Origin of the sequence: Mesorhizobium sp. M7A.F.Ca.ET.027.02.1.1, from assembly GCF_004022985.1 — a bacterium.
In the GTDB taxonomy this organism is placed as follows: Bacteria; Pseudomonadota; Alphaproteobacteria; order Rhizobiales; family Rhizobiaceae; genus Mesorhizobium.
Genome location: NZ_RZOL01000002.1, coordinates 1 through 57,671 on the forward strand (window position 1 = coordinate 1; position 57,671 = coordinate 57,671).

At 59.4% G+C, this 57,671-nt stretch carries 44 protein-coding genes and 10 pseudogenes (1 of these 54 running past the window's edge); 38 read left to right on the forward strand and 16 right to left on the reverse strand.

Annotation, left to right across the window (positions count from 1 at the left end):
* Window positions 1-90: 90 nt before the first annotated feature.
* A pseudogene (locus EN749_RS38500) lies at window positions 91-259 on the reverse strand (IS5/IS1182 family transposase); the annotation flags it as partial.
* Window positions 260-457: 198 nt separating this feature from the next.
* On the opposite strand from EN749_RS38500, the gene EN749_RS00525 reads away from it, so the two are divergent.
* Window positions 458-1,021, forward strand: a complete 564-nt coding sequence (locus EN749_RS00525) for an antitoxin Xre/MbcA/ParS toxin-binding domain-containing protein (protein ID WP_108722859.1) — start codon at window positions 458-460, stop codon at window positions 1,019-1,021.
* Window positions 1,022-1,360: 339 nt separating this feature from the next.
* Entirely contained in the window at window positions 1,361-2,494 is a 1,134-nt protein-coding gene (locus tag EN749_RS00530) for a porin (protein ID WP_095521269.1), read from the forward strand.
* A gap of 298 nt (window positions 2,495-2,792) precedes the next feature.
* Here the strand turns inward: EN749_RS00530 and EN749_RS00535 are convergent.
* Window positions 2,793-3,570 (reverse strand): annotated as a pseudogene (locus tag EN749_RS00535) (IS5 family transposase).
* Window positions 3,571-3,659: 89 nt separating this feature from the next.
* Window positions 3,660-4,709, reverse strand: a complete 1,050-nt coding sequence (locus EN749_RS00540; protein WP_095521171.1) for an AraC family transcriptional regulator — start codon at window positions 4,707-4,709, stop codon at window positions 3,660-3,662.
* Between the two features lie 58 nt (window positions 4,710-4,767).
* Between EN749_RS00540 and EN749_RS00545 the strand changes: the two genes are divergently transcribed.
* The 3 genes from EN749_RS00545 (at window position 4,768) to EN749_RS00555 (ending at window position 8,342) form a co-directional block, all read left to right on the forward strand.
* Window positions 4,768-6,939, forward strand: coding sequence for an acetate--CoA ligase family protein (locus tag EN749_RS00545; RefSeq protein WP_128362389.1), 2,172 nt, complete (start codon window positions 4,768-4,770; stop codon window positions 6,937-6,939).
* 17 nt (window positions 6,940-6,956) lie between these two features.
* On the forward strand, window positions 6,957-7,766 hold the full coding sequence (locus tag EN749_RS00550) for an enoyl-CoA hydratase-related protein (RefSeq protein ID WP_095521173.1): 810 nt from the start codon (window positions 6,957-6,959) through the stop codon (window positions 7,764-7,766).
* A 147-nt stretch (window positions 7,767-7,913) separates the two neighbouring features.
* Window positions 7,914-8,342, forward strand: coding sequence for a thioesterase family protein (locus tag EN749_RS00555; protein ID WP_095521174.1), 429 nt, complete (start codon window positions 7,914-7,916; stop codon window positions 8,340-8,342).
* Window positions 8,343-8,376: 34 nt separating this feature from the next.
* Here the strand turns inward: EN749_RS00555 and EN749_RS00560 are convergent, their stop codons facing one another.
* Window positions 8,377-9,390, reverse strand: a complete 1,014-nt coding sequence (locus EN749_RS00560) for a GlxA family transcriptional regulator (RefSeq protein WP_206073422.1) — start codon at window positions 9,388-9,390, stop codon at window positions 8,377-8,379.
* 125 nt (window positions 9,391-9,515) lie between these two features.
* Here EN749_RS00560 and EN749_RS00565 point away from each other — a divergent pair, with 125 nt between their 5' ends.
* The 7 genes from EN749_RS00565 (at window position 9,516) to EN749_RS00595 (ending at window position 16,672) form a co-directional block, all read left to right on the forward strand.
* The gene (locus EN749_RS00565; RefSeq protein ID WP_095521175.1) at window positions 9,516-10,766 is read left to right on the forward strand and encodes a sarcosine oxidase subunit beta family protein; all 1,251 of its coding nucleotides are present in this window, start codon (window positions 9,516-9,518) and stop codon (window positions 10,764-10,766) included.
* A 9-nt stretch (window positions 10,767-10,775) separates the two neighbouring features.
* Window positions 10,776-11,066: a sarcosine oxidase subunit delta gene (locus EN749_RS00570; protein ID WP_095521176.1), complete on the forward strand. Its 291-nt coding sequence runs from the start codon at window positions 10,776-10,778 to the stop codon at window positions 11,064-11,066.
* Entirely contained in the window at window positions 11,063-13,996 is a 2,934-nt protein-coding gene (locus tag EN749_RS00575) for a sarcosine oxidase subunit alpha family protein (RefSeq protein WP_128362390.1), read from the forward strand. Before EN749_RS00570 ends, EN749_RS00575 begins: the two co-directional genes overlap by 4 nt.
* On the forward strand, window positions 13,962-14,549 hold the full coding sequence (locus EN749_RS00580; RefSeq protein WP_245316486.1) for a sarcosine oxidase subunit gamma: 588 nt from the start codon (window positions 13,962-13,964) through the stop codon (window positions 14,547-14,549). The genes EN749_RS00575 and EN749_RS00580 overlap by 35 nt, the downstream gene beginning before the upstream one ends.
* Window position 14,550: 1 nt before the next feature.
* On the forward strand, window positions 14,551-15,441 hold the full coding sequence (gene folD, locus EN749_RS00585) for a bifunctional methylenetetrahydrofolate dehydrogenase/methenyltetrahydrofolate cyclohydrolase FolD (RefSeq protein ID WP_095521179.1): 891 nt from the start codon (window positions 14,551-14,553) through the stop codon (window positions 15,439-15,441).
* Window positions 15,442-15,512: 71 nt separating this feature from the next.
* On the forward strand, window positions 15,513-16,397 hold the full coding sequence (purU, locus tag EN749_RS00590; RefSeq protein ID WP_095521180.1) for a formyltetrahydrofolate deformylase: 885 nt from the start codon (window positions 15,513-15,515) through the stop codon (window positions 16,395-16,397).
* An 89-nt stretch (window positions 16,398-16,486) separates the two neighbouring features.
* Window positions 16,487-16,672, forward strand: a complete 186-nt coding sequence (locus tag EN749_RS00595; protein ID WP_236379422.1) for a hypothetical protein — start codon at window positions 16,487-16,489, stop codon at window positions 16,670-16,672.
* Here the strand turns inward: EN749_RS00595 and EN749_RS38505 are convergent.
* Window positions 16,641-17,340 (reverse strand): annotated as a pseudogene (locus tag EN749_RS38505) (transposase); the annotation flags it as partial. The gene EN749_RS00595 and the pseudogene EN749_RS38505 sit on opposite strands and share 32 nt — an antisense overlap.
* Before the next feature lie 79 nt (window positions 17,341-17,419).
* Here EN749_RS38505 and EN749_RS00605 point away from each other — a divergent pair.
* From EN749_RS00605 to EN749_RS37520, 17 genes and pseudogenes are all read left to right on the forward strand, one after another.
* Window positions 17,420-17,649 (forward strand): annotated as a pseudogene (locus tag EN749_RS00605) (helix-turn-helix transcriptional regulator); the annotation flags it as partial.
* 45 nt (window positions 17,650-17,694) lie between these two features.
* Complete coding sequence (locus EN749_RS39535) at window positions 17,695-18,237, forward strand: acyl-homoserine-lactone synthase (protein ID WP_348629333.1); 543 nt, start codon at window positions 17,695-17,697, stop codon at window positions 18,235-18,237.
* A 144-nt stretch (window positions 18,238-18,381) separates the two neighbouring features.
* Window positions 18,382-19,464 carry an ABC transporter ATP-binding protein gene (locus EN749_RS00615; protein WP_236379412.1) on the forward strand — a complete coding sequence of 361 codons (1,083 nt, stop codon included), beginning with the start codon at window positions 18,382-18,384 and terminating at the stop codon, window positions 19,462-19,464.
* Window positions 19,454-20,473 carry an ABC transporter ATP-binding protein gene (locus EN749_RS00620; protein WP_280950416.1) on the forward strand — a complete coding sequence of 340 codons (1,020 nt, stop codon included), beginning with the start codon at window positions 19,454-19,456 and terminating at the stop codon, window positions 20,471-20,473. The genes EN749_RS00615 and EN749_RS00620 overlap by 11 nt, the downstream gene beginning before the upstream one ends.
* A 136-nt stretch (window positions 20,474-20,609) precedes the next feature.
* Window positions 20,610-22,304, forward strand: coding sequence for a peptide ABC transporter substrate-binding protein (locus tag EN749_RS00625; protein WP_095521273.1), 1,695 nt, complete (start codon window positions 20,610-20,612; stop codon window positions 22,302-22,304).
* 92 nt (window positions 22,305-22,396) lie between these two features.
* Window positions 22,397-23,404 carry an ABC transporter permease gene (locus tag EN749_RS00630; protein WP_095521182.1) on the forward strand — a complete coding sequence of 336 codons (1,008 nt, stop codon included), beginning with the start codon at window positions 22,397-22,399 and terminating at the stop codon, window positions 23,402-23,404.
* Entirely contained in the window at window positions 23,397-24,383 is a 987-nt protein-coding gene (locus EN749_RS00635; RefSeq protein WP_095521183.1) for an ABC transporter permease, read from the forward strand. The genes EN749_RS00630 and EN749_RS00635 overlap by 8 nt, the downstream gene beginning before the upstream one ends.
* Window positions 24,384-24,579: 196 nt before the next feature.
* Window positions 24,580-27,654, forward strand: coding sequence for a sialidase family protein (locus tag EN749_RS00640; protein WP_210214706.1), 3,075 nt, complete (start codon window positions 24,580-24,582; stop codon window positions 27,652-27,654).
* A gap of 58 nt (window positions 27,655-27,712) precedes the next feature.
* Window positions 27,713-27,862: a hypothetical protein gene (locus tag EN749_RS37515; RefSeq protein WP_165778570.1), complete on the forward strand. Its 150-nt coding sequence runs from the start codon at window positions 27,713-27,715 to the stop codon at window positions 27,860-27,862.
* A 1,186-nt stretch (window positions 27,863-29,048) separates the two neighbouring features.
* Window positions 29,049-30,650, forward strand: a complete 1,602-nt coding sequence (locus EN749_RS00645; RefSeq protein ID WP_095521185.1) for an ABC transporter substrate-binding protein — start codon at window positions 29,049-29,051, stop codon at window positions 30,648-30,650.
* Window positions 30,651-30,656: 6 nt separating this feature from the next.
* Window positions 30,657-31,598 (forward strand): ABC transporter permease, encoded by a 942-nt coding sequence (locus EN749_RS00650; protein WP_095521186.1) that lies wholly within the window; start codon window positions 30,657-30,659, stop codon window positions 31,596-31,598.
* Window position 31,599: 1 nt separating this feature from the next.
* Window positions 31,600-32,481: an ABC transporter permease gene (locus EN749_RS00655; RefSeq protein ID WP_095521187.1), complete on the forward strand. Its 882-nt coding sequence runs from the start codon at window positions 31,600-31,602 to the stop codon at window positions 32,479-32,481.
* 1 nt (window position 32,482) lies between these two features.
* Window positions 32,483-33,490: an ABC transporter ATP-binding protein gene (locus tag EN749_RS00660; RefSeq protein WP_095521188.1), complete on the forward strand. Its 1,008-nt coding sequence runs from the start codon at window positions 32,483-32,485 to the stop codon at window positions 33,488-33,490.
* Window positions 33,487-34,503, forward strand: a complete 1,017-nt coding sequence (locus tag EN749_RS00665) for a dipeptide ABC transporter ATP-binding protein (protein ID WP_128362392.1) — start codon at window positions 33,487-33,489, stop codon at window positions 34,501-34,503. The genes EN749_RS00660 and EN749_RS00665 overlap by 4 nt, the downstream gene beginning before the upstream one ends.
* A 111-nt stretch (window positions 34,504-34,614) precedes the next feature.
* Window positions 34,615-36,003 carry a CapA family protein gene (locus EN749_RS00670; protein WP_128362393.1) on the forward strand — a complete coding sequence of 463 codons (1,389 nt, stop codon included), beginning with the start codon at window positions 34,615-34,617 and terminating at the stop codon, window positions 36,001-36,003.
* A 177-nt stretch (window positions 36,004-36,180) separates the two neighbouring features.
* Window positions 36,181-36,678 carry an Lrp/AsnC family transcriptional regulator gene (locus EN749_RS00675; protein ID WP_095521191.1) on the forward strand — a complete coding sequence of 166 codons (498 nt, stop codon included), beginning with the start codon at window positions 36,181-36,183 and terminating at the stop codon, window positions 36,676-36,678.
* Between the two features lie 616 nt (window positions 36,679-37,294).
* Window positions 37,295-37,453 carry a hypothetical protein gene (locus EN749_RS37520; RefSeq protein ID WP_165778572.1) on the forward strand — a complete coding sequence of 53 codons (159 nt, stop codon included), beginning with the start codon at window positions 37,295-37,297 and terminating at the stop codon, window positions 37,451-37,453.
* A 49-nt stretch (window positions 37,454-37,502) separates the two neighbouring features.
* Here the strand turns inward: EN749_RS37520 and EN749_RS00680 are convergent, their stop codons facing one another.
* From EN749_RS00680 to EN749_RS00710, 7 genes and pseudogenes are all read right to left on the reverse strand, one after another.
* Complete coding sequence (locus EN749_RS00680; RefSeq protein ID WP_095521193.1) at window positions 37,503-38,540, reverse strand: ABC transporter ATP-binding protein; 1,038 nt, start codon at window positions 38,538-38,540, stop codon at window positions 37,503-37,505.
* A complete protein-coding gene (locus EN749_RS00685; RefSeq protein WP_095521194.1) occupies window positions 38,537-39,556 on the reverse strand; it encodes an ABC transporter ATP-binding protein in 1,020 nt (339 codons plus the stop codon). Before EN749_RS00685 ends, EN749_RS00680 begins: the two co-directional genes overlap by 4 nt.
* Window positions 39,553-40,446 (reverse strand): ABC transporter permease, encoded by an 894-nt coding sequence (locus tag EN749_RS00690; protein ID WP_095521195.1) that lies wholly within the window; start codon window positions 40,444-40,446, stop codon window positions 39,553-39,555. Before EN749_RS00690 ends, EN749_RS00685 begins: the two co-directional genes overlap by 4 nt.
* Before the next feature lies 1 nt (window position 40,447).
* Window positions 40,448-41,386, reverse strand: coding sequence for an ABC transporter permease (locus EN749_RS00695; RefSeq protein WP_095521196.1), 939 nt, complete (start codon window positions 41,384-41,386; stop codon window positions 40,448-40,450).
* Window positions 41,387-41,405: 19 nt separating this feature from the next.
* A complete protein-coding gene (locus EN749_RS00700) occupies window positions 41,406-42,989 on the reverse strand; it encodes an ABC transporter substrate-binding protein (RefSeq protein WP_095521274.1) in 1,584 nt (527 codons plus the stop codon).
* Window positions 42,990-43,235: 246 nt separating this feature from the next.
* Window positions 43,236-43,546 (reverse strand): annotated as a pseudogene (locus EN749_RS00705) (transposase); the annotation flags it as partial.
* Between the two features lie 872 nt (window positions 43,547-44,418).
* The gene (locus tag EN749_RS00710) at window positions 44,419-44,688 is read right to left on the reverse strand and encodes a hypothetical protein (protein ID WP_095521197.1); all 270 of its coding nucleotides are present in this window, start codon (window positions 44,686-44,688) and stop codon (window positions 44,419-44,421) included.
* An 18-nt stretch (window positions 44,689-44,706) separates the two neighbouring features.
* On the opposite strand from EN749_RS00710, the pseudogene EN749_RS00715 reads away from it, so the two are divergent.
* From EN749_RS00715 to EN749_RS00725, 3 genes and pseudogenes are all read left to right on the forward strand, one after another.
* Window positions 44,707-45,279: pseudogene (locus tag EN749_RS00715) on the forward strand (aminotransferase class III-fold pyridoxal phosphate-dependent enzyme); the annotation flags it as partial.
* A 35-nt stretch (window positions 45,280-45,314) separates the two neighbouring features.
* Window positions 45,315-46,652, forward strand: coding sequence for a CapA family protein (locus EN749_RS00720; RefSeq protein WP_128362394.1), 1,338 nt, complete (start codon window positions 45,315-45,317; stop codon window positions 46,650-46,652).
* A 24-nt stretch (window positions 46,653-46,676) separates the two neighbouring features.
* Window positions 46,677-47,382: pseudogene (locus EN749_RS00725) on the forward strand (DDE-type integrase/transposase/recombinase); the annotation flags it as partial.
* A gap of 408 nt (window positions 47,383-47,790) precedes the next feature.
* Here EN749_RS00725 and EN749_RS00730 read toward each other — a convergent pair.
* Window positions 47,791-48,900 (reverse strand): IS110 family transposase, encoded by a 1,110-nt coding sequence (locus EN749_RS00730; RefSeq protein WP_095521200.1) that lies wholly within the window; start codon window positions 48,898-48,900, stop codon window positions 47,791-47,793.
* 105 nt (window positions 48,901-49,005) lie between these two features.
* Window positions 49,006-49,288, reverse strand: a pseudogene (locus EN749_RS38515) (integrase core domain-containing protein); the annotation flags it as partial.
* On the opposite strand from EN749_RS38515, the gene EN749_RS00735 reads away from it, so the two are divergent.
* Window positions 49,281-49,598, forward strand: a complete 318-nt coding sequence (locus EN749_RS00735; protein WP_095521201.1) for a hypothetical protein — start codon at window positions 49,281-49,283, stop codon at window positions 49,596-49,598. The pseudogene EN749_RS38515 and the gene EN749_RS00735 overlap by 8 nt on opposite strands.
* Window positions 49,599-49,784: 186 nt before the next feature.
* On the opposite strand, the pseudogene EN749_RS00740 reads toward EN749_RS00735, so the two are convergent.
* Together EN749_RS00740 and EN749_RS00745 are read right to left on the reverse strand one after the other, a co-directional pair.
* Window positions 49,785-50,559, reverse strand: a pseudogene (locus EN749_RS00740) (transposase); the annotation flags it as partial.
* 100 nt (window positions 50,560-50,659) lie between these two features.
* Window positions 50,660-52,318 (reverse strand): MFS transporter, encoded by a 1,659-nt coding sequence (locus EN749_RS00745; RefSeq protein WP_095521203.1) that lies wholly within the window; start codon window positions 52,316-52,318, stop codon window positions 50,660-50,662.
* Between the two features lie 1,286 nt (window positions 52,319-53,604).
* Here EN749_RS00745 and EN749_RS00750 point away from each other — a divergent pair.
* From EN749_RS00750 to EN749_RS00770, 5 genes and pseudogenes are all read left to right on the forward strand, one after another.
* A complete protein-coding gene (locus EN749_RS00750) occupies window positions 53,605-54,771 on the forward strand; it encodes a M20 aminoacylase family protein (protein ID WP_095521205.1) in 1,167 nt (388 codons plus the stop codon).
* Between the two features lie 237 nt (window positions 54,772-55,008).
* Window positions 55,009-55,194 carry a hypothetical protein gene (locus tag EN749_RS00755; RefSeq protein WP_128362396.1) on the forward strand — a complete coding sequence of 62 codons (186 nt, stop codon included), beginning with the start codon at window positions 55,009-55,011 and terminating at the stop codon, window positions 55,192-55,194.
* Between the two features lie 102 nt (window positions 55,195-55,296).
* Window positions 55,297-56,727, forward strand: a complete 1,431-nt coding sequence (locus EN749_RS00760) for an amidohydrolase family protein (RefSeq protein ID WP_095521207.1) — start codon at window positions 55,297-55,299, stop codon at window positions 56,725-56,727.
* A 29-nt stretch (window positions 56,728-56,756) separates the two neighbouring features.
* A pseudogene (locus EN749_RS00765) lies at window positions 56,757-56,936 on the forward strand (acyl-homoserine-lactone synthase); the annotation flags it as partial.
* 306 nt (window positions 56,937-57,242) lie between these two features.
* A protein-coding gene (locus EN749_RS00770) for an NAD-dependent succinate-semialdehyde dehydrogenase (protein ID WP_095521208.1) crosses the window boundary here: on the forward strand, window positions 57,243-57,671 show its beginning. Its footprint extends 1,050 nt past the window's final position; the window shows 429 of its 1,479 coding nt (coding positions 1-429); the start codon lies at window positions 57,243-57,245; its stop codon lies off the right edge, out of view.

Below are 57,671 nucleotides of genomic sequence, written 5' to 3' on the forward strand. Positions count from 1 at the left end.
GATTGGTCGTGAGGAAATTCTGACATTTCTCACAATGCGCCCTGACACGGACCGTTAAGCGTTGTGGGTTTGCAATGGCCTCGCATCGCATCAATGGAGTTTCGCTAAGGAGACGTCGATGCGTGGTTCGTAGTCGCGCACGCGCGGCGCCAGCGTATTAGTCTAGCCAGCCGAACGTTCTTTCGACCATCCAACGCCTGAGCAGCGCCTTGAAGCCGGCCTCGGTATCGATACGGCGCATCACTTCGATGACGAAATCGTAGCCCATAATCACAATTCGATCGCGCAGGCAATCAACCGGACTCTTACGCGGCATGGGAGCCACACATGACAAAACCCTTTGATTGTGGAAATGGACCTCGCCAGGACGAGTTTTTATGCTTGGTGCGAAAGAAGTCGAGCGCGTTCTGGCCAAGTACGATGAGGTTCTAAAGGAACGGAGCTCGATCTCATCGCGATGTTGACTGGCAATACCGCTGTTGCCGATTTGCTTTCGGCAACGCCCCAACAGGCTATCCATGACGATTTGACCGCCCTGGCCACGGAATTTGTTCGCAGGCTCGCAGCCGATGCAGCGCATCGTTCCGATGAAAGCGCCCGTGAGGCGGCTTCGCTCACGGCGCCGACCGAGGGCCCGCATGGGTACACAGCCCTAAAAGCGCGAGATCTGCAAAGCGATTGCCTGCGAATTGAAGACTGGGCGGGTCAGGTTGCAGGGCCAACCTATCTGGAGGAACGCTTCGGCATACCGCGATCGAGATTGCATTGGTGGCAACGGCACAACGACGTGGTCGCATTGCGGAAAGCGCCGCAAGCACGTGTCCCCTTGGCTCAGTTCGTCGACGGCAGGCCTGCGGCGGGGATACGACAAGTGCTCTCAGTGTTTGCCAATCCCAGACTGGCGTGGCTTTGGGTGACCTCTCCTTCACCGCGGCTTGACGGCCGAATTCCCATAGAAATGCTGAGACAAGATCTGGCTGCAGAAGTCATCTTGGCCGCGCGAGACTTTTCCTCGACATAAGCCCAACTGAACCTCCTGGGAAAATTGTATGAGCGGTGCGGGCGCGGCTTCGCACTGAGCGTTCTATCCGTAATATGTGCAAGTTGTCCAGTCTGCGTTGTTTGTATAGTTTGCACGACCTGTGCAGTATAAATGAGGTATTTGTGACATAATAGCAACTTCTACATATATCATGTCGAATGATCGCCACGAAACTTGGACTATTTTATACGTCGGATAACGTTAAGCTGCGAAGAAGCAGCGCGAGCGCACCTTTTTCGATCGCGGGGACCGGGTGGGGATGCTCTCTTCCAGCAAATATACCCTGGCCCATTTTTCAACTTTTGAGTGGAGATCAAAATGAACATCAAGAGCCTTCTTCTCGGCTCCGCTGCGGCACTGGTCGCAGTTTCCGGTGCGCGCGCCGCCGACGCCGTCGTCGTCGCCGAGCCGGAACCCGCTGAATACGTCCGAATCTGTGACGTCTACGGCGCTGGCTACTTCTACATCCCCGGCACCGAGACCTGCCTGCGCATCGGCGGCTATGTCCGCTACGACATCGGCGTCGGCGACGTCGGCACATTCACCGGTGCGGGGACCGTCGACGTCGAGGACGGCGACGATCAGGATACCTACTGGAAGCGTGCTCGCTTCACGCTGAAGACCTCGACCGGCCAGGAAACCGAGCTCGGCACGTTGAAGACGTACACCGAGACCCGCTTCAACTTCCGCAACACCCAAGGCGATACATCTCCGTACCTCAACGAAGCCGGCAACACGGGCGTTTCGCTGCCCTACGCCTGGATCCAGCTCGGTGGGCTGCGCGTCGGTAAGGACGACTCGGCCTTCGATACGTTCAGCGGCTACGCCGGCAACGTCCTCAACGATACGCTGGTTCCCTACGGTGGCTTCGACACCAACGTCGTCCAGTACTATTTCGACGCCGGCAACGGCTTCTCCGCCGTCGTCTCGCTCGAACAAGGTTACGGCGCCTTCACGATCGACAGCTACGTCCCGCATGTCGTCGGCGGTGTGAAGTGGACGCAGGGCTGGGGCGCGATCACCGGCGTCATTGCTTACGACAGCAACTATGAAGAAGTCGCCGGCAAGGTTCGCCTCGACGTCACCCCGATGGAGAACCTGTCGCTGTTCATCATGGCCGGCTACGGCACGGACGACAACTACACGGATGGCGGCTTCGCAATCCCCGCCGGCGGCCGCGGCATGTACAAGCTGTGGAGCGGCAATTGGGCAGTCTGGGGCGGTGGCACCTACACCGTCAACGAGAAGACCTCGTTCAACACCCAGATCTCCTATGACGAAGGTGAGAATCTCGGCGTCGTGGCGAACATCGCCTACGATATCGTCCCCGGCCTGACGATCACGGCCGAAGCCAGCTACTTCCATCTTGGTGATGAGACCGTCAGCAACTGGACCGGTGCCGATGACGACGACAACTTCGGCGGCCTCCTCCGCTTCCAGCGCTCGTTCTGACGGATCGAAGCATTTAACCATAGCGCCCGTCGCATAATTGCGTGCGCTAGACTCGCCCGGCCGGCGTTGGCTCGGCGGGATGCCCAAAAAAGGGCTCATCGGCGGCTCCTTCCGAAGTGCTTAGGTCCGCGCCTCCGGGATCGAAGCCTGCCGCCGATGCGAAGGGCGCCCTTGACCAAGGCGCCCTTCATTCTAGAGCGTCGAGCATTCTGACTGAATCGAAGGGGTCGCCGTCGTGTAGCGACGACCTACTGTCAGAAAAACTGGATTTGAATCTCACGTCGGGGGATGTCGTTGTCTACAGAGCGGTACAGCGGCTGACGTCGATGCGCTTCTCGTAGTCGCGGACGAGGCGGCGCCATCTTGTCATCCAGCCGAAGGTGCGCTCGACAACCCAGCGGCGGGCCAGACTTCGAAGTCCTTCTGGTCGTCGGATCTGCGGATGATCTCTACCACGAAGTCCAGATAGGCTGCCTTGTCCATGAGCTTCAGCTGATCGCAGGCGTCATCGGCGAACAGATGCTTCACCCAGGGCCAGCGCTTGCGGATACCATCCAAGATCGCCTGAGCGCCGGCGCTGTCCGAGATATCGGCCGGCGTTAGGTTGACCATCAACAGGCGTCCATCCGTATCGACGGCGATATGGCGCTTGCGTCCGACGATCTTCCGGCGTCGGTAACCCCTTGTTCCAGCTTGCGGAGCCTTCACCGACTGGCTGTCAATCACCGCCGCCGTTGTGCTCGCCTCGCGCCCAGCCCGCTCACGATCCAGCATCAGAGCCACGTTGTGGATGATCTAGTACAGAAACCGCCGCGCCAGCTCGCGAAACCACCCATAGACCGTCTGCCAGGGCCCGAAATGAATCGGCAGCATCCGCCAGCCGCACCCCGAGCGAACCAGGTAACGCACCGCATGGATCACCTCGCGAAAATCAACCTCACGCGGACGCCCACGCGCCGCGGCTTGGGCATCGGCGGCGCGAACTGCTCCCACTCCTCGTCGGTCAAATCAGACGGGTAGCGCTTGGTCTTCTTGGCGATCTGGGCCATCCGGCCACGGCTCTGCTCTGTCCACATCCAACGCTTGAATCATACCCCAGCCTCAGACCGATTCAAAACAGCCTCTAAGAGACTAATCACGCCGACGAGAGCCGACCTGTGCGACCTCAGGCATTGGCGAGCGCCTGTTCTCGCCAATGCACTCGGTATGCCTTTGGGGGCATACCCGTCCAGCGAGTGAAAGCTCGAACAAATGCGCTGACCTCCGAGTAGCCCAAGATCATGGCGATGTCGGCAAGACCGTAATCAGATTTCTCCAGTAGATCGGTCGAGACGGCTTTCCGCTTGGCGTCGACTAAATCACGCAACATTAGTCCCTGTTCGTCCAGGCGACGTTGAAGCGTTCGTGTGGTCATGCCCAGTTGCTTAGCAATCCAGTCGATTCGGGGAGCCCTACCCAGCAGCAGAGCTTGGTCAATCTGCGCGCCTACGAGCGAAGCCAGATCAGCAGAGTAGGTGTCTCGTGATATAAGGCTCTCTGCCTGGTCCCGCAGAATGCCCAACAACTGCGGGTCTGCGTTGGCGACAGGATGTTCCAACACCCTGCTGTCGAAAAGAATCGAACTGGAACCCTGTTCGAAATGAACTGGCGATTGAAAAACCTCCCGGTAATCCTCGATAGCGGCCAAGGGAGTATGCGTGAACTGCACGCTAATCGGGCGCCAGGTACGGCTTGATAGCGTGCGTATTATCTGCATGCCCCAGGCGAGCGCCAGTTCAACATCCTGTCTGCATTCAGCGACGCCGGGGGCGATAACTGTATAAGTCAACTCCGCAGTCCCTTCTGTTCCCCTAATGAGGTCGAATCGACAACCGTCGGCACGAAGTTTGAAATACCGCACAAATGTCCGTAGAGCGTCTCCCACATCCTTTGAGTTCAGCATCATGTAGCCGATGATCTCAAGGTCATAAATACTATAGGTGCGGCCGAGGTTAAGGCCAAACGCCGGCTCGGAAATTTCTCGCGCGGCAAACTCCATAAGAGCGATACACTCGCAGAGGAATACACGCTTACCGTCAACTTGAAATTTCGAAAGGTCAAACCCAGTACGCGCATCACGTGCTGGGATCGCAACGCCGTGATCGCGCATATGGGCCAAGACCGGTTTGCAGACGCGCATTGGAATAGTGGGCAGCTTCAGAACCGCGGTCGTCATGATGTACTCCTAGGTGTCGACAACGACCCCTGTTGGCGGGCACTATCGAAAATGTGGCATGAAATGTCAATGTGCATGGGGTCAGCATGGCTATGTTGGCTATAAGAAATTGCCCCTCAAGGAGAATTCCGAAGTGCCCTCCAACCACTGGCTAAAGCCATTGCTTGAACCTCATTCCGCCGTGATTATCGGTGCTTCGGCAACTGAAGGTAGCCTAGGCAAAAGCGCGGTTGACCACATGGTTGAGCGTGGGTACCGCGGGCGCCTCTACGCCGTAAACAGCAATTATAAGAAGATAGGAAATGTCGACTGCTTCAGCGCGGTGTCTGAACTGCCAGAGACGCCAGACCTGGCTGTAATTGCGGTCAATCAGAGATCGTTGGAGCAAGTTTTCTCGGAATGTGTAGCGCTAGGCGTACGGGCGGCAGTCATATTCGCGGACTGCGGGAATATGGAACAACGCGATCGCCTGGCCCGTATCGCCGCCGAAGCGAGAATACCGATCTGCGGCGGTAACGGGATGGGGTTTCAGAACTTCACCAACAGCACGCATGCAACGTTTAGCTCCTGTCCGGTTACCAAGGCCGCGCCTGGAAACGTTTCATTGATCGCCCATTCCGGGTCTGTCATTCAAGCGCTAGCCACTGATCTAACGCGTCTTAGGTACAATTTAACCGTGTCGTCCGGCCAGGAAATCAATACCACATTGGCGGACTACTTAGATTATGCGCTGGAGTTGCCCTCGACCAAAGCAGTTGCATTGTTTATCGAGACGGTCCGTGACCCCGCACGCTTCGTGGAAGCGCTACGAAAGGCCGCTAGCAAGCGCATACCGATTGTCGCGCTCAAGGTCGGCCGGACGGCAAAGAGCGCCGCTATGGCCATAAGTCATAGTGGAGCGGTCGTCGGCGACGCGTCGACCTATGAAGCGCTCTTCGACCGTTACAATGTGATCTCGGTCAAGACGCTCGATGAGTTGGCGGCGACAGCCCAGTTACTCGCGCACGTCAAGGATGCCAATTCAGGTGGGCTCTGCGTGGCGATGGATTCCGGCGGGCTGCGCGAACTCATGGTTGATATCGCGGAAGACAAGGGCGCCACTTTCGCTGAGCTTAGTAAGTCCACGCTGGCCCAACTGCAGGACCAGTTGGACGACGGTATGATCGCGGAGAACCCACTGGATGCATGGGGTAGCCGTACCGACGCCAAAGCACATTTTGCGCGTTGTTTAGAGGTGATGATGCGTGATCCCAACAGCGCATTTGGCGCTATTGCAACCGAGGCAGGGGACGCCTTTCAATTTGGGACCGTATATGCCGAGATCGTGGCTGAGACGCAGCGGTTGACCGGAAAACCGATGTTTATGATGAGCAGCTTTTCGGGGATTGCGAACTCTAAGATAGCTACGCGATTGTTGGATTGCGATGTTCCACTCATCAACGGGGTCGATTGCGCGATGACGGCGGTGAAGGCCGTCGACACCTTTAAAGCGCGACTAGAAAATGCCGCGAGGGAGGTCCGCCTCTCGGTGCCACAATCAGCTCTTGAAAGTGCTAAAGCCCTGCTCGCGCGGCCGGGTTCCGATGGTGAGAAGATTGGCCTGTCGGTATTGCAGGCTTTTGATATTCCGGTGGTGGCATACCACGAGTGCGAGAATCAGCGGGAGGTGCTGACGGCGATCGACAGGACGGGTTTTCCTGTGGTGTTGAAGACTGCGATGCCGGGGATCCATCATAAGTCCGACGTCGGTGGAGTTTTGCTGAATCTGGACAGCATTACTCGGGTGACTGAAGCGTACAAGGATTTGACACAGCGTCTGGGACCTAAGGTGATGGTCCAGAGGATGAGCCCCTCCGGCGTTGAGATGAGCTTTGGCATGGTTGTCGATCCTCAGTTCGGCGCGCTGGTAACCGTCTCTCCGGGCGGGAAATGGATCGAGTTGTTTGCCGACCGGCAGATTGCGCTAGCGCCCTTCGACGAGGAGCGCGCACGAGAGCTAATCGACCGCCTCAAGATTCGACCGATATTCGACGGCCGTCGTGGCGAGAAACCGTATGATGTCCATGCACTGGCCCGAGCATTCTCGAAATTCTCAATTATGGCTGATGCTCTGAAAGACGAGCTTGCTGAGTTCGATGTGAATCCTGTGATTATTACTGATGCCGAAGTGATTGCGGTAGACGCGCTGCCGGTTAGAGCCGCCATCAAGAATCAACATATGAAGCACTAATCCAGAAGGCTGCCGCTATGACCGCACTAGTTAGCACTCAGCGCCACGGACAGATACTTGTTGTCACAATCGACAACCCGCCGGCGAATGCGATCTCTCGCCGTACGAGCCGAGAAATTTATGCTGCGTTTGCGGCGTTTCAGGAAGACGAAGACCTACGAGTGGCAATCCTCACAGGCGCCGGGGACCGCATCTTCAGCGGCGGTTGGGACTTGAAGGAGTCCGATGAAAGCCTAACCGCCGACCTCTATTATGATACGCAGGTCGGCAACGGCCCTGGGGGGTTCGGTGGCATTGCGGAGTTCTGGGGTCTGACAAAGCCGGTAATAGCCGCTGTCAACGGCGCCGCGGCGGGAGGAGGCTTCGAGATCACGCTCGCGTGCGATATGATCGTAGCGGCCGAGCATGCGCGCTTCCTTCTCCCTGAGACGCGGATCGGGCTTTTGCCGATGGCGGGCGGCATTCAGAACCTGCATCGCCGGATACCGTACAATATTGCAATGCACCTCATGATGACCGGCAAGCCGATCTCGGCGTCTGAGGCTGCTCGATGGGGCCTTGTGAACGAGGTTGTTCCCCTGGGAGAGGCTCTGGCCGCGGCGATGCGCCATGCCGAGAAGATCTGCGAATCTGCCCCGCTCGCCATTGAAGGTCTCAAGGAAGTTATGCGCTATACATCGCACCTCTCTGCAAGGGACGGTTTCGCAGCGGTTAGAAACCCTCCAAGTGAATTGAAAAAGTACAAAGCTATAGCGAACTCTGAAGATAGCCTCGAAGGACCACGGGCTTTCATGGAAAAGCGTAAGCCCCAGTGGAGGGGCAGGTAATCACTAGAGATATATTCAGCGGCACAACCTCCCAGGTACAGTGACTGGCGTTTGAAATGCGGGTTGGTGAGTGGGGACACAGCCGATGGACGCTTCTCGAGATGACGGGCGCAGCTTGCGTATCCAACTGACTTCGTTGGTGACAAGATGAACGACGCACGACTGCTAGATATTGAGCTTTTCCAGCATTTTGCTGACGAGCATGTCCGGTTCTGTGATACCGACGCTCTCGGTCATGTGAACGTCGGTGTATACTCGTCCTATTTTGCCGCTGGCAGGGCAATATTCGACACGATGCTGGCTTCCGACGACTACATACTGCCGATTGCGCGGATCGCCATGGACCTGCGCGCAGAGATAAAGTATCCAAACAAGATCGTTGTGGGATCATTGTTACTCCGGACTGGCAGATCATCATTTCTTGTGGGCCAAGGTTTATGGATCGAAGGTAAGCCAATGGCTACAGCTGAAGTCACTCACGTGCTTGTCGATCGAAAAAATGGTCGCAGCACGCCGCTTCCCGAACCCTTCCTCCATAAGTTGAGATCACTGGGACCGGTGTGTGCCGAAGGCTAAGAGCCTGCTTGGAACGCTCTACTGGGCCCGCTGCTTAGTTTCTCCCCAGGATTCTTCGGTCAGACTGATCCGGAGCCTCTTCGCGGCCGCGCCGTTTGCGTCGAGTGGCGGGGCCAATGCCAAAGTGGGCCTGAAAGGCGCGTGAGAAATGACTACGGTTGGAAAAGCCCGTGGCAAGCGCCACCTCGACGAGCGGAAGGTTCGACTGCTGCAGAATCTCATCGGCCTTCTCCAACCGCAGAGACCGATAGAACTGCATCACGCTCTGTCCAAGCTGGTTCTTTGTCAGCCGCTCCAATTGCCGCGCCCCGATACCGCTCAGATGAGCCAAATCCTCTAGCTTTAGCGGGTCCGCGATATGACTCGTCATCAGTTGCACCATGGCGACCAGAGCGGGATGGTGCAGATCATACCTGCGCACCGGGTCCAATTGCTGCGGGGCCTCGGCCTGCCGGATGCCGGTATGGATGAACCAATCGCTGACCGCGCGGGCCAATTCCACACCGTGATCTGAAGCGATCAGGGCGTGGGCCATGTCCAGGGGAGCCATGCCGCCGGCGCAGGTAAAGCGGTCGCGATCGATGACGAAGAGGCGGCGTTCAATCAGCGCCTCAGGATAGATCTCGCGCATTGCATCGATGTGTTGCCAGTGGATCGTAAACCGGCGTGACGACATCACACCCGCCGCGGCCAGGATTGCCGCCCCGCCTGAGATTCCGCCCAAAGGCACTCCCGACCGGGCAAGACGGCGCAGCCAGCCCAGAATCCTGTCGTCGCGATAGGTCAGCGGATTGCCGCCCGCCACGACAAACAGAATGTCGAAATTAGTGCCTGCCTCTGAAACAGGTTCGGTCTCGAACGCGCCCGAGACGGAACTGCGCATCCACCCGCCCTTGGCCGAGATGAAGTTCAGATCGTAAAGGGTCCGCCCGCTAAGCAGGTTGGCGGCGCGCAGCGGCTCGACCGCGGAGGCCGCGGACATCAGGGCATAGCCTTCGATCAGCAGGAAACCGTATCGCCGCGCGCTGCCGTGATTCCCGTCAATCATCCCGTTGAAAATCCTATCGTCCACATCGTTCGAACATGTCCGGCAAAAGCACACATGAGTCAATTTTGAAAACACCTCACTGCCCTTGCCGTGACATAGTCTCGGCAGTCCAAGGAGTTCTTGATATGAAGTTTTCGGGCTTCCGCGTCTTTGCTGAAGCGCTCAAGGGGCATACCGGGTGGCGGCCGCTCTGGCGCAACCCTGAGCCCAAGCCCGCCTATGACTACGTGATCGTCGGCGGGGGCGGTCACGGCTTGGCGACAGCGTATTATCTGGCCAAGAGTTTCGGGCGATCCCGTATCGCCGTGCTGGAGAAGGGTTGGCTCGGATCCGGGAATGTCGGGCGAAACACGACGATCATCCGTTCGAACTACCTGCTTGCCGGCAACGAGCCCTTCTATGAGTTCTCGATGAAGCTCTGGGAAGGACTGGAACAGGAGCTCAACTTCAACGCGATGGTTTCCCAGCGCGGCATCATCAACCTTTATCATACGGATGCGCAGCGTGATGCCTTCCGCCGCCGCGGCAACGCCATGATGCTGGCGGGGGCGGGCGCCCGGCTGCTAGGTCGAGAGGAACTGCGCGCCATGGTTCCGTTCCTGAACTACGACAACGCGCGCTTCCCGATCAAAGGTGGCCTGGTGCAGCCGCGGGCGGGCACCGCGCGGCACGACGGCGTGGCCTGGGGCTATGCGCGCGGCGCCGACAGCCACGGCGTGGACCTGATCCAGAATTGCGAGGTGACCGGTGTCCGGCTCGATCGCGGCAAGGTGCGTGGCGTGGAGACATCGCGCGGCTATATCGCCGCCGACAGGGTCGGGGTGGCGGTGGCGGGGTCCTCGGGCCGCGTCATGGCAATGGCTGGAATGCGGCTTCCGATCGAAAGCCATGTTTTGCAGGCCTTTGTCACGGAGGGGCTCAAACCCACCATTCCTGGTGTGATCACGTTCGGGGCAGGCCATTTCTACATCAGCCAGTCCGACAAGGGCGGACTTGTCTTCGGCGGCGATATCGACGGCTACAATTCCTATGCCCAACGCGGCAACCTGCCGGTGGTGGAGGACGTCGCCGAAGGCGGCATGGCGCTGATGCCCATGATTGGGCGGGCGCGGCTCTTGCGCATGTGGGGGGGCGTGGTGGACATGTCGATGGACGGTTCGCCGATCATCGACCGCACGCAAATCGATGGCCTCTATTTCAACGGCGGCTGGTGCTATGGCGGCTTCAAGGCGACGCCAGCCAGCGGCTATGCCTTCGCCCATCTTCTTGCCACCGGCGCACCCCACGAGACCGCGCGCGCCTACCGCATCGACCGTTTCGCACGCGGCCATGTGGTCGACGAGCGCGGCGCCGGTGCCCAGCCCAATCTCCACTAAGGCGGTCCAATGCTGATCCCACATCCACTTCTAGGCCCGCGTGATGCGCAGGAATTCACCTATCTGGGCGACGCGCGGCTCATCGACCGTCCAGACTCCTCCGCGCCCGATGCCGAGGCCGCCTTTTGCGACTACGTCTTCCTGCGCGACAACCCGGCGGGCGTGCACCGCGAACTGTGGTTCCACGAGCAGGGCGACCGGTCATGGCTGGTGGTCACGCGCGACACGGTCACCCATGAAGTCCTCGGTGCGGAACTGGCCCGCAATGTCCCCCTTTCGCGGACGAGGTGCGGCAAATGACACGGCTAGCCGGAGGGCTGATCGACCGCTCGCGGACCTTGAACTTCAGTTTCGACGGCAAGCGCTACCAGGGCCATCCCGGAGACACGCTCGCCTCGGCGCTTCTGGCCAATGGCGTGCGTCTTGTGGGCCGCAGTTTCAAATATCACCGCCCGCGCGGGGTTCTCTCGGCCGGTTCGGAGGAACCGAACGCTATCGTCGAACTCCGCTCGGGCGCGCGGCAGGAGCCGAACACGCGAGCCACGGTGGTGGAGCTGTTCGAAGGGCTGCAGGCGCGAAGCCAGAACCGCTGGCCTTCGCTCGGATTCGACGCACTGGCGATAAACGACTTGTTGTCGCCCTTCTTGACGGCCGGTTTCTACTACAAGACTTTCATGTGGCCGAAGGGCTTCTGGGAAAAGCTTTACGAGCCGGCGATCCGCAGGGCGGCAGGCCTCGGGCGCCTTTCAATGCAGGCTGATCCCGATATCTATGACAAGGGCTTCCTGCATTGCGATCTCTTGGTCATCGGCGGGGGGGCGGCCGGGCTTGCGGCGGCGCTGACGGCGGCGCGCGGGGGCGCGCGTGTGATTTTGGCCGACGAGGATTTCCGCCTGGGCGGGCAGCTTCTGTCCGAGACGGGAACGCTGGACGGAGGGCAAGCTACCAACTGGATCTCAGCGTTGGAGGCTGAATTCGAGAGCCTGCCGAATATTCGCGTGATGCGTCGCACCACGGTTTTCGGGGTCTATGATCACGGCATCTATGGCGCGGTGGAAAGCGTGTCCGATCATTTCCCAGAGGCGAACGGGTGTGTGCGCCAGACACTCTGGCGTATCACGGCGAAGCGCGCGATATTGGCGGCGGGCGCGACAGAGCGGCCCATCGCCTTCGCCGACAATGACCGTCCGGGAATCATGCTGGCCGGCGCGATGCGGGCTTACGCCAATCGCTGGGCGGCATGCCCGTCCGAGACGGTCGCCGTCTTTACCAATAACGATGACGGTCATCACACCGCGCGCGATCTGGCCGCTAAGGGTGTCCAGATCGCCGCCGTCATCGACGCGCGCCCCGAGGCGAAGGCTCGCGGTGACTACCGACTGATCGCGGGGGGCATGGTGACTGGCTCACGCGGCCGGCTTGGCCTGAAGTCGATAAAGGTTCAGGAAAACGGCAGGTCCGAATGGATCGAGTGCGGCGCGCTTGGGGTCTCTGGCGGCTGGAACCCGAATGTGCATCTCTTTTCGCATCATCGCGGTCGGCCTGTTTGGAATGAACCGCTGCAGGCGTTCCTGCCTGGGGAGGAGGGGGCCCTAGGACTAATTCCGGCAGGTGCGGCGGCGGGCCATTTTTCCACCGCCGACGCCTTGCGTTCCGGCGCGCAAGCCGCACAGCGTGCGATGGACGAACTTGGAATCGCGGCATCGTTGCCCGATTTGCCGCGCGCCGAGGAGGCAGACTACACGGTTGCGCACGTCTTCCATGTACCGGGCAAGAAGCGCGCCTGGGTCGATTTCCAGAATGACGTGACGGTGAAGGACATCAAGCTCGCCCATGCCGAGAACATGGGGCCGGTAGAGCATTTGAAACGCTACACGACTCTGGGCATGGCGACGGACCAAGGCAAAACCTCAAATGTGACCGGTCTTGCCGTGATGGCGGAGCTGACCGGGAGGTCGATCCCGGAAACTGGAACAACGATTTTCCGCCCACCTTACACTCCAGTGACGCTCTCTGTCCTGGGCGGCGGCGATGTAGGGCGGCATTTCCGACCACGCCGCCTCACACCCACCCATCACTGGGCCAAGGCGCAGGGCGCGGTGTTCGTCGAGGTCGGCCAGTGGATGCGCGCGCAATATTTCGCGCGTGCGGGTGAATCGCACTGGCGCCAGAGCGTGGACCGCGAGGCCAGGGCCGTGCGCGGCGCAGTGGGCCTGTGTGATGTGACGACGCTTGGCAAGATCGATGTGCAGGGCGCCGACGTGGGCGAGTTTCTCAACCGTCTCTACTGCAACATGATGGCCACGCTGAAAGTCGGCCGAGTCCGCTACGGGCTTATGCTGCGCGAAGACGGATTTGCCTATGACGACGGCACCTGCGCGCGGCTGGCCGAGGATCATTGTGTGGTCACCACGACGACCGCCAACGCCGGTCTGGTCTATCGCAACATGGAATTCGCGCGGCAATGCCTGTGGCCGGAACTCGACGTCCAGCTCATCTCCACGACCGATGCCTGGGCGCAGATCGCAGTCGCCGGGCCGAAGTCGCGCGCTCTGCTCGCCCGCATCGTCGACGGGTTCGACCTGTCGAACGAGGCCTTCCCCTTTATGGCCTGCGCGGAGCTCACCGTCTGCGACGGCCTGCGCGCGCGGCTCTTCCGCATCTCCTTCTCGGGCGAACTCGCCTATGAAGTTGCGGTTCCCGCCCGATACGGCCACGCATTGATCGAGCGGCTGATGGAATTGGGAGCCGATCTTGGAGCGACGCCCTATGGCACCGAGGCTCTGGGCGTGCTGCGGATTGAGAAGGGACACGCCGCCGGCCCCGAATTGAACGGACAGGCGACGGCCGCCATGGTCGGACTTGGCAGTATGGTGTCGCAGAAGAAGGATTCCGTCGGCGCCGTGATGTCGCGGCGCGAGGGCCTTGCGGGCGACAGGCGACGCCTGGTCGGGCTGCGGGCCGTCGATCCTGCCGGGAAGGTGGTCAGCGGCTCACATCTTTTTGCGGAAGACGCACCGAGGAAATTCGATACCGACCAGGGTTGGATCACGTCGGCTTGCTACAGTCCGCATGTCGGCTCGATGATCGGGCTCGGTTTCCTAGAGAACGGCGATGAACGGCTGGGCGAGGTGATCGTGGCCGCGAACCCGCTCGAAGGCGAAAGCGCGCGCCTGCGGGTCGTGCCGGCGCATTTTGTCGATCCTGAAGGAGCACGTCTTCGTGAGTGACCTGAGGCCCATCACCGCGCTCGGTGCCGCGCTACCACGCCTCGCATCGTTCGGGGCGTTGGAGATCCGTGAGAACGGGGGTCTGGCGCTTGCCTCTCTGGTGCTGCGCCGCGGAACTGTTGAGCCGACGCCGTTCGGCCTCACTCTTCCCGGACCCGGCCGTTGCGTTGCAGGGCAGGGGGTTGCCGCGGTGTGGACCGGGCTGGATCAGTGGATGATCGAGGCGGAAGGCCGCGCCGAGCTGGATTTTGCCGCCGAGCTCAAGCAACTCGCCCCCGGCTGCTCGGTGACCGAGCAGACCGATGGCTGGGTCGCTTTCGAGATTGTATCGCGGGCCGGCTCAAGGCCTCTCAACGCATTGCTGTCGAAGCTTGTTAACGTCGATCTCGCGGACTTTGGCCCGGGCCGCGCGACGCGGACCGGCCTTGAGCATATGACCTGTTTCGTCATCCGCCGCGGCGACGCTCATATTGCCGTGCTGGGCGCGCGCTCGTCCGCCGGATCGCTCTGGCACGCCCTGGAAACGGCGGCGAAGCGGCTAGAGGAAAGGTAACATGACCGCTCAGATCATCGACGGCAAAGCGTCCGCGGCGCAGCTACGGTCGAGGGTTGCTGGGCATGTGGCCTGGCTCAAGCAGGAGCACGGCATTACGCCGGGCCTGGCTGTGGTTCTAGTAGGCGATGATCCGGCGTCGGAAGTCTATGTGCGCAACAAAGGACGGCAGACTATCGAGGCTGGCATGAACAGCCTTGAACACAAGCTCCCCACTGAAACGTCTCAGGCCGATCTGCTTGCTCTAATCGAGCAGCTGAATTCCGATCCGGATATTCATGGTGTCCTTGTCCAGCTCCCTCTACCCAGTCATCTGAACGGCGATCTCGTGCTCAATGCGATCGACCCGGCAAAAGATGTCGATGGGTTTCACATTTCGAATGTCGGGCTTCTGGGCACGGGACAAAATGCGATGGTGCCATGTACCCCATTGGGTTGCCTGATGTTGCTGCGAAGCCATCTCGGCGATCTGTCCGGGCTCGAAGCCGTGGTCGTGGGGCGCTCGAACATCGTCGGAAAACCGATGGCGCAACTCCTGCTCGGCGACAACTGCACCGTAACCATCGCTCATTCGCGTACACGGGATCTGGCATCAATCTGCCGTCGGGCCGACATCCTTGTCGCTGCCGTCGGCCGCCCCGAGATGATCCCCGGCGACTGGGTCAAGGCAGGCGCGACGGTAATCGATGTGGGCATCAATCGGATCGCACGAGACGGCAAGCAGCACTTGGTGGGTGACGTGGATTTTAGAAGCGCGGCGGAGGTAGCGGGAGCGATAACGCCAGTGCCGGGAGGCGTCGGTCCCATGACCATCGCCTGTCTTCTCGCCAACACGGTTACCGCCTGCTGCCGTGCTCATAGGCTGTCCGAGCCTGAGGGGCTCACCTTATGAGCCCCGTGCAATCCGGCGCTCTACCTGACACGCCCGAATCGATCTCTTCCGCACACACGAGCAAGCTCGCTATGGACAAATACTACCTGACCGTCACCTGCAAGTCCAAGCGCGGGATCGTCGCCGCCATCGCAGGCTACCTCGCCGAAAGCGGCTGTAACATCACCGACAGCTCGCAGTTCGACGATACGCAGACCGGCAACTTCTTCATGCGTGTGAGCTTTATCTCTGAAGATGGCGCTGGCCTCGACGCGCTGCGCAACGGCTTTGCTGACACCGCCGAGACGTTCGAAATGGACTTCGCCTTCCATGACGAGAGCCAGAAGATGAGGGTGATCATCATGGTCTCGCGCTTCGGCCACTGTCTCAATGACCTTCTGTATCGCTGGCGCATCGGAGCGCTGCCAGTCAATATCGTGTCGGTGATCTCCAACCATCTGGACTACCAAAAGCTGGTCGTGAACCATGACATTCCGTTCCACTACGTCAAAGTTACGAAGGAGAATAAGCGCGAAGCCGAGGCGCAGCAGATGCGTATCGTCGAGGAGACCGGCGCGGAGCTGATCGTGCTCGCCCGATACATGCAGGTGCTGTCGAATGAGATGTCCGAGAAGATGTCCGGCCGCATCATCAACATCCATCACTCCTTTCTGCCGTCATTCAAAGGAGCGAACCCCTACAAGCAGGCCTTTGAACGCGGGGTGAAGCTGATCGGCGCAACCTCGCATTATGTGACCGCGGATCTCGACGAGGGGCCGATCATCGAACAGGACACGGTTCGCGTCACCCACGCCCAGAACCCGTCCGACTATGTATCGCTCGGGCGCGACGTCGAAAGCCAGGTTCTCGCACGCGCGATCCATGCGCACATCCACCGCCGTGTCTTCCTCAACGGGAACAAGACGGTGGTCTTCCCAGCTTCACCGGGCTCGCACGCTTCGGAACGGATGGGATGAGAGCGTACCAAACGCATGCCTGCCAATGTGAAAGCTGACCGTCGGACAGCGGCGCGCCGCAGTCAGATTTGAGAGATTGGGTTCAAGGCATGACGAAGGACATGCAAATTGTCTTTGAGACATTCCTGGAGAAGCTGTCGGAAAGCGTCGATGAGGCGGATTTCCGCGAGGCCATGGCTGGTGCGGCCGCAGGACTCGAGCTGATCACCTTCGCCTATTTGTCCTTGCCGTCGCAACCAGTGGATCCACCACCGGCGAGAGGCGCGAGAAGGTAGCGAGGCTGTGAGAACACGGATCTTGCGGCCGGTCGCCAGTTGGTCATGAACGAAGTCCCATGCCCAGATCTGGTGACTGTGTGTCGCATCGGTTCTGTCCTCTCGCAGCTTCGCTTTCACCCGATGTCTTGGTCCGGAGCCGAAGGCCCATCTCCTTGTAAGGACGATAGATCCGCTTCGAATTGACAACCCGGCCCTCACGGCGCAACAGCACAGGACGCGCCGGTAATCATAGCGCGCCCGTGTCTCGGCAATCTCCCTGATCCGGACTTTGAGGTCGGCCTGCTCGCCGCGCTTCGACTTGTAGCGATAGAGCGACGTGTCGATGAGAAACGTAGCGCAGGCCCGGCGGATCGACACCTTCCAATCCGCCCGTACCTCATCAACAAGCCGCCGATGGGCAGGCCTCATGGCTTTCGGCGAACGACATCCTGCAGCATCGCCTCGTCGAGCGCGGCGACGATCTTTTTTCAGCGATTGTTCTCGTCTTCAAGCTGTCGCATGCGCTTGACCTCGGACGGCGTCAGTCCGCGGTAGCGCTTCTTCCAGGTGTAGAACGTTCCATCCAAGATGGCCGCCTTTCGGCGGACCTCAGCGACCGCAGTCCCTTCTTCCGCCTCCTGCAGAATGAAGGCGATCTGCGCCTCCGGAAACTTCGACCTCTTCACGCAATCCTCCTTCGCCCGATACCGGGATTATAAGTGGAAATTCCAGCTCAGAACGGTCCGAAAACCCGAAGGCAGGGCACTGCGCATCGCCGAGCGATATCAACAAGCTCTTCAACTCATGGCGACCTGCTTTCACATTTACGTTCGCCGCAAGCCGAATATGAGTGCCTGCAGTAGGCGGCACGCGGCAAGTCCGCCTGGGATATCGCCTGCATCTTGGGGATCACGCGGCGCACCGCCGCCTTCCATCGGGACAATGCCAAGAAGAAGCTCGGCATGCGCACCAAAAACGAGGCGGTCGCGCTGCTGGTCCTCACGATCTTCAATTCTCTGAGAACAGATCCGTCTTGGCCCCTGTGCAGGTGCCCAGGCTGTTCGTCGGGCGCATTTGCCTCCAATGGCAGGTCATTTTCTGCCCAGAGGGCTCATGATGAAACTTGTCGCACCCGACTGCTATGGCGACTTCGCCGACGAACTGCACGAAATACACCGTCTGCGATATTCAAGGAGCGGCTTGGACTGGGACGTGCGGACGAATGGTGGGTACGAGATCGATTCCTTCCATGCGCTCAAGCGCATTATCTGATCTTGCGAGGTTTCGACGGTCGGGTCGATGGTTGCGTCCGGCTGCTTCAGTCGAACAGGCCGACCATGCTTCGTGATACTTTTCCGGTGCTGTTGGAGGGGAAGACGGCGTCCAAAGCGAGGCCGGCTCCATCCCCGGCAGACAGTTTGAACTATCAATCGCCAATTTGGGATCGCCAACCATTCAATCAGCTCGGGCGCCGCTCTAGCCGCAACCGTAAGATGCGATTCAGCATCACCAAGCGCCGATATGGCGGCAGATGTCAAAAGAATGACCGGAAATGTCAATGCGATTCTAATTGCGCAACCTAATCATCACCCGATGGACCGCGTGAATTGGCTCCGCGAGCGTCGCCTCTACGGGCATTTCCTTGGCCAAGGCGGCATGCGATTTGCGGAAGCAACGAGCCGCTCGACTTGGTCAATGAGATAAAATCTTAGAAAAGAGCATCCACCGTGCCCGAACTGAAGCGGCCTGATCTATTGAAACGCTGCGGAACCACCTTGGATTGGGAGGCGCGCGACTTAATTCAAGATGGAACTTCGAGGCCTGTTTTGGAGGTATCTGATCTTCAGACGGTCTTCTGGTCTCGCAGAACTAGAATCTATGCGGCCAACGGCGTGAGTTTCCACCTCAATCGCGGTGAGCTTCTGGGGGTGGTTGGTGAAAGCGGGTCGGGCAAGAGCGTCACGATGATGTCGCTCTTGAGGCTCCTGCCGTCGCCACCTGCCGAAATCGTGTCTGGAAGGGTGCGTCTTGGGGACAGGGATCTTTTGTCGCTCGACCCGAGCGAAATGCGAAAGGTCCGCGGCGGCGAGGTTGGGTTCATCTTCCAGGACCCGATGACATCGCTCAACCCGGTCTTCACGGTCGGCTACCAGCTGATGGAGCCGTTACGCAAGCATCTCGGTCTAGGCCGCAGCGAGGCGCGCAAACGTGCGATCGAGCTTCTCTCCCGGGTCGGCATTCCCTCGCCACAGGACAGGATAAACGACTATCCGCACCAGTTCTCCGGAGGGATGTGCCAGCGGGTGATGATCGCCATTGCGCTCGCCTGCGACCCAAAGGTGCTTATCGCCGATGAGCCGACGACCGCCCTCGACGTGACGATCCAAGCCCAGATCCTGGAGCTCGTCCAGAAGCTGCGCCAGGAAATGGGCATGAGCGTTATCTGGATCACGCATGATCTCGGTGTGGTAGCCGGGATCGCCGACCGGGTGATGGTCATGTACGGCGGACTCGTTGTCGAGTGCGCCGCTGCCGACGATCTCTACGCAAATCCCCGTCATCCCTATACGCGCGCGCTTCTGGAAACCGTGCCGCGGGCCGATATGGCTGGGCAGGAGCGACTGAAGAGCGTTGGGGGCCAGCCGCCGCATCTCACTGTCTTTCCGACGAGCTGTCCCTTCGCGCCACGATGTCCGCATGCTTTTGACCGGTGTCGCAGCGAAAGGCCACCGCTAATGCCTGTGGGCGAAGGCCATGATGCGGCATGCTGGTGGGACGTTATCGAGGGAAGTCCGCGCGATGATGTCTGAGCCGGGCGTCCTCACCATAAAACCACAGGCCGGCCCGGACGACGTCCTGCTCCGTATCATTGATCTAACCTTGCATTTCCCGACCTATCGGGGTGTCCTCGGGCGCCAGGTGGGCGGCATCAGAGCGGTGGATGGCGTGAATTTGGAAGTCAGGCGAGGCCGGACGCTGGGCTTGGTCGGCGAGAGCGGCTGCGGCAAGACGACGACGGGGCGGGTCATCCTGCGCCTTTACGACCCCACCGGCGGCCGCATCGAATTTGATGGCGAAGACATCACGCACATCCAAGGCAAAAAGCTGCGCCGCATGCGCGCGCGCATGCAAATGATTTTCCAAGATCCGCAGGCCTGTCTTAATCCGCGCATGACGGTCGGTTCAATCATCGCCGAACCGCTCAACGAACACCGAGCGCTGAAAGGCAAGGAAAAGGAGAAGCGGACCCGCGAGTTGCTCGATGCCGTTGGCCTTAATCCGAAATTCGCCAACCGCTACCCGCACGAATTCTCCGGCGGTCAGCGCCAACGCATTGGCATCGCCCGGGCGCTCGCGCTCAATCCGGATTTCATCGTCTGCGATGAGCCGATCGCCGCCCTGGATGTCTCCATCCAAGCCCAGGTGGTCAATCTTCTTAAAGACCTGCAGGAGCAATTCTCGCTGACATACCTCTTCATCAGCCATGATCTTTCAATGGTTCGTCATCTGTGTGAGGACGTCGCGGTGATGTACCTGGGCAAGGTGATGGAACTCGGCCCACGCGACCTCATCTACAAAGACCCAATGCATCCCTACACGAAGGCGTTGCTCTCTGCGGTCCCGGTGCCGGATCCGAGGGTCGAGCGCGCGCGGCAGCGCATCATCCTGAAGGGCGATTTACCGAGCCCGGCCAATCCGCCTTCGGGGTGTCGATTTCGCACCCGCTGCCCGGTCGCGTTCGACCGGTGCGCGGCAGAGCAACCGGCTTGGCGAAAGGTGGCCGGCAACCGGTGGGTCGCTTGCCACCGAGCCGAGTAACAGGAAATGGCGGGAAGCTCGATCGAGGCAATCCTGCCAAACCATCCACCTTTCCCGATGGGAAGGAGATGAGGACTGACATCACAAGGCCGGCGGCAGCTGGGCCGTCATTCAGCAAGGGAGGAAGTAGTAGATGTTGAGAATGGTTTCATTGCTAGCGGGGGCGGGCGTGGCAAGCCTCGTCGCGACACCGGCATTGGCCGAACGCGGTACAGACGGCGTCGTCAACATCCTGTCTTGGCAGGCGCCATCGATCATGAATCCCTATCTCTCGGGCGGGGAAAAGGACACCGACGCCGCCTCTCTTGTGCTCGAGCCGCTAGCCAGCTACGACGAGAATGGCGAGCTTTTCCCGCGGCTTGCGGCGGAAATCCCAACCGTCGAGAACGGTGGCGTCGCCAAGGATCTGAAGTCGATCACCTGGAAGCTGAAGCCTGGTCTCAAATGGTCTGATGGCACGACGGTCACGGCGAAGGACGTGGTCTTCACTGCCAACTACTGCATGGACCCAAAGGGTGGCTGCGCAGCACTTGCTAGGTTCCAGGGTGTCGACAAGGTCGAGGCGCTGGATGACCTGACCGTGAAGGTAACCTTCAAGGAGCTGACGGTCGTCCCCTACACTCTCTTTGTCGCCATGTGGTCTCCGATCATCCAGGCCAAACAGTTCGCCGACTGCCTGGGCACAAAAGCACCAACCTGCACGGAAGCCAATTTCTATCCGGTCGGCACCGGGCCGTTTGTCGTCGCCAACTTCAAGCCGAATGACGCGGTCCAGCTCAAGGCCAACCCGAACTACCGCGATCCGAACAAGCCCGCTTTCGCGGGGGTCAACTTCAAGGGCGGCGGCGATGCGCTCGGGGCGGCTCGTGCCGTGCTGCAGACCAGCGAATATGACTACGCCGGGATGTTGCAGGTTGCTCCGGACGTGCTGAGCAAAATGGAGAAAGGGGGCAAGGGCAAACTCCTCTCGGTTTTCGGAACGAATGTCGAAACTCTTTTTATGAACTTGACCGATCCCTCGGCCAGTCTACCGCCGGAGGAGCGTTCGACGGACAAGCATCCACACCCGATACTCAGCGACGTTCGCGTGCGCCAGGCTCTGTCGATGGCGCTGGACCGCGCGAGGTTGAGTGAGATCGGCTACGGCTCCATGGGCAAGCCCACATGCGACTTCGTTCCGGCGCCGCCGATCTTCGCCGCCGGCAACACGGAGTGCTTGAAGCAGGATATTCCGGGTGCCGTGAAGCTTCTTGATGAAGCGGGCTGGAAGCCGGGTCCCGATGGGATCCGGGAGAAGGATAGCAAAAAGCTGAAGCTCACCTTCGTAACTACGACCAACGCCACGCGCAACCAGTTCCAAGCGATCATCAAGCAGTGGTGGCACGAGATAGGGGTCGATGTGGAACTGAGGAGCCTCGACGCCTCGGTCTTCTTCAGCAGCGACCCGAGCAGCCCGGATACATACCAGAAGTTCTATGCCGATGTCCAGATGTGGACCAATTACTCTGACGCTCCCGACCCCGGCGAATATGTCGCAACCTACACCTGTAACAAGGCTCCGCTGCCGGACAAGCAGTGGCAAGGCAGTAATGTTCCGCGCTACTGCGACACGAATTACGACGCGCTGGTGAAGGAACTCGGCAAGACCGCCGCCATCGAGAAGCGCGCCGAGATTGTCAAAAAGCTCAACACCATTCTGAGTGACAGTTACGCGATCATGCCGCTGGTCTGGCGCAGCAGCGTCTCGGCGACCTCTAAGACACTAGGCGGGTATGTCGGCAGCGGGGATTCCAGGTTTTGGAACGCTCAGGACTGGTATCGCAGGAAGTGAGATTGCCTGCGCCTCCTTGGAGAGGGCGCGCCGCTTTCCATCTCCATGCCGGCCGCGGGCGTTGCCCCGGCCGCCAGCAATAGGTGCCGCGCATGCTCAACTATGCCATCCGGCGACTGCTTATGGCGGTCCCGACCTTATTCTTGATCAGCCTCATGATCTTCTCGCTGCTCAAACTCGCGCCAGGCGATCCGCTATCGCAGTTGCCGCTGACCATTCCGCCCGAAGTGCGCGAAAAGATGCGTGCTGCCCTTGGCGTCGACGAGCCGCTGATCGTGCAATATCTGCTGTGGCTGAAGCAGTTCTTCGTAATCGAGCCGCTGCGTGGTTTCGACATTCTGTTCGGGACGCATCTTTCGGACGGTATGCAGCGGATCATCTCCTGGCAAACACGCGGTCCGGTTTTCAGCATGATCGCCGAGCGCCTTCCGCAGACGCTGTTGGTTGTCGGCCTGGCCTACATCGTCGGCGTGCTGATTGCTGTGCCGATCGGAATTGTCTCAGCCTACAAGCAATATTCAGTATTCGATCAGATCGGCACCTTCCTGTCGATGCTCGGCCTTGCCGTGCCGCCCTTCTTCTCGGGCGTTCTGGCGATCCTGATCTTCGCCGTCTACCTCGACTGGCTTCCGACAATCTATAACACCAATCTTATCGTCAACAGCTGGAGCAACTTCACCGAGCAATTTCTGCAGATGGCCATGCCGGTGATGGTTCTTGCAGTTCAGACTATCGCTTCCATCAGCCGCTATCTGCGCTCGTCAATGCTCGACAATCTCGAGCAGGACTATGTCCGCACGGCTCGGGCCAAGGGCATGGGCGAGAATGTCGTCGTTTTCATCCACGTCCTGCGCAATTCGATGATCCCGGTGGTCACTGTCATCACGCTGGGACTGCCGAGCGTCTTCGGCGGTGCCATCGTCACCGAGCAGATCTTCAGGGTTAACGGGATCGGCCAACTCCTGATCACCGCCATCTACGCCAACGACGTGCCGACGGTGCAGACATTGGCCTTCATCTTCGCTGTGCTGATCGTCGTCTTCAACCTGATCGCCGATCTGCTCTACGGCGTACTTGATCCCAGGATTCGCTATGACTGAGCTGGTTAGCTACAACGAACCGAAAAACGTTGCCGAGGCGCCTGTTTCGGAAACGGCAACTACCGATCCCATCGCCGGCGTGGACCTTGTGGTGCTTAAGGTTCCGCCGCGCAATCAGTGTTGGGACGTCTGGGACCAGTTCAAGACCCACAAAGGCGCGGTGGCCGGGGCGGGCGTCTTCTTCGTAATTGTCGTCGCTGTCGTCTTCGGCCCCTTCGTTTGGCGCGTAAGCCCCGCCTATATCGACTTCACAGCCATGAATGCGGGACCAAGTTGGGCCCATCCGTTCGGCACCGACCAGCTTGGGCGCGATCTTCTCGCGCGGATGATGACAGGTGGGCGCGTTGCGATCGCCGTCGGCCTGGCGGCGATGATCATCTCTATTTTTCTTGGAACGCTTATCGGTGTCCTTACCGGCTACTTCAAATCCCTTGATGGGCCGCTGATGCGGCTCACCGATCTCTTTCTGTCATTACCGGTGCTCCCACTGCTATTGGTCGCAGTGATGCTGTTCCGCGATGCGGTGGCAAAAATTCTCGGAAACGATCTAGGGAGTTTCACCCTCATCGTGTCGATCATCGGCGTGATGAGCTGGATGGGCATGGCACGCATCGTGCGCGGCGAAGTGTTGGCCGTCAAGCAGCGCGAATTCGTAATGGCGTCGCGCAGCATCGGCACCCCGCCGCACCGGATCATTATTCGGCATGTGCTGCCCAACGTCATGTCGCCGATCATTGTCTCGGCTACTCTCGGCATCGCCGATGCCATTATCGCGGAAAGCGTGCTTTCGTTTCTTGGCCTGGGCTTTCCGCCGGATTTTCCGACTTGGGGACGACTGCTCTATGACGGGATCGAATACATGCAGGTCTCCCCGCAACTAGTGCTGTGGCCGGGCATTGCGATTTCGCTGACCGTCCTCAGCGTCAACTATATCGGTGACGGCTTCAGAGATGCGCTCGATCCGCGACTGCGGCGATGATGCACCTTCGATACCTGAAAGCATACGACGAGAAGAAGTGAAGCAGTAACAATCCAATGCCAACTATCAGCGAGTTGAAATGTTGAAGCAAACCCATGTAACTGACCCTAAGTGTCTCGAGGCCCTCAAATGGCGCTGCATCGGACCCGCCAGAGGCGGCCGCGTTGTGGCCGTCGCTGGGGATCCGAATGATCCAATGGTGTTCTATTTTGGCGCCTGCGCGGGCGGGGTTTGGAAGACAATCGACGGCGGAGTTTATTGGCGCTGCGTGTCCGACGGTTTCTTCACGAGCGCCAGCGTCGGCGCGCTCGCGGTTGCCCGCTCCAACTCGAATGTCATCTATGCCGGTACGGGCGAGACGACGATCCGCGTCGACGTCTCTTACGGCGATGGCGTCTATAGGTCGACCGATGCCGGCCGCAGTTGGGTTCATCTGGGGCTGAGAGAGACCCGCCACATTGGCAAGATCTGCATTCACCCGCTCGATCCGGACATCGTCTTTGTCGCGGCTCTGGGCGACGCGTTCGGTTCCAATGAGGAAAGGGGCGTGTTCCGCTCCAAGGACGGCGGCAAGACCTGGCAGAAGGTCCTCTACCGCAATCCCGACGCCGGCGCCGTCGATATTTCGATGGATCCCAGCAATCCGCGCATCCTTTTTGCCACGACTTGGGAGACGCGGCGTAGTTTCTGGAACCTGAACAGCGGTGGGCCGGGGAGCGGACTCTTCCGGTCGCTTGACGGCGGCGACACCTGGGAGGAGCTGTCCGGTCGCAACGGCCTACCGGGCGGGGTGCTCGGCAAGCTTGGCGTCTCCGTCTCGCAGGCGCAGCGCGGGCGCGTCTACGCGCTCATCGAGGCGGAGGGCGACAAGATCGGGCTCTACCGCACTGACGATTACGGAGACCGCTGGGTCCATGTCTCGCAAAATCGCGATCTGATCCATCGCCCCTGGTACTACACCCACGTCTTCGCCGACACCGTACATGCCGATACCGTCTACGTGAACAACTTGCAAATGTGGAAGTCGACCGATGGCGGGGCGAGCTTCACCAACTTGACGACGCCTTACAGCGACAACCACGATCTATGGATCGATCCTGCCAATCCCAAGCGGATGATCCAAGGCAACGACGGCGGCGCCTGCGTCACCTTCAACGGTGGCAGAACCTGGTCGTCGATCTACAATCAGATGACGGCGCAGTTCTATCGCATCGACGTTGACGATCGGCACCCTTATCGGGTCTACGCCACCCAGCAGGACAACACCGCGATCTCAGTCCCGAGCGCCTCGGAAACGGGCGTCATCACCTTGGGTGATTGCACTTATCCGGGGACCGGCGAGAGCGGCTTCATCGCCGTCGATCCTGAGGACCCCGACATCGTCTATTGCGGCGCGACCGGCTCGAGCCCAGGCGGCTGTGGAGCTCTGCAACGCTACGACCACCGTACCCGGCAGATTCGCGTCGTCAGTGTCTGGCCAGAAAAAACGAGTGGCATGGCGCCGAAGAACATGCGGTACCGCTTCGCCTGGACTTTCCCGATCACCTTCTCGCCGCATGATCCGAAGACGCTGTATGCCGGGGGCAATCACGTCTTCCGCAGCCGCGATGAAGGATCGAGCTGGACCGCGATCTCGCCCGATCTCAGCCTCAGCGACCCGGCTCGGCAGGATTACTCGGGCGGCGTCTTGACCCACGACAACTCCGGCGCGGAGGTGCATGCGACGTGCGCATCGGTCGTCGAATCCCGGCATCGCAAGGGGGAGATCTGGGCGTCTACCGATGACGGCCTCGTCCATGTGACGCGGAACGACGGGATCGACTGGAGGAACGTCACGCCCGACGCCATGCCCGAACTCGCCTATGTCGGCTGCGTCGAGATCTCGTCGCATGACGCCGATACCGTCTATGTAGCGGCGACACGCTACAAGCTCGCCGACTATCAACCTTATCTCTTCCGCACCAGGGATGGCGGCAAGAGTTGGCAGCCGATCAATGGCAACTTGCCGAACGGCGAAATCACGCGCGTGGTGCGAGCCGACCCGGTGCGGCCGGGACTACTCTTCGTCGGCACCGAGACGGCGGTCTTCTTCAGTCTCGACGAGGGCGCGCACTGGTCGCGTCTGGCCGGCGGCTTGCCCGTGGTGCCGGTCTACGATCTCAAGATCAAGGGAAGCGATCTGGTCGCCGGCACTCATGGCCGGTCCTTCTGGATCCTCGACGACATTACGGCCTTGCGCGAGCTGGCCGTGGATCAGAACGACGCGAGGCTGATGAGCCCGCGCCCCACGGTCCGGACCAAGCTCCGGTACGGGGCCCGGAAAGGTTCCAAGGCCGGCATGAGCTACAGCCCGGCTTTCGGCATCGGCGCCGGCACAGAGGGCGTGGAGCTGGAGGGTGGACGGAGCCATCGCCACTATCTCGACTGCGGCGAAAACCCGCCGATCGGAGCGATCGTCTATTACTGGCTGCCCGAGGATGCGGAGGGCCCGGTCAAGCTCACTTTCCAGGACGCCACGGGAAAGACCATCATCGCTTTCACGAGCGACGACCAAGAAGCGTCCTTCGATAAGAAGCCGGGCACTAAGGCCGGCCTCAACCGTTTCGTTTGGGACCTCAAGCATCGGGGACCATCCAAACTCGACAAATCGCTGATAACCCGGAAGTACGAGCCTCTCGCGATGGAGGACGAGGATCCGAGCGGCCCGGCGGTGGTACCCGGCAGCTATAAGGTTGAGCTGCAGGCGGACGGAAAGAGTCAGATGGCCGGCCTCACCGTCGTCAAGGACCCCCGCGTAGCGACGACTGACAAGGACTTCGCCGAGCAGTTCGTGCTCTTACAAGAGCTGTTCGGCAAGGTCTCATCGCTCAATCAGGCGGTCAATCGGATCCGGCTCCTAAAGCGTCAACTCGCGGATCTGCAGAAGCGGCTCGGCGGCAGTGACAAATCGCTTGGCGAGCGCACGCAGGCACTGTTCGGGCGGCTCGAGGCGATCGAGGGAACGCTGGTCGACATCAAGCGGGAGACGCCGCGCGACAGCGACGACCGTAATCCTGCTGGCTGGCATGATAAGCTGATCGACCTCGTCACCGTGGTCGAAATCGGCGACGCGGCGCCGACCGTGCAGGCCCGTCATGTTTCCGATGAGATCATGTCGAGGGTCGACAGCGAGATTAAAAAGCTGGACGAGGTCGTGAATGACGAGGTCACTGCGCTCAATGCCGCACTCAAGAGCGGTGGCTTCGAGGTGCTCGGGACTGGGAAGGCCTAGGCGCCCGTGAGGGGACACATATAGCTGAGTGAGCATTCATCCCAAGGAGAAGACAGAGATGGACTTTATCGAGCGAATATTCGGCGTGGCTCCTGATGGGGGCGACGGCACGACCGAGATACTCTATATCGCGGCCGTGCTTGCCGTCCTTGCGATGGTGATCGCCGGCGTTTGGCTCCGCCGACGCGCCGCTGTCCGGCGCCGCTAGGCTTCTCTCTAGGTCCAGATCGCGTGCGGCGTGCCGGCTAGGAACTCCCGACCGCGAGCTGCTGAGGTCCGCGCCAGAGCCAGGCGGACCCGGACGGACGATGATGGAGGCCCCCAATTGTGATTTGATAGAAAATGTTTTCACTAACCCAGGCGATCGGAATAAGCGGCGTAGCGAAGCGCGAGTTGGTGCCCTTCACGATCGCCTTCGTAATCGCTGAGATGTTCTACAAGCTTGGTAGCTTCGCCTTCGAATGCTTGGCATTCCTCGCCACTTGATATTGCTGAGCTACTTTTTCCGACAGGTTGGTTGGTCGGGGCCGCAGCTGACGTTGATGCGGGCAGCGCCTATTTTGCTCCGAGCCCGGGATTGGAAGCCCATTTGCCCGAACCATTTGGATTGAGTCACGTCGCAATGGCTGGGTCCGCAGTATGGCGTGGTGCGTTATCCGGCTTCGGCGGAGGGATATTGCCCCTAGGGTTCCGGCAGCCGTCGATTGTTGAACAAGTGACTCAGGTCAGCGTAGCCTGTGCCATGGTCCGCGCCGATGATGACTTAGGGCTTCTGAGGGGCCATTGATCGTCTCGGCGAGCGTTGCCGTGGCGGCCGGCCATCATCCGCTTGAGGGTGCAGCGTGCCACCGCGATGTGCTCTCGGATAAGTTGCCGACCTTGCGCCCACCAATCCGTCGAAGTTCTTCGCGAAGACGTGCTCGATCTAGGCCTTCAGCAGATTCGGCGTCGTTACGTGGATATGGCAGCACATGTCAAAACAATGGCCGAAAGTGTCAACGCGATCCAAATATTGCGAGCTAATCTCAATCGTGGAACTCCCATGAGAGAGGCAAAATGGCAGACGATCCCTGTGCAATCTGGGCGGAGAGCGAACAAAGAAAGTGCAGGTACTGGTCGGTAGGAACGAACCAACTCTGCCTCTGCGACGCTCCACACCTCGCGAGAATTTTCGGAGGTTCGCCGTGACTGGGCGCGGATATCTGCGAATTCTTGACCCAAATTGCGGGAAACGGGACCGATGCTCGCCAATGTGGCATCAGCGAAGCGAAGCACCAGGGAAGCATACGGGAAGCACACTGGCTGTACTGTCTAACTGGTAGCGCCCGGTAGGAAGGCCGCTGGTGCATGACGAAATTGGAATAGGTGCACCACAAACTCAAAAGGGGACAAACATGACGATCTCTCGACGCCACGTCTTTAAGATGGGAATTGCCGCCGGATTGGCTGTGTCGATCCCGTCGGTTCTGCGGGCGCAGACGACACCGACGGTGGGGCAGACCGTTCGAATGGTGAAGGGTGACCTCCGCGTTTTCGATCCGATCTGGACGGCGACTAACATTACCGCTGATCACGGCGCGGCGATTTACGACACCCTGTTCTCGCTCGACTCCAAGTTCATGCCGCAGCCGCAAATGGTGGCGAAGTGGGGCGTTTCCGACGACAAGAAGACCTATACATTCGAGCTCCGGGACGGTCTGGGCTGGCATGACGGCACTCCCGTCACCGCGGCGGACTGTGTCGCCTCGATCCGTCGCTGGGGACAGGTCCATCCCGGCGGGCAACTTATCATGGCCAGGGCCAGCGACATTTCGACGAAGGACGACGAGACGTTCACGATCTCGCTCAAGGATCCGCTTGGGGTGCTGATCGATATCCTAGCGGACCTGACTCCCCCGTGCCTGTTCATCATGCGCGAAAAGGACGCGAATCGCCCCGCAACCGAACAGGTGACCACAAATATCGGCTCGGGACCGTTCAGGTTCAATGAAGCTCTCGCCAAGCCGGGTGCGAGCGTCACCTACGGCCGCAACGACAAATACGTGCCGCGCAAAGAGCCGTCCGATGGATTGGCCGGCGGGAAGATCGTCAACGTCGATCGTGTCATCTGGGACAACATTGCCGATCAGCAGACTGCTCTCGCGGCCTTACAAGCTGGTGAGATTGATTACCTGCAGAGCCCGCCAGTCGATCTTTTCCCGGTGATCGAGAGCGATCCCAACCTTGAACTCCAGGTTCTAGACAGAGGAGGGTGGGACATGATGGTGCGAATGAATTTCCTGCAGCCGCCATTCAACAACGTCAAGGCGCGCCAGGCGGTGCTTCACCTAATCGATCAGGAGGTGATGTTGCGCGGCGCGTTCGGCAACCCAAAGTACTTCAACACGGTCACTTCGATCTTTGGAGACACGACGCCGGTGTCCAACGACGAAAACACGGGATGGTACAAGAAGGGCGGCGACCCGGACAAAGCCAAGCGGCTCCTGAAGGAAGCCGGATACGCCGGCGAGAAGGTCGTCATTCTAACTGCGACGGACTGGAGCGCGGGCGATAATGCCTCCCAGCTTTTAGCCGCGTCGCTGCGGAAGATTGGAGTCAATGCCGAGCTCTCGTCTATGACCTGGGGTGAGCTTTCCACGCGTCGGGCAAGCAAAGACCCTGTCGAGAACGGAGGCTGGAGCATGTTCATCACATCGGAACCCGATTATTCCCTCGGCAATCCGCTCGCCTCACCATTCCTCCTCGCGAATGGCGACAAGGCTTGGTACGGCTGGCCGAAGAACGACGAATATGAGGCGCTGCGGGTCAAATGGGCGGATGTTGAATCGCTTGAAGAGCGCAAAGCACTGGCCCGCAAAATGCAAAAAGTATGGTGGGATTTCGTCGGCGATGTAAGATTGGGAAAATACGTCTCGCCAATCGCGCGACGCAAGACGCTCACCGGCCTCATTGGCATGCCCCAAATCGTGCCGATGTGGAACATGCAGAAGGCCTGAGCCCGAATGGCTGCCTACATCCTTCGCAGGATGGTTTCGGCCATCGCCGTCATGGCGATGGTCGGAGTTTTCGTGTTCCTGCTTCTCAGGCTGGCGCCCGGCGATCCGGCGGCGATCATCGCCGGCAGGTCGGCGACGGAGGAGATGATCGCCGGCATCCGCGAGCAGTTGGGACTGAACGATCCTATGCCGGTTCAGTTCATACGTTGGGTGCGGGACATGCTCGGCGGCGATTTCGGCACCTCGATCTTTGCCGGCCGACCGGTTCTCGAGCTCATCTCGCAGCGGCTTGAACCGACCATTTCGCTGTCGATCCTGACGATGATTCTTTCGGTGACGATTGGAGTCTCCTTCGGCATCCTTGCCGCGTGGCGAACCGGCGGTCTGGTGGATCGGCTCCTCACGGCCTTTTCAGCGTTTGGTTATTCCATCCCCGTCTTTGTCATAGGCTTTTTCCTCATCTACTTCTTCGCTATCAGGGCACACTGGCTGCCCGTACAGGGATACGTGCCAATCGAGCTGGGTATCGGACGTTGGTTCGTGCATCTGGTCCTGCCCACCGTGGCGTTAAGTCTTGGCTACATTGCATTCATTGCCCGAGTTACCCGGGCGAGCATGCTCGAGGTTCTGACGGAAGACTATATGCGAACGGCCGCCGCCAAGGGCGCTTCGTCCTATGCCATGCTTTTCCACCATGCCTTGAAGAATGCCGGCGTCCCGATCCTGACCGTCATCGGCATAAGCTTCGCTTATTTGATCGGCGGAGTCGTCCTCACGGAGACAGTATTCAACATACCCGGTATCGGTCGTCTGGTCGTCGATGCGATCAACAATCGCGACTATCCCATCATCCAGAGCGTGCTCATCCTGACCTCGGGTCTGTATGTCCTTGTCAATCTCGCGATCGATCTGGCCTACACGCTGATCGACCCCCGTATACGGTACTGATATGACGATTTCGTCCGCATCAGTTGAATACGTCCCGACGGCTCGCCTGCGAATCTCTGACGCTCCCCGCCTGGCAATGCGTCATCCGCTGGTCGTGATAGGCGGCGGCCTCTTGGCTCTGTTGATCATTCTGGCACTCGCTGCCCCGCTTTACGCCGGCGATCCATTGAACATGGATCCATTCAAACGCCTTCAGCCGCCTTCCGCCGAAATGTGGTTCGGAACCGATAATCTGGGCCGGGATGTGTTTACGCGAACGATCTACGGTGCCCGGATCTCACTTTTGGTGGGGTTGGCGGCGGCGGCTGGTGCAGCTCTGGGCGGCCTTCTAATCGGTGTCATCGCCGGCTATGTCCGCGGCTTCGATAATATCGCCATGCGGGTCATGGACGGCCTGATGTCGATCCCGACGATTCTGCTGGCGATTGCGCTCATTTCTCTGACCGGCCCCGGCATCGGCATCCTCATCGTCGCCATCGCAATCCCCGAGACGCCAAGCATCGCACGGCTGGTTCGCTCGGTGGTTCTGGGGGTTCGCGAGCGTCCCTACGTGGAGGCCGCGCTCTGCGGCGGCGCGCGCCTGCCCAAGGTCCTTTGGCGGCACATCCTGCCGAGCACCATTCCGTCGCTGATGGTCCAGAGCGCCGGCGTCTGCGCAAGCGCGATCCTGACGGAGGCGGGGCTGAGCTTCCTCGGCGTGGGCGTGCCGCCCGAGATTCCGAGCTGGGGCAATATGATTGCCAGTTCACGACTGTATCTCGCCATCGCGCCAATGACGATCTTCGCCCCCGGTATCTGTCTTGCCGTCACGGTCCTTGCCGTCAACCTGCTCGGGGACGGACTGCGCGATATGTTCGATCCCCGCTCAAAGCGGAGACGCTGACATGCAGATGCATCAAACCGCACGGAACGACTTGCTTCTCGACGTGCGAAACCTCGAAACGCATTTCTTTGGCGAAGACAGCGTCACCCGTGCCTTGGGCGGCATCAGCTTCCAGGTCAAAAAAGGCGAGACGCTCGGCGTTGTCGGCGAATCGGGATGCGGGAAGAGTGTCACCGCTCTGTCGATCCTTCGCCTGCTGCCGAAGGTGAGCGCCAGGACCGTCGGCGGCGAGGTCCGCTTCCACGGACGCGACCTGCTTGATCTGTCGGATCGGGAGATGCGAAAGATCCGCGGCGACCAGATCGCCATGATCTTCCAGGAGCCGATGACGAGCCTGAACCCGGTCTATACGGTCGGCCGCCAGATCGCAGAGGCGGTGCAGATCCACACGAAAGCCTCCCGCTCGGCGGCTATGAAGAAAGCAGAAGAGATGCTGCGGCTCGTCCGCATCGCGGACCCCGAGCGGCGCGTCAACAACTATCCGCACGAAATGTCCGGCGGCATGCGCCAGCGCGCCATGATCGCCATGGCTCTCGCCTGCTCCCCGGAACTGTTGATTGCCGATGAGCCGACGACTGCGCTAGATGTCACAATCCAGGCGCAGATCCTGCGGCTCATCGTCGACCTGAAAGAGCGCACGGGAACGGCCGTCATGTTCATCACGCATGACCTGGGCGTTGTCGCCGAGACATGCCAACGCGTGATCGTGATGTATGCCGGCCGGATCGTAGAACAAGCGAACGTGATAGATCTGTTTGCGCGTCCGGCGCATCCCTACACTCAGGGCCTCATGCGATCGGTGCCGGATCGGCGGCGCGGCCGACAGCGCCGCCTTCCGGAAATTCCCGGCATTGTCCCAAGTCTTCGCGAGCCCATTGTCGGGTGCAGCTTTGCGCCGCGCTGCCCGTTCGCTATCGATATTTGCCGCGAGAAGAGGCCCCCCTTCCTTGATGTCGGGTCGAGCCACGCCGCGGCTTGCTGGCGCGCCGAAGAGGTAATGGGCGCATGAACGGTCCGCTGCTGAAAGTGGAGAATCTGACCAAGCATTATGCGCTCGGCTCGGGAATCTTCAAGAAAAGCATTCCGGTGATCCGGGCGGTGGAGGGTGTATCCTTTTGCGTCGAGGCAGGCGAGACGCTCTGCATCGTAGGCGAATCCGGCTGCGGCAAGTCCACCGTGGCACGGCTCCTGATGCGGCTCGTGGAACCGACGGGCGGGCGCGTGCTGATCGACGGGAACGATATTGCGGGCCTCAAGAAAGCCGCGCTTCACGCCTGGCGCCGTCGGATGCAGATGGTCTTTCAGGATCCTTACTCGTCGCTGAACCCGCGCCTCACCGCTGGACAGATCATCACGGAACCCGTCGAGAATTTCGAGCGGCTCAGCCGGAAGCAGCGTCAGGCATTCGCCGCGGAGCTTCTCCGAAAAGTCGGAATGTCGCCGGAGATGATGCACAGGCTGCCGTCCGAGTTGTCGGGCGGTCAGCGCCAGCGGCTCGGCATTGCACGAGCCCTGTCGCTCAACCCCTCGCTCATCATCGCCGACGAGGCGGTGTCAGCCCTTGACGTCTCGGTGCAGGCGCAGATCCTGAATCTGCTTCTGGATCTGCAACAGCAGATGGGCATCGCTTTCGTCTTCATCTCGCATGACCTTGGCGTGGTGGAGCATATCGGGCATCGCGTGGCAGTCATGTATTTGGGGCGGATCGTGGAGCTTGCGCCCTGCGAGGCGCTTTTCGCCAAGCCGATCCATCCCTACACCGAAGCGCTGATCGCGGCAGCTCCGGTTCCGGATCCGACGCGGGCTCGGCTGGAGGCACCGGTGGAAGGCGAGGTGCCGAGCCCGATCAACCCGCCGAGCGGATGCGCGTTTCACCCGCGCTGCCCGCTCGCTGTCGAGCGGTGCCGCATCGACGTGCCACCTTTGGTGCCGATGGCAGACGGGCGCGTCGTGGCCTGTCATGTGCGTGCTCCGGCCACCGACATCCCGGCCCAACCGGCTGCGGCGGCCAATCCTCCTTAGCTCACCGATGTGGCATAGCCCCAGCCCCTCTCACCCGATCGAAGATCTCGAGTGCGGCGCTGACGTGAACATCACGCCAAGTGCAGCAAGAAAACAAATAAAGCGAAGCTTATGGAAAAAGATCCACACGAGAAGGGTTCTTCTCTCGCCCAGCAGACCGGGAGCTATGATCCGACCGGCTCAATCGCAACGAATGTTGCGGACGGTTTCACGATGGTCGCGGTGGGCGACCTGATCGTGACTCGGCCACTGACGAAGGGTCAGCATGCCGGCTTTGACGACATCGTAAAGATCCTTCGTGACGCCGATGTCACGTTCGGCAATATGGAAACCAACATCTTTGACATCCGATCGTTCACCGGAAGTCCGCAGGCCGAGTATGGGGGCGCATATCACGTCAGCCTGCCAGAACTCGGGCCCGATCTGAAGGCCATGGGCTTCAACCTGGTGAGCTACGCCAACAATCATACCTTCGACTGGGGTGTTGAAGGCATGCGCGAGACGTGCCGAGCACTGGATCAGAACGGAATCGTTTACGCAGGTGTTGGCGAAAACCTTGCACAAGCCGGCGCCGCTCGGTTCTTGGAGACCCCACGCGGTCGGGTCGCGCTCGTTTCATTTGCCACGACGTTTACTCCCATGTCTCGCGCGTGCGATCCTGCCGGCGAGGCGCCGGGCAGACCCGGCCTCTCTGCCCTTCGTCTGGAAGAAAGCATCGTAGTCCCTCCGGCGATGCTCGAGAACTTGAGGCAAGTCCGCGATGCGCTGCCCACCTACAGGCCTGGCCGTAACGATCAAAACGGCCTCGCGCTCGCTGGAGCGAGGTACAAGGCGGGCGAGCAGGTCGGCTTCAGCTACGAACCCGATCAAAGCGATGTCGCCGACATCCTACGAAACGTTCGCCGGGGCAAGCAGTTCGCTGACTTCTGCATCGTCACCAACCATGGGCATGAGCCCGGGAATTGGAGCCAGCAGTTGCCCGACTACGAACGATCCTTTGCGCACAAAATGATCGATGCCGGGGCCGATGCATATATCGTGCATGGACCGCACCAGCTTAGAGGCATTGAGATCTACAAGGGCAGGCCGATTCTCTACAGCGTTGGGAACTTCATCATGGACGACTTGCGGACGCCCGTTGGCGCCGACATGTTCACCGCTCATGGCAAGGATTTGCGGAGCGACACTGATGCCGAGGTGACAGTCGATGAGATGGCGAGAGGCTACAAGACCGACCCGGGATTCGCGGACCCGGTCTTTTACGAAAGCATTATCGCCGTCAGCCGATTTGAGCACAATCAACTTACCGAATTGCGCCTCTATCCAATTGAACTTGGTCACTCGAAGAGGTTTGCCAACCGGGGCATCCCCCGACTCGCGCTCGGCCAGCAAGCAAACAGAATTCTAGAGCGTCTCCAGAAGCTTTCGAACCCTTTCGGTACCGAAATCGCGGTCGAGAACAATATAGGTATGATCAGACCTCGGTCCAGCTGCGGATGACGCGGATCAATAATCGCAACACACTTTAAATCAGGCAAGTTCTGTTAGGTATAACGGGAAAAGAAATGCAGCGAAAAGAACCGCGCTCCCGAAGAAAGCTCCCTTAATAGCGGAGCTATACTTGATGTCAATGCAAAGGTTCCGGCGACCGTTTGCTGGATTGCGCAGGATCGCGGAATGACCGAGCTGGATCGTATAGATGTCGCGCTTCTTGGAGCTGTCCAGAAGAACAACCGGCTTACGTCAGAAGAACTAGCTGAAATCGTGAATCTGTCCCCAACGGCATGCCAACGGCGCTTGAAACGGTTACGCGCTGAAAGGGTGATAGAAGCGGATGTTGCCATTGTCTCACCCAAGGCAGTGGGCCGCCATATCACCATGATCGTTTTGGTATCCCTCGAACGGGAAAGGGCGGACATCGTCGATCGATTCAAAGCGGCAATTCGCAACACGCATGAGGTAATGATTGGCTTCTATGTTACAGGGGATGCGGACTTCATTCTTATCGTAACCGCCAAGGACATGGAGGACTATGAAGAGTTCACGCGTCGCTTCTTTTACGAAAACCATGACATCAAGGGATTCAAGACCATGGTTGTAATGGATCGCGTCAAGGCCAGCTTCGCCGTGCCCCTCGAAGTGAGTCAGCATCTAGCGCAAACACCGGGGAAGTGATTGTCGTCCAAGGCGACAGTTGCCCATTTCCATGGCGCCGCGGTAGTCAGCCATCGCTTTCAGCCTCTCGGACGATGAGGCCGAGTTTCATATCCATGACCGGCTTTGCTTCTTGCGTTCCCGACGCCAAAACGATCTGGTTGGTTAGGGAGTACCTCACGCAGGCCGGGGCGGTGGAGAACCTGTTGCCCGGTTCGACAAGCTGACAAGCACCTCGGCAAGGCCGGCTAGCTGGCGATGGATTGCCAGATCGTGGATGCCACGATCGTGGCGGCGCCGAAACAGCGCAACAGCGATACTGAAAAAGGCCGAAATCAAGGCAGGAAACGTGCCGGACCAGCGGCAGAATAAGCAGCCAAGTTGCGCCAGATGGACCGGGACGCGCGCTCTACTGTGAAGTTCTCCAAGGCCAAGGCGAAGGCCAAGGACGACGGGGAGGGGAAGACGAAGCAGCGCGACATCGCGTTCCCGCCTTCGGCTGCAAGAACATGCCTCGATCGATCTCCGGCACCGCTCATCCTCGATGTCGCGCGCCGAAAGACCGCGTGCCAGATATTCCACCGCCAGGTCTTCGAGCGCTTCCGTGCGGGCCCTTCGGATCTCGGAGCGAAACGGCTTGTCCCGGCTCGCAACCTACGACACCGCTTTTATCATCACGCCACAAGGTCGCGAACCTGTGAACCTGTTCGCCAAGCTCAAGGACTGTTGGCGCATCGTCACCCGCTACATGCGTCCACACCTTCGTCTCGGCTATCTGCATCGCAGCCCATCGTAGCTTGTGGCTCTGATCAATGGTTCCTGAGCCGAGACTTCCTTAGTCACCATCACTTGGTTCCTACTAGGGTATGGTGTGGCCGCCCGAAGCCAGAGATGACTTCACGCGCGAGTGGGAAATGGCATCGGAAGCTGTGCTCCGGGTCATCCGGGCTGGTTGAAGATTCGGGGAAGACGCGGCTGCAGATATCCTGCGCGTAACGGCAGCGGGTGTGGAACTCGCAGCCGGATGGCCGCCTCATCGGGCTCGGCACCTCACCCTTGAGCTCGATCCTATTGAACACCGCATCCGGGTCAGGCTCGGGATTGGCCGCAAGCAGCGCCTCGGTGTAGGGATGGCGGGGCTGATCAAAGATATGTTCGGTCGAGCCGAGTTCAATAAACCGGCCGAGATACATGATCGCCATGCGATCGGTCATGTGGCGCACCACGTTAAGATTGTGCGTGATAATCAGGATCGCCATGCCGAGTTCGTCCTGAAGCCGCGCGAGAAGGTTGAGCACCTCGCCCTGCACCGAGACATCGAGCCCTGCAGTTGGCTCATCGGCGATGATCAAATCGGGTTCGAGCGCAAGGGCTCGCGCGATGCCCACGCGCCTGGCCTGACCTCCGGAAAGCTGATGGGGATAACGGCGAGCAAAATCCGCCGGCAACCCGACCAATCGAAGCAGGCGCGCTGCTTCCACTCCGGCATCGCGCTCCTTCAGCCCATGTATACGAAAAGGTTCTGTGAGGAGCGACCGAACGGTCAGCCTCGGCGAGAGGGAGCCAATTGGATCCTGGAACATCATCGCCATGCGCCGCAAGTAGGGTTTGCGTTCCGCCCCGGTGAGTTCCTCAATCTCCTGTCCGTCGAAGCTGATGCTGCCGCTCAAAGCCCGCTGCAAGCCGATTATCGTGCGTGCGATGGTTGATTTGCCCGAGCCGCTTTCGCCGACGAGGGCCAGCGTCTCACCCTTGCTGATTTCAAAGGACACACCACATACCGCGTCAAGGAAGGGGGCGTTCGTCCCCGTCGCGAGCGCCTTCAGTGGACCCATGGTGCGGAAGCGGACCCGGAGGTCCTCAACCCGAAGCAGCGCGCTCATGCCGAAACCAACCGCTCTTGACCGAGGAGGTGGCATCGGGCGACTTGGTCCACGCCGATGCGGTACTCGACCGGGTTCTCTTGCACACAGCGGTCGAACGCATGTTGGCAACGTGTGCGGAAGATGCATCCTACCTTGGCGCCGAGGAGACTGGGCACCTCACCGGGAATAGTTGGCAAAGTGCGCGTGCTTTTTCTGATCCGCCCCGGGTCGCACTCAAGCAGCGCGCGCGTGTAGGGATGAGCAGGATTGCGGAAGATGTCCCGAACAGCACCCTGCTCCACCACTTCGCCGGCGTACATGACGGCGACCCGGTCGCACAACTCAGCCACCGCGCCGAGATGGTGGGAAACGAAGAGAATCGAGCAACCGATTTCTTTTTGCAGATCCTTGAGCAAATGAATGATCTGCACTTCCAGCGTTGCATCAAGCGCAGTGGTTGGCTCGTCGGCGACGAGTAGCGCCGGTTTCACTAGAAGCGCCATGGCGATACAAACGCGCTGGCGCATGCCACCGGAGAACTGATGCGGATAGGCACCTAGCCGATTTTTGGGATCGGGAATACCGACCCGGTGAAGCATGTCGACGGCACGAGCGCGCTTTTCGCTGCGGCTTCCTTGTTCGTGGTGCTGGATATCGATCATCTGGCTCTCGATGGTCCGCACCGGGTTGAGTGCGGTCATCGGATCCTGAAAAATCATTGACAGACGATCACCGAGCAGGCTCCGACGCCCCTGAGCCGTCATAGTGAGCAGGTCTCGTCCTTCGAACAGAATGCTGCCGGCTGTCACATCTGCATTTTCGGCCAGCAGGCCCATCACTGTATAAGCGAGGGTGGATTTTCCGGATCCACTTTCGCCGACAATGCCAACCACCTGTGCGGCAGGAACATCGAGCGAAACGTTGCGCAGGGCATGGATGCGTCCCCGCGGTGTACCGAAATCGAGATTCAGGTCGCATATCTCAAGAAGCGGGCGACTGGACGACGGCGGCGGTGTCGGATCGTCGTGCGTCATAAGTCTTTCCGTAGCTTGGGATCGAACATATCGCGCAACGCTTCGCCCAAGAACGTGAAGCCTAGGGTTGCGAGGATAATCGGGATGCCGCCAGCGATCACGATCCAGGGAGTCTGGTTGATGTAGCTATAGCCATCGTTGAGGATTGCTCCCCAGTCAGGTGTCGGAGGCCGCACACCCATACCTAGAAAACTGAGACCGGCCGAAGTGGCAATGACGGCCGGCACGTCCATGCTCACGAGAATGACAAGGGGACCGATGACGTTGGGCAAGACGTGCACGGCGAGGATGCGTGTCGTGCCCGCCCCCATGCTGCGCTCTGCTGCGATGTATTCACTGCTCTGCAGCGCTTGGGCCTGGGTACGCGCCACGCGCGCATAGCCCGGCATACACGTTATCGCTATCACTAAAATGATGTTGACTAGGCTTGGTCCCAGAAGAGCGATGATTGCCAACGCAAAGATGATGCTGGGAAAGGAGCGTATGGTATCGAAGATGAGCAGGAGCAAATTGTCCAGCCAACGCGGCCCGAAGCCTGCGATGAGACCGAGCACGACCCCGACCGCCAGCGCACCGCCGAGAGAGGCGAAGGCGACAAGGAGCGGGATGCGGCCTCCCATGATGACGCGCGAGAATGTATCACGGCCCAGTTGGTCCGTGCCTAGCAGAAAATCCAGCGAAGGTGCGGCCAGACGCGGCCCTACCATGATCTGGATCGGATCATGAGTGACAATCAGCGGAGCTAACACCGCAATTGCGGCGATGAGTACGACAAGCACTCCTCCGAGCGTGCCCAGACGGTTCTTGCATAATTGTCGAAGGAAGGCGCCAAATGCGCCGGTGTCGATGGCGTCGTTGATTTCTGGAGTGTCGGCTTCAAAGCTTACCATGTCAGAGCTTTTCCCGGGTTCTCGGATCGAGAAATGCGTTGACAAGATCTGAGAGCGTCGTGGCGGTAACAATAATTACAGTGCTAACGAGCACGACGCCCATCACAACCGGATAGTTGCGGGTATTTACGGCGTTCACAATCAAAGCCCCGATGCCAGGTCTCGCAAAGACAACCTCGATAAAGACAGCGGACGAAAGTAGCCACGCGACGCCTATCCCGAGGATGGTTACGGTCGGCAAGATCGCGAGGGGCAGCGCATAGCGCGCAACAATGCGCCATTCAGAGATCCCGAAGGAGCGAGCCGTGCGCACGTGGTTTTCCCCCAGAATCTCAAGCATGGATGCCCGTACTAGTCGCGAGATGTAGCCCACCCAGCCAATCCCTATCGCAAAAGCTGGCAGGACAAGATAAGTGAGTCCGTCCCAGAATCCATTGCCGACACCGATCGCGGGCAACCAGCGCAGGCTCACGGCAAAAATCAGCACCGCATAGACTGCCATCACGAAGGAAGGAATCGCGATCGTGGCCACTGTCACGACGCCGACCACATGGTCGACCAGGGTGTTGCGCCGCATCGCCGAGAAGCAGCCGAGCGGCACGGCTATCACGACCGCCCATAAGATCGATACCAAGATCAGTTCTATTGTATATGGCAATTGCTCAAAGACGATGTCGGCAACAGGTCTACGGCTGAATACGTCGAAGCCGAGATCGCCGCGGAGAAGCCCGCCGAAGAACGTACCGATCTGCACAACGAGCGGCTTGTCGAGTCCCATCTGCTGATGAAGCTGCTCCTTCATTTCGAGCGTCGCTCGCGGGCCGAGCATAACCACGGCAGGATCGCCGGGGACTGCCATGATCATCAGGAACAATAGCGTCACCGCGATCGCAATGATTGCGACCGCGAGGATGGTACGTTTGGCAAAATACAGCCACATATTGCTACGTTGCCTGGAGCTAAACTGCCTTGAAATCTACATACAGCGGGTAGCCGTCAGGACGAGTTACGGCCTGCGTATGCGTGGTGCGATACATGACCGGGTTGCCCCCATGAGTAAGGAACCGGTAGGCACCGGATTCCTCCATGAGATCCTGCATCTCTTGATAGACCTTCGCCCGCTCGTTCGGATCGCTCATCGTGGCCCCCTTGGCGCTCAGCTCGTCGAAGCGCTCGCTGCGGAATCGCTCCCAGTTCCAGACCCCCACTCGACTTTGTAGGAAGGATGACGTCGCATAGTAGGGGTCCGGCAAATTGCTGAACCACATGACAGTGAGCTGCATGTCCTTCCAGCGATCGCCTTCGGATTCCATGCCGAGCGTCCAGAACGAGCCGGCATCCTGAGCATTGATCTCGACCGTGATGCCAATCTGCGACAATTGAGCTTGCACAGTCTGGGCTATAGTCGAAAAAAGGCTCTCGTTCAGGCAATCGATGGTCAGGTTCAGCTCGCTCACACCGGCCTTTTCTAAGAACTCCTTGGCCTTCGCGAGATCGCCTTCCGGCGGGACAAGCGCTTTGTCACGATGCCCCAGAAGACCTGGAGGAATTGTCCCCGTTGCGACCTCCGCCTGTCCCGCAAATGCGGCTTCCAGGATCTGCGGCACATTGATCGCCCACTGAATCGCCTTGCGGACGTTGATGTCCTTCAGTTTTGGATGATCCACATTCATGCCAATCCAGTGGTAGTTCAGTGAGGGATGTTCCTCAATCTTGGTGTCGGCCGGCGGATTGCTCTTGAACTTTGCCAGAGAATCCAGAGTGATACCAGTGAAGTCGATGTCGCCTGCCTGATAGGCGCGTTCTGCCGTCTTGGTGTCGCCGATCAGGACCACGCGGATTTCGTCAAAGCCTGGCTTCGAACCCGCCCAATCCGGATTGCGGGTCAATAGCAAATGCTGATTTGGCTTATATTCGGCAAGCACATACGGTCCCGAGAACGATGGTGGATTCATGCCGAAATCGCCGCCGTCCTTGGTTGCCTTCATCACCGCATCTTCGGATACGATATGGCCTACCGCATAAGGGAATGCGATGTTAAAGAGTGGCATGAACGGGGTCTTGAGTACGATTACGCCAGTATAGTCATCTTCTATCTCGACGTGATCGAGCGAGCCCCAATTATCTTTGACCGGCGATTTGTGCTTGATCCCCCGCTCAAAGGAAAATTTTACGTCCCCGGCGGTAAGTTCGCCGTAATCGCCAGTGAATTTGATTCCTTTTTTTAGGCGAAAGCGGATATGGGTTGGATCGACCTGCTCCAGTTTTTCGGCCGCTTCTAACTCCCAGCCCCATTCGGAGCCCGGCTTGAATCGCGTGAGCTTCGAATAGAGACACTCCATCACGCTCACTTCAGAGACCGCAGTGTAGAATTGGGGATCCATCTTGGAAATATCGTTGGTTGAAGCAGCTGTGAGGACCTTTCCTTCCGCAGCCCAGATCGCGCTGGATAGGGGCATTCCAGCCGCGACGATCCCCCCTCCGAACACTGAAGTGGTCTTAAGGAAGGTTCTGCGGCTAACACCATCTTGATAATAGTTCATAGTTGTTCCCCTTGATTTAATCGAAAAGCTTGCAGATGGAGTGGGCCTGCTATCGCGCGAGCCGCGCCAGAGGGCATCCCACACCGTGTGCTCTCCTAGCCAAGCGCAGCTGCTCTCAATCGCATTGAGAGGACGAATGCAGAAGCCAGTTTCACGCGAGCTCCATCGGGGAGATATTAGATCGCGCAATGGGGATCGCATTGACATATTCGGCCACTCTTTTGACAATTGCCGCCACATCGGCCCACCGAAGCGGAGCATCGCATGCATGATGACGGCGAGCTTGCGGGTGAGCGAACGCGGAGCGTTTGAATCCGATCTTTTCGCGCAGCTTTATACCCCAATTGCGCAAGTCGCTGTTGGTCCGGCTGCGGGTTAGGATCACTACCGCGGCTTTATAGAGAAGCGAACGCACATGGGTGTCTCCGCGTCGAAAGATATAGCCGTTATTAATCTACTTCGCCTGACTGATAGCGCCGCGTCATCAACCCGAGCCACGCGCCTACTGAGCGCAATCGCTTGAAGTTCGCGGGTTCCTTGATGGCAGTTAGGTAGGCCTGATCGGCCCGAAACTGCGATTTTGGCCAAGTTGTGGAACGTTGGCGGCACGGATTGACTGGCATGGCGGCTTCTTGAGAATTCACTCTTGGCAGACGGAGTGGATGTATTGGTTAGCGTGTTTCGCTCGAGGCGATCGACAGGAGTGGAGCCTCCCTTTTGCCGACATCGACTTTTGACCGTCAGGGCGGCCGGATCGAGGCTTGGACTGGCGGTTCAACTGAAGTTTTTCGCCGCGTAAGGATATTTCGCAACCGCGGGGGCTGAGGCTCCCGACGAGCCGGTTTCGTATCTGGCCGAGGAGTTTGGCGTCAGCAAGGTAGATTTCTGCCAATATGATTTTACCAGGGCGGCGCCATGCGCCGAGATTTTGCGCCATCTTTGGTTTTCGCCGGTTGAAGCGGGCCGATCGAGCCGCGCTTGCGAGCTGGATAGCGACGGAGCATTGCCCACAAAGCAAGGCAACCGCCAGGTGGGAACTCAAGATCATCAAGTGCTGATATGGCGGCGTATGTCAAAAAAATGGCCTAATGTGTCAATGCGATCCTAATTGAGCGATCTAGTATGGGCGGAGTTCGCATGGAATGGCTTGCGAGCGGCGCCCTTCGCAGATCGCTTCTCTGAAGAATGTTTTGTGTTGAGCACCGATGAGGCCGCTCGTGCGTTCCGAGCAATGATTGGAAGGTCTTGGCGTGATGACTGGCTCTAATCAGACAATCATGCTTGCCCTTTCGATGATGGTTTTGCGCCGCGCAACGTGTTAGCGGCGCAGGACGGGGATTCGCGGCCCCTCGCGATCCTCACTCCCTTCGTTCCGCGAGGCGAACCGAGCAAAAACAGTAGATCGTTGAGTAAGTTGCGATTGATCCCGTCAGTTCTGAAAAAGTTGGCAACCGCCGTTGCTTTGTTCACCTTTGCCCGCGCACCCAGCGCGTCGGCTCAAGATCTCCCTGGAAAGGGCATAGTCGTCCGACCGATAAAAGGCGAAGATGAGAACTCCGTGTTCCAACATCTGGTTGTACAGCGTGGCCGAGAGGCACTCGGCTATCCGGTTAAAAAGATTCAGATAGCGCATCATCCCACAATTCATCTGGCTGTCGCAAACGGCGAGGTCGACTACATGGTGCACCAACCGCTTCACGACGCATCCTTTGTGTGAATGGGCACCATGTTCGGCTCCGACCATTACGGCATCAAGCCTGATCTGATCACCATCGCCAAGGGCTTGACCTCGGCCTATGCGCCGCTGCCGGGCGTCATCGTCGCCGATAAGATGCGGCAGGTGCTGGTTGAGGGCTCCGACAAGTTAGGCTCGCTCGGCCATGGCTGGACCTATTCGGCGCATCCGATCTGCGTCGCTGCGGACGTGGCCAATCTCGAACTGATCGACGAGATGGAACTGGTGACAAATGCCCGCGAGACCAGCGCTTATTCCCGTGTGGAGCTTGCCAACGCCGTCGGTGGCCACAAAAATGTCGGCGAGGTTCGCGGTGACGGCATGCTGGCGGCGGTCGAGTTCGTCGCCGACGGGGACGACCGGGTGTTCTTCGACGCCTCGCAGAAGATCGGGCCGCAGGTGGCAACGGCACTTGCCGCAAACGGCGTCATCGGCCGCGCCATGCCGCAGGGCGACATTCTTGGTCTTGCCCCGCCGCTCTGCCTGACCCGCGAGCAAGCCGGCATCGCTTCGAAGACAGCGTACGCGGGCAGGAGTGTGTTTGCCAATCTCTGAGATCGATTATTACCCCCCAAATCGGAGCAACCACCATGACAATCCGGCTTCCAATTGATCCAATTGAGGTCTTCCAGCCCAACGAACAGGCGCTCGAAGCTATACGTAGGGCTGAAGTCCGCGGATCGTGGGAGTTTCCTTTACACCAGGTGGCAAACGGCACGCCAGAGGGGACGGGCAACGGCCTTGAGTACTGGTTTTACACTAGTAGGTATCCCATTACGAAAACCTCGCGAGAGGTCTCAGACGCGTTATCGTCGTTGAAAGCTGGCGACATATCATTGCCGACTGGCTGGGTTGAAGAGACCGCCGTCAGTCTAGCTGCGTGTGGCGATCTTATTCAGGCCGCGGACCTGGAAGCATCAAACAATCAGCTTTTCTCGCAAATTAAAGATGTCGTCTTCGATAAAGACGTGTCCTTTGCAAACTATGAATCCGTGGTTGCCGATGCTCACAAAGTCAATGAAGTAATGCCTGATATAACTTCGTTTCGCATGTGCTGCACAATTGAGCAGTACCGTACATTGACGTCTCATAACACTGCGCGTTTCGACGTCCTTAATATGGCGAATAATCACGCAAATGACCTTGGTGTTGACGAGCTTACTCGCACGCAGGACATCGCAGAAAGCGATGGAATACTTACCATTGGCGCCCCGCGGAATAAAGCCGAGTATGGCAAATGCAAGACCCTCACAAAAAATGGGATCAAAATTGGTTTTGTTTCCGCTACATACAGCCTTAACGGATTTGCATTGCCTCCAGGGCATGAATTCCGAATTCACGTGTCTAGACTCATGTCTCGACATGTACCTACAGAGTTAGATTTGCTGCGAGCTCAGATCGCTGATTGTAAAGAACAGGATTGTGATTTTATAATCGCGTCCATCCATTGGGGAGTGGAATTCGAGTTTTTTCCTCTGCTTGGACAGATCGAAGCGGCTCACGCCCTGGTAGAAGAGGGTGTTGATCTGATTTTAGGCACTCATCCGCACGTCATTCAACCTGTTGAGTATTATCGCCCCAAGGGGGATCCGCACCGTACCGCGATTATAGCCTATTCCCTTGGCAGCCTCACATGGGACTGGTTTACGGCACCGCACCTCATATTAAGCCTTGTATTGAACTTAAATATTTCAAAGGGCAGGACAATTGCTGGTGAACAGCGAACTTATTTAAAGAGCGCTCAACCAATTCCCATTATTCGGAACATATCCTTAGACAAAGGCAAGAGGACGATGCAGCTCGAAAAGCTGGGCGACCGTCTTGACGAGATCGGCAACGCTACGGGTGGTGACCTAATCAAGATGAAAGATTATTGCGATCTGGTTTTAGGGCAGGGTTGGGCCCGCTCGAGCGTCGTGCCTGAGTAGTGAATCGTAGGACTCCCATGGGGCCTGGCGGGGTCGATGCCAAACGTCGCGACGCTGATGGAAGCGTTGGGGGGGAAAGTTCTGACGCCCAGGACCAGGAAACTGACTTGGGCGATCGAAAAGAAGTGCTACGCGCAGCGGCGTGCCTACGGCCTAGACGGGCTCGATCCGAAGACCTTCCGCTACGCGTCGCGACGGCCGGACGGCACCGCCGTGCGGGTGCGGCTGAGGAACTGGCACTCGAGCGGCGCCGGTTCGGCTACCGGCGGCAGCATGTCCTGCTGCGGCGAAAGGGAACCGAGCTGAATCACAAGAAGCTGTTCCGTCTCTATTGGGAGGAACGGCTGACGGTGAAGAAGCGCGGCGGCCGCAAGCGGGCGCTGGGCAGCGAGCGCCCATGACACTGCCGCAGGGACCGAACCAGCGCTGGAGCCTCGGCTTGGTATCGGACATTCAGGCCGACCGGCGGCGGTTCCGGGGTCCTGCCGGTGGTCGACGACTTCACTCGCGAGAGCCTGGCCCTTCGTGGTCGACACGCCGCTCTCAGGAATGCGCGTGGCGCGGGAAATCGATGCTCCGCGTCGAGGTGCGCGGCCCGCCCCTGATGATCGTCTCCGACAACGGCACCGAGCTGACGTCGTGGGCGATCCTGCAGTGGCAGCACGATCACCGTGTCGAGTGGCACTACATCGCGCCCGGCAAGCCCATCCAGTGCGAATTTCGCAAAAGCCGGACAGAGATCCTGCTAAGTCGCGGACGGTCGTTTCACTAAGTCGCGGACAGTTTTGGCGGCGCTGGTCCTCGGGTGCCTGATTGTCGGGTGGAGTACCGACTTCGCCAGCGCCTAGTCTCTCATGTTCCCTGTCAAGGCTGAGCGCAAGACGGATGGTCTGCTCGGCGTGGGCGAAGCAGTCGGATCGGCTGAAGCTGCACAGGGCTGGGGGTGGAGCTCTGAGACGACGGTTGATCAGACTCTCATCCGCGGGTTGGATACCGCCTTCCGTGTCTTCGTCTCGGGGCTGTCCTCTGTCTAGAGGGCGGGCGTCGAGCGGGTTGGCTCGGCCACATAACTAGCGACGGGAGTTCCCCACCGTGGCCCCACCCCCAACGCTGTGCAGCGGGTCGGGTCGAGACCTGTCTATGACGGTGCGACCTCCCGACCGATAGCCCACAAGAAGGCGGCCATCTCGCGTGCGATCGCGGCCACGACCACTGGTGGCTTCTTGCCGGCGGCGTACAGGCGGCGATAGCGAGTGCAGAGCCTGATTTGCGCCTTCCAGGCGATGTCGCGGACAGCCTTCGGCAGACCCTCGAGCCGGAGCCTCAGCGCTTCGCTGACCCTGGCGGGGTAGCGGTAAGTCCAAGCCGCTTCGACCAAGGCGCGGCGGGCGCGTCGATTGCCGGCGAGCGTAAGGCTCGACCGGCGGACCGTATCGCCAGTCGAGCGCTCTCCCGGAACCAGGCCGAGGAAGGCCATCAACTGCGGCGGCGTATCGAAGCGGCGCACATCGCCGATCTCGGCCGCGAAGATCACTGCGACCAGGAACGAGGCGCCGCGCATCGCCTGATAGGCCTCGACGACCCGTGCCATGGACCAGGTCGGCACGATGGTGCGTAACTGCTCGTCCAGGCGGCGTAGCCGCTGAGCGGCGTCCTCGATCGCGTCGATCTTCTCCTGGAAGACAATCTGCTGCGCCATATGCTCGAAGCTCGGGCGGGCAAGCCAGCGCCGGTGCGCCAATGTCCAATGACCGCCGCCCTCGTAGATCCGGCCATGGCGCAGAAGGAAGGAGAGCAGTTGCTGGCGTTTACGGCGCAGATCGTCGCCTGCAGTTTCCCGGGCCCGAACCAGATCGCGGACAGCCTCATGGACGACGTCCGGCACCCACACTCCAGTCAGCTCGCCCGCCCGATGCAGCCGCGCCAGCGTGACCGCGTCCCGTCGGTTCGTCTTGATCCGCTCGCCCGACCGCTTCGGGATCAGGGCCGGCGCAACCACCATGCAGTCGTGACCAAGATCGCGAACCTGCCGGCACAACCCGTAACCCGTCGGCCCGGCCTCGAAGCAGACGTGCAGTCGATCATACTTCTTTCCCAGCTTCTTGATCGTCCGCTCTATCGCTGCAGGACTATTTTCGACCTCGCCGACAAACCGGACCTCGCCGGTGCGGCCGCCCTCCGCGATCGCCACCGCGTGCTTCTTCTTGGCTACATCAAACGCGACAAACGCTTCGCTATACTCTCCCATGGCTCGCCCTCCGTGCGTGAGGATCGGCTCGGCCCATCCGAGCAACCCTCGTCTCTTAATCGCACGAAAGGGCGGGCCACCGATCTCAGCCCTGGAACATGACGTCTAGCCATCCGTCGACGCAGCGAGAAAGCGGAGAAAGCAGAGTGGAGTGGACCCCATTTTCACCGGACATGCGGCGGTTGGGTTTAGGCACTGAGGCGCAAGAACTCGCGAGGTGACCTCACAATAATCGTCGATCCATTTGGGCAGCAAGGCCAGGATGGTGTCGGCGTCTGGGAGGATGACGATCGAGGCATAGTCCCTTTTTAGGGTTTTCGACGAAGGCCTCGGACATGCCGTTGCTCTGTGGGCTTCGAACCGGGGTGTAGAGTAGGTCGATGCCGAGGGCCGTGGCCACCTGTGCAGTCCTGGCGGGCGTCGAGCTTGTCGGTCTTGGCCAGAAGCCCGCCGGCCTCGGCGAAGCAGCGGATCCGGACGGGGTTGCGACTGGCGCTGTCGATGCCGGCCTCGGCCAGAGCGTGGCGCAACAGCCGGTCGTGGACGCCGGTCGCCTCGAAGACGACGAAATCGCGCCCGGCGCCAGCCCGGCCACGAACGCCGCGATCGGCCCGGCCTGGTTGGCGAGCCGCCGGAAGCTGCGGCTCGACGGATCGAACATGTCGAGCATGTCCTTGGAGATGTCGCAACCGATGTAGTTATGCTGTATCATCACCGTGCCTCTTCCTGTGGTGCGAGGTCTGTGCAGCAGCCTCGTGCAACTGTTCAGGTTGATGGTTTCGAAGCGGGAAGGGAGCCGAGCCATGCCGCGGCCTGTCGGGCAAGACCCGACGACCAGGATTCCCACGGCCTTCTTCCCGCGCCCACCTTACAGCAAAACAAACACACAGGATTCCCAGATGATCTGAGCACCAGCGGATGTTGGAACGCAGGGCAACAACGACACCGTCGTGGGTGCGGGTGGGCCGCAGAGCTGTATGCTTTTGAAGGGTCAGTCCGTTCTGCTGCATGACCCTGAGACACGCTTGGCATTGACCATGGGCCTGCCATCTTTGCGCCTTTGCCGATTCAGCAATGCCGCACCGGCGATAACCATAGGTGGGCCGCTGGTCGATGATCGCGCAGTTCGGCGAGCAGGGCGACGTCTTCGGGCTTGCGATAGGGCCCACGCGGCTTGGAGGGCTTGCTGCTGCGCTCAATCAGATTCGACCGGGAGACGCCCAGGTTCTGGCAATCGCGCTCGTTGGAAATCGCCCTCGGGATCGCTCCACGACAGCAACGGCGACGACCGTTTTTTTGGGCGAGCGAGGTCAAGGGCTTCCTTGAGAATCTCGGCTTCCATGGTCTTTTTGCCCTGCATGCGCTCGAGATCGCGCACCCGCTTCTCCAGTTCGCGGACCTGGAAGAGCCCACAACATCTTCGTCGGCCTGAACGGCGGCATGGCCGCCCTCGAGCATGCGGCGTTTCCAGGCGAAGAGCTGGGAGGGGGAAATACCGGCGGGTCGTGCCACGTAGGAAACGCTTATGCCCGGCTGCATGGCTCCCTCCACCAGCCGAACCTTCTCGGCGACGGACGAGCGCCGGCGGCGCTGCACCGAGGTGATATCTTCGACCCGCCGAAACGGCTCATCGGAACTCTTGGACATAGTCGTCCTCATAGGCGCATGCCTATGCCTTATCGGCTATGCCGCCTGTCCGGTCAAAATGGGGTGCGCTCCACAGAGGAGATTGGCGTTTCGTTCACGACTAGGACTAGAGTCAACGGTGGAGAAAGTAAGCTGCTGATTGCTCGGGCTTGCGAGTGGGGGTTGTTGGTCGGCCGATACAAAGCGTGATTTGAGGTGGGAGCTCTCCCGCATGCAGTTGGAGCACACGTTTGTCCAGTTCCTTGTCTGCTTCCGTGAGACGATGGTTCAGGCGAAGGTAGTCGGTCCAGGTCGGCGTGCGGAATGTTTCCGTCCACTGCATAGGCTTCTGAAGGTTGCGCTGGAGCGTCCAGTGCCGAGCCCCGACGCGGGTGTGTACATGCCGGCGTTCGCGCATGAGTTCCAGGAAAAATTCAACGTTCTTCTCAGGGATCAGATAATCGACCTTGACGACGATGGGACCGCTTCTAGGCTTGAGATTGAGGGCGACTGCCGGGGCGTTGAATTGCTCCAAAGGATCGGGCTCGGATTCGTGGCGTTCGCGAAGAGGAAACAGTACGCCGGCCGCAGCGACGAGCAACAGAGCACCACTAGAGCCCCCCAGCGCCCAGGTCAGAGAGTGGTTCTGCGCCACCGTGCCCCACACCCAACTGCCCGCCGCGATGCCGCCATCTATCAATGCATAATAGATCGAGATGGTGCGACCCACGACCCAGCGCGGGCTCGCCAACTGCACGCTTACGCCAACCCCGGACCAGGCGGTGACCCAACCCGCGCCGCCCAAGGCGAGCGCAATTGCGGCCACGGCAATCGAGGAGGTCAGTGCAAGGGAAAGGGAGCATGCAGCGCAAGCGACGCATGCGAGCGTCATCAGTCGTTCTTGAGACAAGATCCGTCTTAACATGCCATTGGAGATGCCGGCGATGACAGCGCCTGTCCCAAAGCCGGCCATGAGGGCGCCAAAGGCGACCGGTCCTCCTCCCAGCTGATCGCGGACAACCAGGGGCAGCAGCGCTAGTATGGCGATACTCGCCAGGCCAAAGAGAGTTCCGCGCGCGATCGCCGCCTTGATTTCCGAAGACATCGCCGTGAAGCGCACCCCGTCGTAGATCGCCGTCCTCATCGGCTCGCGCGGCAGAGGCGAAGAGCGAACCTTCCATTTGCAGCGCCATATGGTCCCCAGAGGTACCAGGTATGTGAGTGTGGTCACGGCGAGGGCCGTCAGCAGCCCGAACGAGGCAACCACGATGCCGCCGAGCGCCGGGCCCACTGTCCGGACAGTGTTGAAGCCGACTGAAAGCAGGGTAACGGCAGCGGGAACATCGCGTCGCTCCACGATATCGCCGACCGAGGCTTGCCAGGCCGGATCGTTGAGAGCGCCGCCGCATGCGATCAAGAAGCTGAAGCCGAGGATCATCCAAGGGTCGACAAAGCCCAGCGCCACAGCCGCAGTGAGCATTGCAGATGCTATGACCATAATGCACCGGCCGGCGAACATGACCCGGCGACGGTTGAAATTGTCGGCGATGGCCCCGACAAAGACAGATAGAAGGAATGCGGGAAGCGTCGATGACGCCGGTACCAGCGCGACCATCAGATCGGAAGTCGAGATTGTCGCCATCAGCCAGCTGATGGCAACCGTCTGCATAAGCCATCCAAGGCTGGAGACCTGCGTGGCCAGCCAGATCGAACGAAAGGTCCGGTTTCTGAGGGGCGCAAGTGGCGCTGGCGGCGAGCTTAAATTCGCATCTGCGCCTGCCGTCTTTTTCATTTCCTCTTAGCCTTTGGCTTTTATCTGTGAGATCGAGTGCTCGACCAGTCCTGCCACGCAAAGTCAACTCAAGGAATTGAAGGGGCCCTGCAATCGCCAAATCCCTTCGGCTTACAGCTGTACGTCCTCAGCATACCTCGGCACGATGTAACGCTGGTGCGCCGATCATCATCTTCCACCTGAACTGACTACCGCAGTCCCATTCTGATGAGCAGCTTCAGCCGCCTGACAGGCCTGTGTTGCTTACTCGAGTTGCTCTTAAGACGGCGCAAAGCCTCTATTTGGCTAGCATACATGCAAAGCGTTGCTCTTAACCCTGCGGCCGATGAAGTGAGCTCCGGTACCATGATGACCTTTCCCCCGGTTCGCGCTTCGGGCACGTCGAACCACGAGTTCGGTTTTTGGTTTGTGCTGCAAACAACTTGGTCATGCACCCTGTGGCCTCCAGCCGTTAGGTACTTCTTCGCTGTTCGCTGATTCCGCATTGGAGAGCGTAGCGCGGGAGCCAGTCCCCATTCCTGCAAAAAGGGCCGAAAGTTTGCAGTGATCCGGCGTCCAATGAGTATCGCAGCCGAGCAGGTCGGTGCGGAGGTGATGTGGCGGCCAAATCGCGACGATGGTCGACGACAGAACGGGGAGCCACGAAACGTCCGTCGACGGAAAAGATCGCGACAGACGTCAGTACGACAACGTGCGGCACGTTGTTTCGTGATGATGACCGTAGTAGCCCGGGAAGAAGTTCGCAGTGGCAAGTCCGGAGCAGCAAGTCGCGAGGCTCGGTCCAGGCAGTTAGGCCAAGTGGTGGGGAGGGGAGAGCGGACTACCTCTGGGGCCTAGTTAGTCAGTGGGGGAGCGGGGTTTCGCCGGCCGCCCTTACCTGGCGTGTCGACGCTGGCCGACCAGGCAGGCCTGCACGTTGGTGCTCGCTTGTGCGCTGATCGAGGCCCAAGTGCTTGCCACGGAGCGGGTGCATGGCAATGAGATGACGGCGTCGCGCATTGCTCGCGGCAGACGTTGCCTGAGCGCTTACCACGCTTTCGCGGAAGTGAATTAAGCGAAACTGTGGTCGTCTTCACCCAACACGGCCAATTGGTCATTCAGTGCCGATATGGCGGCATATGTCAAGAAACTGACCGAACGTGTCAATACAAATCTAATCGCGCAAGCTAGTCTCACCTGAATGGAGTTCGCGTAAATTTGTTTCGCGAGCGCCGCCCTTGGCAGGTCGCTTTTTAGCAACATCGGCCAATGAAACAGTACGACGATCCCAACAGAGACACGTTCACATGAGCAGCATTAAGGCCTTCCGGGAACTGCAGAATGAAGTAACCGAGTGGCGTCGTTACCTGCACGAAAACCCCGAACTCGGCTATGAGGAACACAACACGGCTAGGTTCGTGGCCGAGAAGCTGGCCTCTTTCGGTATCAACCATATCGAGACGGGGATCGCTGAGACCGGTATTGTTGCGCTAATCCAGGGCGAAGGCGGAGACGGACCTACGATTGGGTTGAGGGCGGACATGGACGCCCTGCCAATACTTGAAAACTCGAACAAACCCTGGTCGTCGACCATACCCGGCAAGATGCACGGATGCGGCCACGATGGTCATACGGCGATGCTGCTGGGCGCCGCCAAATACCTTGCGAAGACTCGCAACTTCAAGGGGTCCGTTGCCTTGATCTTTCAGCCCGCGGAAGAAGCGGGCATAGGCGGCCACAGAATGGTCCAGGAAGGTATCATGGACCGGTTCAGCATCTCAAAGGTTTATGGCATGCATTGCACGCCGGGAATGGAGATAGGCAAATTCGGGATTTGCCCCGGCCTCGCGTTGGCCTCGGTTGACGAGTTCGACATTTTTGTGAAGGGCCGCGGCGGCCATGCGGCGTATCCCCAAAGGATAATCGATCCCATCGTTATTGCAGCGCAGATCATCGTTGGGCTGCAATGTGTCGTTTCGCGCAACACGGACCCGCTCGAGTCGCTCGTCGTCTCCGTTACCCAGTTGCGCGCTGGGGAGGGCTATAACAGCATTCCAGAACACGCTCAGATATCTGGGACTGTTAGAGCTCTCTCACCCACACTGCGCGATTTTGCCCAACGACAGATCTCCGAGTCCGCGAACGGAATTGCGCGCGCCTTCGGCGGCGGTATCGACTTCAAGTACCACCGTCTGGAGCCCGTCACCGTCAATCATCCGGAAGAAACTAGTCTGGCGATTAAGGCCGCGCGCGACATTGTGGGCCACGATGCAGTGACAGACCGGCTCAAACCTACAATGGGAGCGGAAGATTTCGCGTATATGCTGGAGGCGAGGCCAGGAGCTTACATTTATATTGGGAATGGCTCAACTGCCGACGTACATAACCCTGCCTTTGACTTCAACGATGAAGCCATACCTTACGGCATCGGCTACTGGGTAAAGCTGGTCGAGACGTCGATGCTGGCGGCGTGAAGGTTGGTGCAAACCCATCCAGTCTAGTTGCCGGAACAATGAGGGAGAACAAATAACGAGCATATCCATAAAACCGCAGAGTTTTCATCCACTCGCTATGGAGCCCGAATTGGAAGTCGCCGACGAGCCAGTCAGCATGCTGGACGTATCAGTTGATATCCAAATCATCATAGCTGATGCTGGAACTTCGAGCATCGCGGGGGTTGGCGTATGTTCTCAATCATACATGAAATTTACTTGGCGGCAGCCATTGCCGACCGCGTTTTGGTTATGCGGGCGGGGAGGATCATCGAAGCGGGTTTCCCGCGCGATGTTCTGAAGCATCCCCGCGAACACTACACCCGCAAGCTTCTCGCCGCTGCGCCATCCCTCGACGAGGCCTTGGAACTGAGGGCGGCACAGAGACGAGTGTCGGTGGACTGAACCGCCGCCTTCCAGATGCATCTCAGGATGTTCTGGCCGAAATTTGGAGGCTGCATGTGTACGCGACGCGGCCGTAAACTTGACAGAGGGAGATGACATCAAATGAACAACCCTGTCGCCGAGATGTCGAGCGATCTGGCCGCAAGTCCCGCGAAGACGACGTCGTCGACTTCTCTTTACCTGCGTCACCTACCCCTGTTCCGTGGAAGGCAGGATCCTGAATTCTTCAAGATCTTCGATGTGGTCAACGCGCTCCCGCTTGATGACGCGCATTGTCACCTCGTTACCGACCGCGATGCGATTACTACCCCCCAGCGCTATCTTGAGCGCATTTCGCTGGCCGGATACCCTTTTCCTAACTACTTCCCCGCAGGGATCTATAACCGTTGGCTCACCGGTGACGAGGCAACCCGGCACGACCTTGACAAGACATACGGAATCCAGGCCAAGGTCGATGAGATGACGTACCATCTGTCCCAAAGCATTTTCATCAAATTCCTGACAAAGGAGCTGGCACAGTTCCTGAATTGCGAACCAACATTCGAAGCCGTCATCGAGGCACGGAATGACCGTGGCCGGGATTATTGGTCCTACGTCAACGCCCTTTTCCGCGACGTCAACCTGGAAAACATCATGCTCGATACCGGCTACCACGAAAGCTGCGGCCGGCCGGCCATCGAGAAATTCGAAGAGGCAATCCTTCCCTGCCGGACCCACAGGATTGCCCGCATCGAGGAGATCCAGCGCGAATTATTTAGCATGGAGATTTCTTTCGACGAATTCGAGGGTCTCTACTTCGAACGCCTTCTCGACATCATGGATGGCACGGGCAATCTCGGCAAGAAGTCCGTCGGTATGAAGTCTTACCTGCTGCCGTATATCGGCCTAATCGAACCGCTTTACGATCGGACTCTTGCGGCAAAGTCGTGGAATGCGATGCGGAAATCCTACGCGGAATTGCCGTTCATGGAACGGCAGGCGGCGTTCAATGTCTCGAAGGACCTGCGGCGGTACACGTTCACGATGACGCTGGAGGAATGCCTTAAGCGGGACATGCCGATGCAAATCCACACCGGCGACGGCGAAGCGCCAGAGGTGATCCTGCGCAATCAGGACCCATTCTACCTGGAGGAAGTGGTCCGGTTCGACAAGGACAACATGATGCGGATGCCGAAGATCATCCCGCTGCACGCCGGCTATCCCTCGGTCGGCAAGGCGGCATGGCTGAGCCACCTGTATCCGAACTGCTATTTCGAGCTGTCGATCATGACCCCGTTCGTCCACCAGAGCCTCTACGAGAGGTATAAGCAGGTCATGGAGGCGGTTCCGCTCTCAAAGATCCTGTTTGCGAGCGACAACTACCACGTTCCCGAATTGTTCTGGCTCGCCGGACGGTGGGGTAAGCGATATCTCGCGAAAGCGTTGACCGACTATGTCGTAGGCGGAAGTCTCGCCTTCGACGAGGCGATAGAGGCGGCGCGCATGGTCCTCCATAAGAATAATCGTGCAGTCTACAATTTGAGCGACGTCTGATCAAAAATGGTATTCAGACCCCGGTGGCCATCTTCGCCGGCATGATCGGGTTCGACCTGCCTCGCCGCCTCAGCCGAATTGTCACCGTCACCGATCTGCGCATGGAGCGCATCCTTCGCCGAGCCGGCTGGCCGCTTGCTCGGATCGGCGAGCCGCACACAATCGGCGCCACCGGTGCGGTGGCCGGATATCCCCGAGCCTCCAGCGACAGGAGGACGTTCTTCATGTCCAGTGCTGTGGTCGTGAAGGGCGCCGGGTGCTCGTGAACCGAGCCCGCTTCTCTTTTCCGGGCTCAAGCGGACTCGGCTGTAGCCGTTCATCACCGTCCAGTTCGCACGGTCGACGTGACTGCGCAGAGAAGCGCAACGTCTATAAGATAGTTCGGTCACTCCCCAATCCTGCAGCGTTGAGGCGATGTTTGCAGGAAACCGGCCTTGAGCGCTGCAATTCTGCCGTCAATCGACGCTCTGGGAAAGCTAGTTTGAAGGCATCAAATCATCCACTTGGAGTCATTGATGAGGGGCACCGCAACCACTGCACTGCAGAGGCTCAGACGGCCGGACCTTTTGCAAGAATGTGCATATATCAATGGGACTTGGGCCTCAAAATCTGAAAGCCTCGCGATAGTGGATCCTGCAACTGGCGAAGCCTTGGCCCAGGTAGCCGCCTGCAAAGCGTCGGATGTGGACGATGCGGTTCTTTTCGCGAGAGCCGCGTTCCTCCGGTGGCGCGACATGCTTCCCCCAGAACGTGGCGCATATCTGCGGAAGTGGGCAACCGGTATGCGTCAAAACGCGGAAGATCTAGCCGTGATCATGACTGCCGAACAAGGCAAGCCCATCGCGGAAGCTCGAGGTGAGATTGCGTATGCGGCTGGCTTTCTGGACTGGTTTGCCGCAGAGGGTGAGCGGGCCTACGGCGAAACCATCCCCAGCCATCTCGCC

What these genes read in the sequence shown, in the direction of transcription:
- EN749_RS00525 (WP_108722859.1), top strand. Translation starts at nt 458, where the DNA reads ATGTTGACTGGCAATACCGCTGTTGCCGATTTGCTTTCGGCAACGCCC.
- EN749_RS00530 (WP_095521269.1), top strand. Translation starts at nt 1,361, where the DNA reads ATGAACATCAAGAGCCTTCTTCTCGGCTCCGCTGCGGCACTGGTCGCA.
- EN749_RS00540 (WP_095521171.1), bottom strand. Translation starts at nt 4,709, where the DNA reads ATGACGACCGCGGTTCTGAAGCTGCCCACTATTCCAATGCGCGTCTGC.
- EN749_RS00545 (WP_128362389.1), top strand. Translation starts at nt 4,768, where the DNA reads ATGAAATGTCAATGTGCATGGGGTCAGCATGGCTATGTTGGCTATAAG.
- EN749_RS00550 (WP_095521173.1), top strand. Translation starts at nt 6,957, where the DNA reads ATGACCGCACTAGTTAGCACTCAGCGCCACGGACAGATACTTGTTGTC.
- EN749_RS00555 (WP_095521174.1), top strand. Translation starts at nt 7,914, where the DNA reads ATGAACGACGCACGACTGCTAGATATTGAGCTTTTCCAGCATTTTGCT.
- EN749_RS00560 (WP_206073422.1), bottom strand. Translation starts at nt 9,390, where the DNA reads ATGATTGACGGGAATCACGGCAGCGCGCGGCGATACGGTTTCCTGCTG.
- EN749_RS00565 (WP_095521175.1), top strand. Translation starts at nt 9,516, where the DNA reads ATGAAGTTTTCGGGCTTCCGCGTCTTTGCTGAAGCGCTCAAGGGGCAT.
- EN749_RS00570 (WP_095521176.1), top strand. Translation starts at nt 10,776, where the DNA reads ATGCTGATCCCACATCCACTTCTAGGCCCGCGTGATGCGCAGGAATTC.
- EN749_RS00575 (WP_128362390.1), top strand. Translation starts at nt 11,063, where the DNA reads ATGACACGGCTAGCCGGAGGGCTGATCGACCGCTCGCGGACCTTGAAC.
- folD (WP_095521179.1), top strand. Translation starts at nt 14,551, where the DNA reads ATGACCGCTCAGATCATCGACGGCAAAGCGTCCGCGGCGCAGCTACGG.
- purU (WP_095521180.1), top strand. Translation starts at nt 15,513, where the DNA reads ATGGACAAATACTACCTGACCGTCACCTGCAAGTCCAAGCGCGGGATC.
- EN749_RS00595 (WP_236379422.1), top strand. Translation starts at nt 16,487, where the DNA reads ATGACGAAGGACATGCAAATTGTCTTTGAGACATTCCTGGAGAAGCTG.
- EN749_RS00620 (WP_280950416.1), top strand. Translation starts at nt 19,454, where the DNA reads ATGATGTCTGAGCCGGGCGTCCTCACCATAAAACCACAGGCCGGCCCG.
- EN749_RS00630 (WP_095521182.1), top strand. Translation starts at nt 22,397, where the DNA reads ATGCTCAACTATGCCATCCGGCGACTGCTTATGGCGGTCCCGACCTTA.
- EN749_RS00635 (WP_095521183.1), top strand. Translation starts at nt 23,397, where the DNA reads ATGACTGAGCTGGTTAGCTACAACGAACCGAAAAACGTTGCCGAGGCG.
- EN749_RS00640 (WP_210214706.1), top strand. Translation starts at nt 24,580, where the DNA reads ATGGTGTTCTATTTTGGCGCCTGCGCGGGCGGGGTTTGGAAGACAATC.
- EN749_RS37515 (WP_165778570.1), top strand. Translation starts at nt 27,713, where the DNA reads ATGGACTTTATCGAGCGAATATTCGGCGTGGCTCCTGATGGGGGCGAC.
- EN749_RS00645 (WP_095521185.1), top strand. Translation starts at nt 29,049, where the DNA reads ATGACGATCTCTCGACGCCACGTCTTTAAGATGGGAATTGCCGCCGGA.
- EN749_RS00650 (WP_095521186.1), top strand. Translation starts at nt 30,657, where the DNA reads ATGGCTGCCTACATCCTTCGCAGGATGGTTTCGGCCATCGCCGTCATG.
- EN749_RS00655 (WP_095521187.1), top strand. Translation starts at nt 31,600, where the DNA reads ATGACGATTTCGTCCGCATCAGTTGAATACGTCCCGACGGCTCGCCTG.
- EN749_RS00660 (WP_095521188.1), top strand. Translation starts at nt 32,483, where the DNA reads ATGCAGATGCATCAAACCGCACGGAACGACTTGCTTCTCGACGTGCGA.
- EN749_RS00665 (WP_128362392.1), top strand. Translation starts at nt 33,487, where the DNA reads ATGAACGGTCCGCTGCTGAAAGTGGAGAATCTGACCAAGCATTATGCG.
- EN749_RS00670 (WP_128362393.1), top strand. Translation starts at nt 34,615, where the DNA reads ATGGAAAAAGATCCACACGAGAAGGGTTCTTCTCTCGCCCAGCAGACC.
- EN749_RS00675 (WP_095521191.1), top strand. Translation starts at nt 36,181, where the DNA reads ATGACCGAGCTGGATCGTATAGATGTCGCGCTTCTTGGAGCTGTCCAG.
- EN749_RS00680 (WP_095521193.1), bottom strand. Translation starts at nt 38,540, where the DNA reads ATGAGCGCGCTGCTTCGGGTTGAGGACCTCCGGGTCCGCTTCCGCACC.
- EN749_RS00685 (WP_095521194.1), bottom strand. Translation starts at nt 39,556, where the DNA reads ATGACGCACGACGATCCGACACCGCCGCCGTCGTCCAGTCGCCCGCTT.
- EN749_RS00690 (WP_095521195.1), bottom strand. Translation starts at nt 40,446, where the DNA reads ATGGTAAGCTTTGAAGCCGACACTCCAGAAATCAACGACGCCATCGAC.
- EN749_RS00695 (WP_095521196.1), bottom strand. Translation starts at nt 41,386, where the DNA reads ATGTGGCTGTATTTTGCCAAACGTACCATCCTCGCGGTCGCAATCATT.
- EN749_RS00700 (WP_095521274.1), bottom strand. Translation starts at nt 42,989, where the DNA reads ATGAACTATTATCAAGATGGTGTTAGCCGCAGAACCTTCCTTAAGACC.
- EN749_RS00720 (WP_128362394.1), top strand. Translation starts at nt 45,315, where the DNA reads ATGACAATCCGGCTTCCAATTGATCCAATTGAGGTCTTCCAGCCCAAC.
- EN749_RS00730 (WP_095521200.1), bottom strand. Translation starts at nt 48,900, where the DNA reads ATGGGAGAGTATAGCGAAGCGTTTGTCGCGTTTGATGTAGCCAAGAAG.
- EN749_RS00735 (WP_095521201.1), top strand. Translation starts at nt 49,281, where the DNA reads ATGCCGAGGGCCGTGGCCACCTGTGCAGTCCTGGCGGGCGTCGAGCTT.
- EN749_RS00745 (WP_095521203.1), bottom strand. Translation starts at nt 52,318, where the DNA reads ATGAAAAAGACGGCAGGCGCAGATGCGAATTTAAGCTCGCCGCCAGCG.
- EN749_RS00750 (WP_095521205.1), top strand. Translation starts at nt 53,605, where the DNA reads ATGAGCAGCATTAAGGCCTTCCGGGAACTGCAGAATGAAGTAACCGAG.
- EN749_RS00760 (WP_095521207.1), top strand. Translation starts at nt 55,297, where the DNA reads ATGAACAACCCTGTCGCCGAGATGTCGAGCGATCTGGCCGCAAGTCCC.